53 protein-coding genes and 2 pseudogenes (1 of these 55 running past the window's edge) are annotated in these 57671 nt (G+C 52.7%); 29 read left to right on the top strand and 26 right to left on the bottom strand.

Annotated elements, in window-relative coordinates; genetic code table 11:
- Positions 1-256, top strand: partial view of an L-ribulose-5-phosphate 4-epimerase gene (locus tag ACAW75_RS24130; RefSeq protein ID WP_370731347.1) — the end only. Its footprint begins 443 nt before the window's first position; 256 of the gene's 699 nt are visible here — the last part of the coding sequence; its start codon lies off the left edge, out of view; the stop codon is at positions 254-256.
- 119 nt (positions 257-375) lie between these two features.
- Here the strand turns inward: ACAW75_RS24130 and ACAW75_RS24125 are convergent, their stop codons facing one another.
- On the bottom strand, positions 376-732 hold the full coding sequence (locus tag ACAW75_RS24125) for a nuclear transport factor 2 family protein (protein WP_370731345.1): 357 nt from the start codon (positions 730-732) through the stop codon (positions 376-378).
- 159 nt (positions 733-891) lie between these two features.
- Between ACAW75_RS24125 and ACAW75_RS24120 the strand changes: the two genes are divergently transcribed.
- Positions 892-1644, top strand: a complete 753-nt coding sequence (locus tag ACAW75_RS24120) for a porin family protein (RefSeq protein WP_370731343.1) — start codon at positions 892-894, stop codon at positions 1642-1644.
- A 44-nt stretch (positions 1645-1688) separates the two neighbouring features.
- Here ACAW75_RS24120 and ACAW75_RS24115 read toward each other — a convergent pair whose 3' ends face one another.
- Positions 1689-2636, bottom strand: coding sequence for an NAD-dependent epimerase/dehydratase family protein (locus tag ACAW75_RS24115; protein WP_370731342.1), 948 nt, complete (start codon positions 2634-2636; stop codon positions 1689-1691).
- 118 nt (positions 2637-2754) lie between these two features.
- Here ACAW75_RS24115 and ACAW75_RS24110 point away from each other — a divergent pair, with 118 nt between their 5' ends.
- Positions 2755-3042: a hypothetical protein gene (locus ACAW75_RS24110; protein WP_370731341.1), complete on the top strand. Its 288-nt coding sequence runs from the start codon at positions 2755-2757 to the stop codon at positions 3040-3042.
- 142 nt (positions 3043-3184) lie between these two features.
- Here the strand turns inward: ACAW75_RS24110 and ald are convergent, their stop codons facing one another.
- The gene (ald, locus tag ACAW75_RS24105) at positions 3185-4315 is read right to left on the bottom strand and encodes an alanine dehydrogenase (RefSeq protein ID WP_370731339.1); all 1131 of its coding nucleotides are present in this window, start codon (positions 4313-4315) and stop codon (positions 3185-3187) included.
- 186 nt (positions 4316-4501) lie between these two features.
- Between ald and ACAW75_RS24100 the strand changes: the two genes are divergently transcribed.
- Both ACAW75_RS24100 and ACAW75_RS24095 read left to right on the top strand, forming a co-directional pair.
- Complete coding sequence (locus tag ACAW75_RS24100) at positions 4502-4960, top strand: Lrp/AsnC family transcriptional regulator (RefSeq protein WP_370731338.1); 459 nt, start codon at positions 4502-4504, stop codon at positions 4958-4960.
- Positions 4961-5141: 181 nt separating this feature from the next.
- Entirely contained in the window at positions 5142-6857 is a 1716-nt protein-coding gene (locus ACAW75_RS24095; protein WP_370731337.1) for a beta-helix domain-containing protein, read from the top strand.
- Positions 6858-6989: 132 nt separating this feature from the next.
- Here the strand turns inward: ACAW75_RS24095 and ACAW75_RS24090 are convergent, their stop codons facing one another.
- The 3 genes from ACAW75_RS24090 to ACAW75_RS24080 all read right to left on the bottom strand — a co-directional run bounded on the left by ACAW75_RS24090 (position 6990) and on the right by ACAW75_RS24080 (position 11506).
- A complete protein-coding gene (locus ACAW75_RS24090; protein ID WP_370731336.1) occupies positions 6990-9278 on the bottom strand; it encodes a GH92 family glycosyl hydrolase in 2289 nt (762 codons plus the stop codon).
- A gap of 74 nt (positions 9279-9352) precedes the next feature.
- Entirely contained in the window at positions 9353-10267 is a 915-nt protein-coding gene (locus ACAW75_RS24085) for a hypothetical protein (RefSeq protein WP_370731335.1), read from the bottom strand.
- Positions 10268-10384: 117 nt separating this feature from the next.
- Complete coding sequence (locus ACAW75_RS24080; protein WP_370731334.1) at positions 10385-11506, bottom strand: NAD(P)/FAD-dependent oxidoreductase; 1122 nt, start codon at positions 11504-11506, stop codon at positions 10385-10387.
- A 113-nt stretch (positions 11507-11619) separates the two neighbouring features.
- Between ACAW75_RS24080 and ACAW75_RS24075 the strand changes: the two genes are divergently transcribed.
- From ACAW75_RS24075 to ACAW75_RS24055, 5 genes are all read left to right on the top strand, one after another.
- Complete coding sequence (locus ACAW75_RS24075; protein ID WP_370731333.1) at positions 11620-13572, top strand: alpha-amylase family protein; 1953 nt, start codon at positions 11620-11622, stop codon at positions 13570-13572.
- Between the two features lie 214 nt (positions 13573-13786).
- Complete coding sequence (sufB, locus tag ACAW75_RS24070; RefSeq protein ID WP_370731332.1) at positions 13787-15280, top strand: Fe-S cluster assembly protein SufB; 1494 nt, start codon at positions 13787-13789, stop codon at positions 15278-15280.
- Positions 15281-15377: 97 nt separating this feature from the next.
- Entirely contained in the window at positions 15378-15581 is a 204-nt protein-coding gene (locus tag ACAW75_RS24065) for a hypothetical protein (RefSeq protein ID WP_370731331.1), read from the top strand.
- A complete protein-coding gene (locus tag ACAW75_RS24060) occupies positions 15578-15766 on the top strand; it encodes a PIN domain-containing protein (protein ID WP_370731330.1) in 189 nt (62 codons plus the stop codon). Before ACAW75_RS24065 ends, ACAW75_RS24060 begins: the two co-directional genes overlap by 4 nt.
- A complete protein-coding gene (locus tag ACAW75_RS24055; protein WP_370731385.1) occupies positions 15757-16014 on the top strand; it encodes a PIN domain-containing protein in 258 nt (85 codons plus the stop codon). Before ACAW75_RS24060 ends, ACAW75_RS24055 begins: the two co-directional genes overlap by 10 nt.
- An 18-nt stretch (positions 16015-16032) precedes the next feature.
- On the opposite strand, the gene uxuA is transcribed toward ACAW75_RS24055, so the two are convergent.
- Together uxuA and ACAW75_RS24045 are read right to left on the bottom strand one after the other, a co-directional pair.
- The gene (gene uxuA / locus ACAW75_RS24050; protein ID WP_370731329.1) at positions 16033-17220 is read right to left on the bottom strand and encodes a mannonate dehydratase; all 1188 of its coding nucleotides are present in this window, start codon (positions 17218-17220) and stop codon (positions 16033-16035) included.
- A 218-nt stretch (positions 17221-17438) separates the two neighbouring features.
- Positions 17439-17810 (bottom strand): DUF4260 domain-containing protein, encoded by a 372-nt coding sequence (locus tag ACAW75_RS24045; RefSeq protein ID WP_370731328.1) that lies wholly within the window; start codon positions 17808-17810, stop codon positions 17439-17441.
- A 101-nt stretch (positions 17811-17911) separates the two neighbouring features.
- Here ACAW75_RS24045 and ACAW75_RS24040 point away from each other — a divergent pair, with 101 nt between their 5' ends.
- Positions 17912-18367, top strand: coding sequence for a DMT family transporter (locus ACAW75_RS24040; RefSeq protein WP_370731327.1), 456 nt, complete (start codon positions 17912-17914; stop codon positions 18365-18367).
- 86 nt (positions 18368-18453) lie between these two features.
- Entirely contained in the window at positions 18454-18981 is a 528-nt protein-coding gene (locus ACAW75_RS24035; RefSeq protein WP_370731326.1) for a YfiT family bacillithiol transferase, read from the top strand.
- Positions 18982-19071: 90 nt separating this feature from the next.
- Here the strand turns inward: ACAW75_RS24035 and ACAW75_RS24030 are convergent, their stop codons facing one another.
- Positions 19072-20055, bottom strand: coding sequence for an acetyl-CoA carboxylase carboxyltransferase subunit alpha (locus ACAW75_RS24030; RefSeq protein ID WP_370731325.1), 984 nt, complete (start codon positions 20053-20055; stop codon positions 19072-19074).
- Positions 20056-20149: 94 nt separating this feature from the next.
- Positions 20150-21580, bottom strand: coding sequence for an MBL fold metallo-hydrolase RNA specificity domain-containing protein (locus ACAW75_RS24025; RefSeq protein ID WP_370731324.1), 1431 nt, complete (start codon positions 21578-21580; stop codon positions 20150-20152).
- 199 nt (positions 21581-21779) lie between these two features.
- Between ACAW75_RS24025 and dacB the strand changes: the two genes are divergently transcribed.
- A complete protein-coding gene (dacB, locus tag ACAW75_RS24020) occupies positions 21780-23390 on the top strand; it encodes a D-alanyl-D-alanine carboxypeptidase/D-alanyl-D-alanine endopeptidase (RefSeq protein WP_370731323.1) in 1611 nt (536 codons plus the stop codon).
- 17 nt (positions 23391-23407) lie between these two features.
- Here dacB and ACAW75_RS24015 read toward each other — a convergent pair whose 3' ends face one another.
- Together ACAW75_RS24015 and hslV are read right to left on the bottom strand one after the other, a co-directional pair.
- Complete coding sequence (locus ACAW75_RS24015) at positions 23408-24883, bottom strand: sensor histidine kinase (protein ID WP_370731322.1); 1476 nt, start codon at positions 24881-24883, stop codon at positions 23408-23410.
- Positions 24884-24946: 63 nt separating this feature from the next.
- A complete protein-coding gene (gene hslV, locus ACAW75_RS24010) occupies positions 24947-25489 on the bottom strand; it encodes an ATP-dependent protease subunit HslV (protein ID WP_370731321.1) in 543 nt (180 codons plus the stop codon).
- Positions 25490-25839: 350 nt separating this feature from the next.
- On the opposite strand from hslV, the gene ACAW75_RS24005 reads away from it, so the two are divergent.
- Positions 25840-28404: a glutaminase family protein gene (locus ACAW75_RS24005; protein WP_370731320.1), complete on the top strand. Its 2565-nt coding sequence runs from the start codon at positions 25840-25842 to the stop codon at positions 28402-28404.
- Here ACAW75_RS24005 and ACAW75_RS24000 read toward each other — a convergent pair.
- Positions 28361-29620 carry a 3-deoxy-D-manno-octulosonic acid transferase gene (locus tag ACAW75_RS24000; RefSeq protein WP_370731319.1) on the bottom strand — a complete coding sequence of 420 codons (1260 nt, stop codon included), beginning with the start codon at positions 29618-29620 and terminating at the stop codon, positions 28361-28363. The genes ACAW75_RS24005 and ACAW75_RS24000 overlap by 44 nt on opposite strands.
- 139 nt (positions 29621-29759) lie before the next feature.
- Entirely contained in the window at positions 29760-30782 is a 1023-nt protein-coding gene (locus ACAW75_RS23995) for a hypothetical protein (RefSeq protein WP_370731318.1), read from the bottom strand.
- Positions 30783-30886: 104 nt separating this feature from the next.
- On the opposite strand from ACAW75_RS23995, the gene ACAW75_RS23990 reads away from it, so the two are divergent.
- The 7 genes from ACAW75_RS23990 to ACAW75_RS23960 all read left to right on the top strand — a co-directional run bounded on the left by ACAW75_RS23990 (position 30887) and on the right by ACAW75_RS23960 (position 36521).
- Positions 30887-31282 (top strand): hypothetical protein, encoded by a 396-nt coding sequence (locus tag ACAW75_RS23990; protein WP_370731317.1) that lies wholly within the window; start codon positions 30887-30889, stop codon positions 31280-31282.
- On the top strand, positions 31279-31668 hold the full coding sequence (locus ACAW75_RS23985) for a hypothetical protein (protein WP_370731316.1): 390 nt from the start codon (positions 31279-31281) through the stop codon (positions 31666-31668). Before ACAW75_RS23990 ends, ACAW75_RS23985 begins: the two co-directional genes overlap by 4 nt.
- A 34-nt stretch (positions 31669-31702) precedes the next feature.
- Positions 31703-32206 (top strand): GNAT family N-acetyltransferase, encoded by a 504-nt coding sequence (locus tag ACAW75_RS23980; protein ID WP_370731315.1) that lies wholly within the window; start codon positions 31703-31705, stop codon positions 32204-32206.
- Between the two features lie 49 nt (positions 32207-32255).
- Entirely contained in the window at positions 32256-32699 is a 444-nt protein-coding gene (locus ACAW75_RS23975) for a DMT family transporter (protein WP_370731314.1), read from the top strand.
- Positions 32700-32746: 47 nt separating this feature from the next.
- A complete protein-coding gene (gene msrB, locus ACAW75_RS23970) occupies positions 32747-33259 on the top strand; it encodes a peptide-methionine (R)-S-oxide reductase MsrB (protein WP_370731313.1) in 513 nt (170 codons plus the stop codon).
- A 272-nt stretch (positions 33260-33531) separates the two neighbouring features.
- The gene (locus ACAW75_RS23965) at positions 33532-36084 is read left to right on the top strand and encodes a penicillin-binding protein 1A (protein ID WP_370731312.1); all 2553 of its coding nucleotides are present in this window, start codon (positions 33532-33534) and stop codon (positions 36082-36084) included.
- 92 nt (positions 36085-36176) lie between these two features.
- The gene (locus tag ACAW75_RS23960; protein ID WP_370731311.1) at positions 36177-36521 is read left to right on the top strand and encodes a hypothetical protein; all 345 of its coding nucleotides are present in this window, start codon (positions 36177-36179) and stop codon (positions 36519-36521) included.
- Here the strand turns inward: ACAW75_RS23960 and ACAW75_RS23955 are convergent.
- The gene (locus ACAW75_RS23955) at positions 36518-37651 is read right to left on the bottom strand and encodes an acyltransferase family protein (RefSeq protein ID WP_370731310.1); all 1134 of its coding nucleotides are present in this window, start codon (positions 37649-37651) and stop codon (positions 36518-36520) included. The genes ACAW75_RS23960 and ACAW75_RS23955 overlap by 4 nt on opposite strands.
- Before the next feature lie 50 nt (positions 37652-37701).
- Positions 37702-39480, bottom strand: a complete 1779-nt coding sequence (locus tag ACAW75_RS23950) for an ABC transporter ATP-binding protein (RefSeq protein ID WP_370731309.1) — start codon at positions 39478-39480, stop codon at positions 37702-37704.
- A gap of 93 nt (positions 39481-39573) precedes the next feature.
- Here ACAW75_RS23950 and ACAW75_RS23945 point away from each other — a divergent pair, with 93 nt between their 5' ends.
- From ACAW75_RS23945 to ACAW75_RS23930, 4 genes are all read left to right on the top strand, one after another.
- Complete coding sequence (locus ACAW75_RS23945) at positions 39574-40206, top strand: DUF4126 domain-containing protein (protein ID WP_370731308.1); 633 nt, start codon at positions 39574-39576, stop codon at positions 40204-40206.
- 73 nt (positions 40207-40279) lie between these two features.
- Entirely contained in the window at positions 40280-40507 is a 228-nt protein-coding gene (locus tag ACAW75_RS23940) for a hypothetical protein (protein WP_370731307.1), read from the top strand.
- Positions 40508-40777: 270 nt separating this feature from the next.
- Positions 40778-41902, top strand: coding sequence for a lytic transglycosylase domain-containing protein (locus tag ACAW75_RS23935; RefSeq protein WP_370731306.1), 1125 nt, complete (start codon positions 40778-40780; stop codon positions 41900-41902).
- Positions 41903-42060: 158 nt separating this feature from the next.
- Entirely contained in the window at positions 42061-43767 is a 1707-nt protein-coding gene (locus ACAW75_RS23930) for a pyruvate dehydrogenase complex dihydrolipoamide acetyltransferase (protein WP_370731305.1), read from the top strand.
- A gap of 102 nt (positions 43768-43869) precedes the next feature.
- Here the strand turns inward: ACAW75_RS23930 and ACAW75_RS23925 are convergent, their stop codons facing one another.
- The 5 genes from ACAW75_RS23925 to ACAW75_RS23905 form a co-directional block, all read right to left on the bottom strand.
- Positions 43870-45090 (bottom strand): glycosyltransferase family 4 protein, encoded by a 1221-nt coding sequence (locus ACAW75_RS23925; RefSeq protein ID WP_370731304.1) that lies wholly within the window; start codon positions 45088-45090, stop codon positions 43870-43872.
- 118 nt (positions 45091-45208) lie between these two features.
- Positions 45209-45976 carry a glycosyltransferase family 2 protein gene (locus ACAW75_RS23920; RefSeq protein WP_370731303.1) on the bottom strand — a complete coding sequence of 256 codons (768 nt, stop codon included), beginning with the start codon at positions 45974-45976 and terminating at the stop codon, positions 45209-45211.
- Positions 45973-46563: a WcaF family extracellular polysaccharide biosynthesis acetyltransferase gene (locus ACAW75_RS23915; RefSeq protein ID WP_370731302.1), complete on the bottom strand. Its 591-nt coding sequence runs from the start codon at positions 46561-46563 to the stop codon at positions 45973-45975. Before ACAW75_RS23915 ends, ACAW75_RS23920 begins: the two co-directional genes overlap by 4 nt.
- Complete coding sequence (locus ACAW75_RS23910; RefSeq protein WP_370731301.1) at positions 46526-47470, bottom strand: glycosyltransferase family 2 protein; 945 nt, start codon at positions 47468-47470, stop codon at positions 46526-46528. The genes ACAW75_RS23915 and ACAW75_RS23910 overlap by 38 nt, the downstream gene beginning before the upstream one ends.
- A 237-nt stretch (positions 47471-47707) precedes the next feature.
- Positions 47708-47896, bottom strand: a complete 189-nt coding sequence (locus ACAW75_RS23905) for a hypothetical protein (protein ID WP_370731300.1) — start codon at positions 47894-47896, stop codon at positions 47708-47710.
- Positions 47897-48315: 419 nt separating this feature from the next.
- Here ACAW75_RS23905 and ACAW75_RS23900 point away from each other — a divergent pair, with 419 nt between their 5' ends.
- The gene (locus ACAW75_RS23900) at positions 48316-49299 is read left to right on the top strand and encodes a glycosyltransferase family 2 protein (RefSeq protein ID WP_370731299.1); all 984 of its coding nucleotides are present in this window, start codon (positions 48316-48318) and stop codon (positions 49297-49299) included.
- 37 nt (positions 49300-49336) lie between these two features.
- Here the strand turns inward: ACAW75_RS23900 and ACAW75_RS23895 are convergent, their stop codons facing one another.
- From ACAW75_RS23895 to ACAW75_RS23875, 5 genes and pseudogenes are all read right to left on the bottom strand, one after another.
- Positions 49337-50767: a leucyl aminopeptidase family protein gene (locus tag ACAW75_RS23895; RefSeq protein ID WP_370731297.1), complete on the bottom strand. Its 1431-nt coding sequence runs from the start codon at positions 50765-50767 to the stop codon at positions 49337-49339.
- A 33-nt stretch (positions 50768-50800) separates the two neighbouring features.
- Complete coding sequence (locus tag ACAW75_RS23890; RefSeq protein WP_370731296.1) at positions 50801-51553, bottom strand: hypothetical protein; 753 nt, start codon at positions 51551-51553, stop codon at positions 50801-50803.
- 23 nt (positions 51554-51576) lie between these two features.
- Positions 51577-52044 (bottom strand): annotated as a pseudogene (gene thyA / locus ACAW75_RS23885) (thymidylate synthase); the annotation flags it as partial.
- 828 nt (positions 52045-52872) lie between these two features.
- Positions 52873-53175, bottom strand: a pseudogene (gene thyA / locus ACAW75_RS23880) (thymidylate synthase); the annotation flags it as partial.
- A gap of 43 nt (positions 53176-53218) precedes the next feature.
- Positions 53219-53971 carry a metallophosphoesterase gene (locus ACAW75_RS23875; RefSeq protein WP_370731295.1) on the bottom strand — a complete coding sequence of 251 codons (753 nt, stop codon included), beginning with the start codon at positions 53969-53971 and terminating at the stop codon, positions 53219-53221.
- Between the two features lie 131 nt (positions 53972-54102).
- Between ACAW75_RS23875 and ACAW75_RS23870 the strand changes: the two genes are divergently transcribed.
- The 3 genes from ACAW75_RS23870 (at position 54103) to ACAW75_RS23860 (ending at position 57563) form a co-directional block, all read left to right on the top strand.
- Entirely contained in the window at positions 54103-55584 is a 1482-nt protein-coding gene (locus tag ACAW75_RS23870; protein WP_370731294.1) for a xylulokinase, read from the top strand.
- 818 nt (positions 55585-56402) lie between these two features.
- On the top strand, positions 56403-57104 hold the full coding sequence (locus ACAW75_RS23865) for a PKD-like domain-containing protein (RefSeq protein WP_370731293.1): 702 nt from the start codon (positions 56403-56405) through the stop codon (positions 57102-57104).
- A gap of 42 nt (positions 57105-57146) precedes the next feature.
- On the top strand, positions 57147-57563 hold the full coding sequence (locus ACAW75_RS23860; protein ID WP_370731292.1) for a hypothetical protein: 417 nt from the start codon (positions 57147-57149) through the stop codon (positions 57561-57563).
- Positions 57564-57671 lie beyond the last annotated feature (108 nt).

Raw genomic sequence — 57671 nt, 5'->3', positions numbered from 1 at the left:
TTTCGGTGTGTTTGCCGATAAAGGGCTAAACCACAAGGAGATGGAGATGGTGCTGCTGCAGAACCACGGGCCGTTTACGTGGGGGAAAACGGCCGAAAAAGCCGTTTACAATGCGGCTGTTCTGGAAGAACTGGCTCGCATGGCGTACCTCACGCTCCAGATTAATCCCAACACCCCCCGCCTGAAGGACACGCTTTGCCAGAAACACTACCAGCGCAAGCACGGCGCCAATGCCTATTACGGGCAGGGATGTTAGCTAGGGTTGTTGAGGATTGAGTTTGTGCAATTGCTTCGCGTGCGGGCCCTGAGCCTGTCGGGGATCGCGGCGGCGAACCGGCCTGGTCGAAGGGCCCGCACGCGAAGCAATTGCCGCAACTATTCCCCTATTCGCTCGATAGCCATCCGGCGAATCAAGCCGTTTTCGATAGTATAGACATGGTAGACCGTCTCATCAATAAGGATGGTGCCGCTCAGGTCTTTGATGAACTGATGAACTTCCGTTCGCACCCGGCCATCGTCATCAACGGTAAACGAAAGTGGCTCAACGTGTGGGTTGATGAGGGTCCACTGTCGAGTCCAATAGGCGCGGATGCCCTGATGCCCGTAGACATAGCCGCCTTCCATGCCATTCGGCCATTCAACATCCGGTTGCATCAGTGCTAAAGCCCCGTCGATGTGGCGCTGATTAAAATTAAGGTAAGCCTCCTTTAGGAGTTGTTCGTGTGCTTGCATCTGTCTTCGGTGGAAACCGTTAAAGGAAAGCCCAAAAATCTGGGCAATCAGCAATATTGCTTGTCAGCCTGAATTGAGATTTTGTCGGTTTAAACTAATGCTGACGTTGCAACGGAATTGATTGTTCATGGGTCTATTTCATCAGCAACCTGGTGCCCTATGAAAAATAGCTATACACTTCTTTTTTTGTTGACTACTTCTACGTTATTAGCCCAAACTCCCACACGTCCTCAGGTATACGTGCGGGCGGGAGTAGGCACTAGCCTGGTGAACTCGACTGGACAGGGCGTAGTCATGCTGAGCCAGCAGTTTCAATACGAAACAGATTTACTGCTAACAGGAACTGGCAATGCATTGAGCTTAATGACACCTACTGTAGGTGCTGGTTTCTCAATTGATATGAATAAGCATTTTACCATTGGTGCTGAATTGAACGTGGAACAAAAAGGCGCACGGGCAACTACTGATAGGCTTGTTACCTATTGCACTGGCGGTAATTGTGGAATTGTCTACCATCCTCCAACGTCAATTCCTGCCGTAGGTCAGGCAACCACTCGCTTGACGTACCTGACCTTGCCCATTTTGGCCAGTTACCGCTTAGGCAAAATTTCACTATTGGGCGGGCCCTGCCTGAACCTGAAACTGGCCGAGCGCCAGAAAGGCAACTACCAATTTTTAGTGAATAATGCTTACAACTCCATCACTTATTTTGATATGCAGTCCAGCCAGTTTAACACGTTTCACTTTGGACTTATAACAGGCCTTGCCTATGCGCTGACTCATCGTTTTAGGGTTGACCTCCGTTATAGCCGAAGTCTGGCGCGATCTGCCTCCAGCAATAACGTACCTCTGCCATCGCTTAGCCAAACGGCACAAGTGAGCCTGCGCTATACTATAAACGACTGGCCATGAGTATTTTGTAAGTCATACAAAGACTAGACGTATGACGTGAAAATTTATAAGCCAATTCCTCCCAGCGCCGCTACCGTTTCTTTTACAGCGGCGGCATTAGTGGTGGGCGTGTAGTTGAACGCGGTGTTGAACTTGGCGGAGTCGAAAAAGTAGTCGCGGTCGTACTGGTAACGCATTTCATACATCTCTTTCAGGATGGGCACAAACAAACCCAGTGTCCAGAGGCCCCAGCCTGGTAGTACCTGAACGCCTGCCGGTGCGGTTGATGTGGGCATTTCCTGCGTAAACAGGTTAGCCCATTCCTGGCCGGTTGGTGGTATCGGATCGACGGGGAGGTTCCAAATCTGGTTGTAGGCCGTGGCGGCGTTACCCAGCATAACCGTGCCGAGGCCCAGGTCGGGCGTATAGCCGGTCGAGTGTATTCGATTAGCATCGCAAAACCACTGGGCCTTTTTGCCTTTCACCAGGTTATCATAGATCAGGTTCATGGTGATGCTGGTTTGCCGGCTCGTTGGTCCGAAAAAGTCGGGAGCACGGGCAATGATGGCGTCAAGCTTGCCTTTCTCAACGGCTTCCAGCACATACCGGTCAACCGCCGCCCGGACGTCCCCTTTTTGGCTACAAGGGCTCATCGGCGACGACTCCGTGATGTGTCTGACGTTATCACCACCAATGGCGTAGATGTTGTCGAAGAAGACCAGTTTGCACTGATGTTGGCTACACGCGTCGACCACGTTTTTGATCAATGTCGGCCACTTTTCCTGCCAGAGTTTGGTCTTGTATTCGTAGCCAACGGTCAGGTAGGCGACATCGCTGCCTTCAACGGCCTTCAGCACCTGCGCCGGGTCGTCCAGATTGGCAGGAAAGAGTATGTCGGCATCGTTGACTTTTTTTGGAGTCCGGCTCACGAGCCGGATTGTATCGGTGTAGTTGGTAAGGGCTTTAGCCACTTCAATGCCGATAGCTCCACCGGCGCCTAGAATTGTTTGCATATAACTGCGGTTTTAGGAACGTACCTGACTGATTGGCAGGTACGTGCTTTGTAGCGCAAGCTAGAGAAAACCGCTTATTACCAATACACGTATTTAGTTAGTAGTCTGTATTTTGCTTATGAACCTCGATCAATTCACCGCCTCGTTGCAGGACAAAACACCCCCTGCCGATCTAAACCCAATTCTGACAGCGCTCTGGCATGATGCCCGGGGCGAATGGGCGGCGGCTCACAACATTGCTCAGTTACAGGAAGGGACACCTTCATACGATCACCTTCATGCCTATTTACACCGGAAAGAAGGTGATGCTTTCAACGCCGGTTACTGGTACCGCCGCGCTGGCAAACCCGTTTTCAAAGGAAGTTTACGGGATGAATGGCAGGACCTGGTCGGGACGTACCTGTGAGAGGTAGCGCCGAGGCCCGAGCTTCAGTAGGCACATAACTATTTCACTACCAAAGCCCGAGCTTCGGCGCTACATCCCAGCCACAAAAAAGGCCGCTCCCAGAAGGGAACGGCCTGCGTTCGTCGATGAATTAGTAATATCGTTAGTCCAGAATTTCTTCTGTCAATAAGTCGTCTACATGAACCAGTGGTAGTCCCCAGGCATCGGCAACGCCTTTATACACCACTTTGCCTTCAACCACGTTGAGGCCCACTTTCAACTCGGCATTGTCGCGGCAGGCTTTCAACCAGCCTTTATTGGCCAACTGAAGCGCATATGGAAGCGTAGCATTCGTCAGGGCAAGCGTGCTGGTGTACGGAACCGCGCCGGGCATATTGGCAACGCAATAGTGTACAACGTCGTCGATGATGAACGTCGGGTTCTCGTGGGTAGTGGGGCGGCACGTTTCAATGCAACCACCCTGATCAACGGCCACGTCGACCAGCACGGTGCCGGGCCGCATCAGTTTCAGCATATCGCGGGTGATCAGGTGCGGGGCTTTTGCGCCTGGGATCAGCACGGCGCCAATGATCAGATCAGCCGTTTTGATTTCTTCCCGAATGCTGTATTCGTTCGACATCATCGTGTCGACGTTGGCCGGCATCACGTCGGCCAGGTAACGCAGCCGGGGCAGGCTAACATCCATCAGCGTCACGTGTGCACCCAGGCCTGCTGCCATGCGGGCTGCCTGTGTACCTACGATACCACCACCCAGAACAAGCACTTTTGCTGGTTTCACGCCGGGTACGCCACCCAACAGGATACCGCGGCCCTGCTGTGGTTTTTCGAGGTATTTGGCCCCTTCCTGAATCGCCATCCGCCCGGCAACTTCCGACATCGGAACCAGCAACGGCAGGCTGCGGTCCGTTTTTTCAACGGTTTCGTAAGCCAGGCAAACGGCCCCTTTTTCGATCATCGCGTGCGTCAGTTCTTCCGACGAAGCGAAATGGAAATAGGTGAACAACAGTTGGTTCTCCTTGATCAGCGGGTACTCCTGCGCAATCGGCTCCTTAACCTTGATAATCATCTCGGCAATGCCGTAGACTTCATCAATGGTTGGCAACATGATTGCACCAGCCCCGATGTATTCGTCATCGTTGAAGCCGCTACCCACCCCGGCGTTGACCTGCACATAGATCGTATGCCCATGCTTACGCAGTTCGGCTACACCCGCCGGCGTTAAAGCCACGCGGTTCTCGTTGTTCTTGATCTCTTTAGGGACGCCAATGACCATGCGGTTTCTGAAGTTGAGAGTGCTCTGTGTTAATACTTACAAAACTAAAAAATCAACTACTGTTTTCTAGTATTAGTTATTTATTTGGGAAATTTCACTTATATATGGTGCTTTATTAGGATAATATTCTTTCTGACCCTTGTTTTGACATTCCCGACTATTCATTTTTCCGTTCGCCGACTTCATATGGAGCTTGATAAGATTGACCGGGCCATTCTGACCCAGTTACAAGCTGATGCACGACTGACTATTCAGGAAATAGGACAGCGCATCAGTTTATCGAAAACACCTGTTCATGAACGGATCAAACGGCTGGAACGGGAGGGCGTGATTGACCGGTACGTTACCGTGCTCGACAAACGGAAAATCGGTAATCCGCTGACCGTTTTCTGTCAGATTACCCTCGATAAGCAGACTGCCGATACGTTTGCGGGGTTCGATCGGGCCGTTCTTGATCTGCCCGAAGTGCTGAGCTGCCACCTGGTGTCGGGTACGTTCGATTACCTGATCCATGTTATTGTGCCTGATATGGATGCCTACAACCAGTTTTACCGTGAACGGCTGTCGGTCATTGTCGGCATTGTGCATATCAGCAGTTTTTTCGTCATGGCCGAGATAAAAAGCACCACGGCCATTCCGATCTGATGGCCGTGATACGTAGTAAAATAGACTAATTCGGGGAATGGCTATTATCCTATGGAGGAAATGGATCGTTGGATAACATTCTACAGTAGGCTATATACTAGATGTATACGTTTGTCGTACTTGCAGTTGACAGGGGCTGTATGGATCGGCCCACTCATTCATCTACGTTATACTTCTTTTCATGAAAACTTCTCCATGGCGGCTTCACGCCTTCTGGCTGGTTTTTGGGCTGTTGGCCTTCTTTGCAGCTTGTAAAAATCCGGGTCCTGAGCCAACGCCCACGCCTGTAGTGCCAACGGTAACGAGCATCGATCCGGCATCTGCGCCGGTGGGCAGTACCATTGCCATCAACGGAACAAATTTCAGCACAACGCCCGGCAGCAACACCGTTAGTATTGGTGGCGTTGTCGCCACTGTCGTATCGGCCTCAGCGACGCGGCTGGTGGTTACGGTACCTACAGGTGCCCAAAGCGGGGCTATTGCAGTAACGGTAGGCGGCACTACGGTGCAAAGCACTACTTCGTTCACAGTATCGCCCAAGCCTTTGAAACCGGTAGTTGAACTATCGGGCACTCTATTCCGCAACCGCAACCTGTCGAAAGATACGATCTATCTGCTGCGGGGTTTTGTCTACGTGGCCGCCAATTATACCATGACTATTCAGGCGGGTACGGTGATCAAAGGAGGCAGTGCAGACCTTGACCCAACCGGGCAGAGTAACGCAGGTACGTTGGTGGTCGAGCGGCTGGGTAAGCTGATTGCCAACGGCACCGCTACCGAGCCGATCATATTTACATCGAATAAACCGGCTGGGCAGCGTTTTCCCGGCGATTGGGGCGGTGTAGTGTTGATTGGTAAATCGCCCACCAACCGGCCGGGGGCAACCCTCTACTTTGGTGGCGTTCGGGGTAATGCCGAGACCTATAACGAACCGGAAGATAATAGCGGCTCGCTGCAATACGTACGGATCGAGTATGCCGGCACAGGGCAGCGCGGCACGCCGAATGGTAAACTGGCTGGCCTGACGCTCATCGGCGTCGGCACGGGTACGGTGATCAACCACGTGCAGGTGACCCAGAGCAGCGGCGACGCCTTTGGCTGGTTTGGTGGTACTGTACCTGCTAAATACCTGGTTGCCAATCGCACTACCGACGACGACTGGAGCACCGATTGGGGCTATACGGGCCAGGTACAGTTTGGTGTGGCCCTGCGCGATGCCACCGTGGCCGACCCATCGGGTAGCAATGGTTTTGAGTCGCAGAATTACGATCCGGGCGAAAACGCCGACGGCACACCACTGACCCGTCAGAATGGATTACCACAAACGGCCCCGGTTTTTGCCAACATGAGCAATTTCGGCACCAGCACCACGCCTACGGCCATCTCGGCGGCCAATGCCTTGACGGGCTATTACCAGTCGGGTATTTATTTGCGCCGCAATACGGGGATTAGCCTTTACAACTCGCTGGTTTACGGCTACCCGGAAGGGATTCGTATTGAAGGTACCCTGGCGGGCATTGGCACCAGTCTGACTAGCACGGCCGGCATTATTGACCTGCGCGGCAACGTGTTTGCCAACACACTATCGCCGGTTGTAGGTGGTGCGGCCATCACCGATGCTGTAGCAAACACGTACCTGACCACGGCGGCGCGCCAGAACCAGATCGTTAGCTCAGGCGACATCGGCGCACTGATGCTCAACTCGGCGAACTTCAGTACGTCGGCTCCCAACTTCCTGCCGCAGACGGGCTCAACCCTGTTAGGCGGCGCGGTGACCGGTGGCAAACTGACCGGCTCGTTCTTTACACAAACAACCTACCGGGGTGCGTTCGGCGCTGATAACTGGATCGCTGGCTGGACGAATTTCAATCCGCAAAACACGGATTACGACCGGTAGGGTTAAAAGGTTCTACTATCAAAAAAGGCTCTCCGCTTACGTGGAGGGCCTTTTTTGATTATATCTGCTGTTGTTGCTTTCGCCTAGTCGAAGGGCTAGGCGAAAGCAACAACAGCCCGTATCAACCCGCGCCTACTTCTTCGTCGGCTTGGCGCTCATGTAGAAGGTGAGCTTGCCGCCTTTCAGCAGGTCTTCGTGGGTAATAACCGGCTGAGACAGCGTTGCTCCGTTGAAGACTACCTTCGAGACGTACACGTTCTTGTCGCTCTGATTCAGGGCCTCGATCGTTAGCGTCTGCCCATTCTCCAGCGTTAGTTTGGCGCTTTTAACCAGTGGGCTACCCAGCGAATAATCCGTCGAGCCCGGTGCTACGGGATAAAAACCCATGGCCGAAAACAGGTACCAGGCACTCATCTGTCCGCAGTCGTCGTTACCGCCCAGGCCGTCGGGTGTCGGTTTGTATTGCATGCGGAGAATCTGCCGAATACGTTCCTGGGTGCGCCAGGGTTGCCCGGCCCAGTTATAGAGGTAGGCAATGTGGTGGGCGGGTTCGTTGCCGTGGATGTAGCCGCCAATGATGCCCTCGCGGGTGATATCTTCCGTTTCGGCGAAAAACTTGTCGGGCAGGTGCATGGCGAACAAGGTATCCAGCCGGGCGGCAAATTTTCTGGGGCCGCCCATCGTCGCTACCAAAGCCGTTGGATTCTGTGGAACGAAGAAGCTGAAGTTCCACGAATTGCCTTCAATGAAGCCCTGTCCGTCGGTACTGAATACGTCGAATGCCGGTTTGAATGAACCATCGGCCAGGCGCGGACGCATGAAGCCGATAGCCGCATCATAGACATTTTTCCAGTTCTCTGAGCGTTTCAGGTACGTGGCATACACAGCCTGCCGGTTCAGTTTCTTCGCCAGTTGGGCAATGCACCAGTCGTCGTAGGCATATTCGAGCGTATTCGACACCGACGTGCCATTGGCCGTTGCCGGTATGTAGCCCCGATCAATGTATTCGCCGATGCCTTCATAACTCCGGTGATTCGACGTGGCAATACAGGCGTCGAGGGCCTGATTCGGGTCGCCTTTAAACACGCCTTTAACCACCGCGTCGGCCAGCACCGAGACGCTGTGGTAGCCGCTCATGCACCAGTTGTCGTTGGCGTAGTGCGACCAGACCGGTAGCATGTTCAACGTACTCTGCTCATAATGTTTCAGCATCGACTGCACCATGTCGTTGTTTCGGGCGGGCTGCATCAGGTTGAAGAAAGGGTGCAGTGCGCGGTATGTATCCCAGAGCGAAAAGGTGGTGTAATTGGTAAAACCGCTGGCCTGATGCACGCCCTGATCCAGCCCTTTATACTGGCCATTGACGTCCATGTAGGTAGTCGGGTTGATGAAGGCGTGGTACATGGCGGTGTAGAAATTCACCTTGTCATCCTCGGCCGCGTCGATCTGAATCTTGTTCAGTTCCCCATTCCAGGCGGCCTGTGCCTTGTTTTTTACCTGCTCAAAATTCCAGTGAGGAATCTCGGCCTGCATGTTGGCCAGCGCGTTTTCCTGACTAACCGGCGAGAGTGCCATTTTCAGTTTAACCTGCTCGCCTTCGTTCGTATCGAAGTCGAAATACATACGGACCCGCTTGCCGGCAATCTCGGGGAAGTTGCGCGTCTGATCAAATTTGCGCCAGAAACCCCGATACACCTGCGCCTTGTCCAGGTTTTTCTGGCCGTAGGCTTTAAACGGCTTCGAGAACGACAGGGCGAAATAAACCGTTCGGGTGCGTGCCCAGCCGTTGGTTTGCCGGTAGCCCGTGATCAGCGTGTCGTTCACCACCCGCACAAACGTCCAGACGGTTTTGTCGTCGTAATTGTAGATACCCGCGGCCAGGTCCAGGATGATGTGCGACTGGTCGGATTTGGGAAACGTATACTGATGAAAACCTACCCGGTCAGAAGCCGTTAGTTCGGCCATAATGTTGTGGTCGTCGAGTTTGACCTTATAGTAACCGGCCTGCGCCACTTCATTCGCGTGTGAAAAAGCCGACCGGTAGCCCGTTTTCGAATCGTTGGCCACGCCGGGGTTGAGCTGCAACGTACCCTGGGTGGGCATGATCAGGAAGTCGCCGAGGTCTGAATGGCCGGTGCCGCTGAAATGGGTGTGGCTGAAACCCACAATGGTCTTGTCTTCGTACTTGTAACCCGCGCAGTAGCGGTACACATCGCCATTGTATTTTCCATTAACATCGTACGGGAGCGTATCGGAATCGGGGCTAAGCTGAACGGAGCCGAACGGCGTGGTGGCTCCCGGGTACGTATGCCCCATTTTCTCGGTGCCAATCAGCGGATGCACGTAGGGGACCAGATTCTGTTGAGCGAAAGAGAGCAGGCACAAACCCTGCAAGAGAAAAAGACAGCATAACTTGATCATGTTTCAAGGTATGCTCATTTGCCGAATCTGCGGCTTGACAGGACACAAAAAGTGTCAAATGGCTCAAGAAAAGGCTATTTACCTTCGTAAACGAAGACGTAGCGCAGGCCCAATGTCTGGTTGACTGAACTACTGATTAACCCATCGGGACCAGTGTATTGATGGCTATACGTATAGCTCGCTTGTGGCTGGCTATTGGCACTGGTCTGCATCAACACGATGTTTCCCCTGGCATCCCGCTCCGTTTTGGTGGCTACCTGCCTACTAAACTGACTTGAACATGCGGCGCTTGGCGGACAAACCAGCCAGACCGAATCGACGCGAGTGGTCTGCTTTGTATCGGCGGAAAAAACCTGTCGGGTCGAATCGGTTGGATAAGCTGTATTGCAGGAGCAAAGGGCGTTATAATAACTTAAGGATGTGGCGCTGGTCAATGCCTTCCCGGTGTACTGATAGGTTGTGTGGTTGTTCAGGTTGAGCGGATAAAACGAAACCCTCGATTGTCGGGATACCGACGCCAGCAGCCCGTTGGTATAAGCATATTCCGTGAGGCTCGTTGGCGCTTCTGATCCGCTGGTGGCCAGGTTGGAGACGGCCTCCCGAAGCAATTGCGAGTCGGTGCCGTAGGTGTATGAAATGACCCGGCTGACAATGCCGCCGGGTTGCCCTTCTATGAAAATCCGTGAGGCCAGTAAGCCCACCGGGTTGTACTGACATGTAGATTTGGCTACCAGGCTACTGTCTTTGTACACGTTTATTTCTTTGAGTCGCTGCGTGGCCGATGCGGGGATGGGCGCGGCAAATTGCCTATATAGATCTGCCAGGGCAGGTAAGCTCACAGTGCTGCTGACCAACGTTGGTGTGTTGCTGACCGGCGCTGTTACTGGGTCCGGTGTGTTGACAATGCGGGTAACTACCGGATCAACAGATTTCTGACAGGCGACAAAAAGCAGAAACAGGAACAAGGCAGAAGCGTGGAGCGATTTCATGATACAGGTTGGCCGATTACGTTGAGTTAATAACTAAACGGTGCCCGTTGCCCGAGTTGGTCAGCGCTACCGCACTTATTCGCTTAGTTACTTATCATACGGCACACCAAGCAAGTTTCAGGTGGCAATCACCTGACCATGCGTTTGTTTCATTACCGTTCGTAGGGCAGGTTTTACGGCGCCAAAGACAGCTACGGCCGCTTCGCTTAACCATGATTGGCCAAAGAGTTGCTGCACGGTGCGCCCCACCCAAAGCCGCCGACTGAACAGCGCCGACCAGTTGGTTTGGTAGGTACGTTCCAGGTCAGCGCGGGTGAGTTCATTCCGTAAAAAACGGTTGGCCAGCCCACTAGCCAGTTTGGCACCATGAATAGCCATTGCCATGCCGTTTCCGCAAAGCGGCGTAATTAAGCCGGCCGCATCGCCCACCATCAGTATATGATTGTCAACGGCCTGTTTCGGCGCGAACGATATTTCGTTGATCACCTCGGGCCGGTCGTACAGGAACGTACCTGACTCGAAAACAGCCCGTAGATGCGGATTCTGGTGCAAGATGGCTTTCTCCATGGCTGGAATGGTGCCGTGCGTTCGCAGGTTGGCGCGGGTGGTCAGGTAACAGAGGCAATACTTGTTCTCTTCAATGGCCGACATGCCGCAGTAACCATCCGGGAAATTATGGAGGGCAATAACGTCTTTGGGAAAGTCGACGCCAGTAATGTGGTACTTCACGCCAACGAAAGGGGATGGGCGCTGCATAAAAGCCCGATCGAGCGTTTTGTCGAGCTTCGATCGTTTGCCGAACGTACCCAGCACGAGCCGGGCCGCTAGTGTATGGCCGTTGGCCAGCGTAACCGTAAACTGGTCATTACCGAACAGGACGGCATCTACACGGTGGCCAAGCCGGAAATCGACGCCTGCTGCCAGACCAAGCTGGTACAACTGATGGTCGAGCACGTACCTGGAAACACCAAACCCACCCAGGTCGAGCGGGGCTGTCAGTAACTTTCCTGACGGAGCCGACAGCCAGAAATCGGTGATCCGGGCGGCACCGAGGCTATCCAGATCAACACCCAGTGATTCGAGGTACGGGCGCACCTCGTTGGAAACGTATTCGCCGCAGACTTTATGGAACGGGTAGGTCTTTCGCTCAATCAGCGTAACAGTAAAGCCCGCCCGCGCCAGTTCAATCGAGCTGATTAAGCCGGCCAATCCGCCGCCGATGATAATTACGTCCTGCATACACATGTATAAACCGGTATTTTCGCCACAGAGTTATACCGCTTGTCGTATCTTCTCTGCGCAACTCCGTGTTCGTGCTGTGTAACTCTGTAGTGAAAACTTACTTTTGCTTTATGCCGACCACTATCCAGACACTTTCTGCCGACTGGCAACGCCAGTACCCAACGTACCTGGCTGACTATCAGTCAGGTAAAATTAGCTACGTACCTAATCTGCTGCCGCAAACAGCCGTACAGTTTTCGGTCTATCAAACGCTCGATATTCTGCAAAAAAGACTCGGTACCGATATGATGCGGAAGGCGCTCGACCCGCAGCAGCATGTGGCCTCGCCGGTATTGGGGCAGCAGCATGGAGCCTGGCTGAAGCAAAGCCGGATGGTGGGCATCAATGTGCGTACCATCGGTTCGTTCTGGAATGTGATCAACTACATACTGACCTTGCCCGCCTGCCACGACAGCATTCACCTGCTGCCCATCTGGGAGCCGGGCGTAGTGGGAAGCCTCTACGGCATGGTGAGCTGGCAGATCAACCCCGAATTTTATAGCGTCGATCTGGCCCGGTTCATTCCCACGCTCGATACCGTCGATAAGCAGTTGAAAGTGGTCGTGAACCTGATCCATGCCATGGGCCGCACCGTGGGCATGGACGTGATCCCGCATACGGATCGGTTCTCGGAAATGGCGCTGGTGCACCCGGCCCTGTTCGAGTGGGTACACCGCGATGGGCACCGGCTAGTCGATCATTCCGAGAACGTGTACCGGCATGTGGAAGAGGTCATCTGGCAGTTTCTGCAGCAACACGGCAGCGCTGATAACAGCCCGATCACGTACTCGAAGAGTGTCTTCTTCTCGACCCGGATTCCGCTGCTGACCGACCAGCAGCGACACCTGATTCTCTTCGGTCGCCCCGGCGATTACAGCGGTCGGCTGCAACGTCGCCTCGATCTCATCAAACACCTGACGGCGCAGGGCTTCGAAACGCTGCCCATGACCATGGCCCCACCCTACCGGGGCCTGCACATCGTGCCCGATGATTTCGTGACCGATGAGTTCGGGCAGGTGTGGTATCAGTACAGCTTCAACCAGCCGCAGCCATTCTCGCGGGTGTTCGGCCCACTGGCGCGGTACAAATTCTACCACAGCCACAACGATAACCGCGACTGGCAGCTCGATTTCGACCGGCCCAACCAGCCAGCCTGGGAGTATATATGCCAGCACGTTCACGCTTGCCAGCAACAGTTCGGCTTCGACTTCATGCGTGGCGACATGGCCCACGTGCAACTTCGCCCAGACGGTGTGCCCGCCACACCCGACGCGTATTACGATCCCCTACGCACCATCAAGCACTACGTACAGGCCAAGGGAACGCCGCATTTCGCCTTCTTCGCCGAGACCTTCCTGGCCCCACCCGATACCATGGCCTATGGCAACGAAGCCGATCACCTCGAAGCGATCGACGCCGACACTACGCTGGGTGATCTGCAATCGATGGTAGTTGGCTCAGGTACGTTCAACGAGCAGCTTGGCACGTACCTGGCACTGGCCGAAACCCGACAATTTGCGCCCAATTTCACGGTCATGACCGCCGATAAAGACGACCCGCGCTTCGATGCATTTTACCGGACCGGTAACCTGTTCCGGTATTTCATCAGCCTGTTCCTGCCTGAATTGCCCAGCTACGTCGGGCTTGGGTTCGAGATCCGTAACCAGCACGGCAAGCGGGGCGCCAACGAAGAGTATACTAAGCTCTACGTATTCCGTATTTCGGATGAAGCGCAACCCGACAAGGTGACCCACGGCCCGTTCGTATGGGGCCAGAACGCCGGGCAGTTCGTTGCCATTGGCCGGATGCGCGCCTTTGCCGAACAGATCTGGAAAGATATTGCTGGCCAGCCAGTAACCTGGAAACAAAGGCCAGACAAAGACGCTGTGGCCGGAACAGCCCTGGCGTGGCAGGTTGGTGACACGTACCTGTTCACGGCCGCCGTCGGTGACGTTGAATCGCCGGCAGGGCAGGGAATGCTGATTTTTGAAGAAAGCGGTTGCCAGATCTACAAAGTTGGTTAATCACTGGGGCCGGTTGGTTGATTTGTAGCGGCGGCCCCTCGCGTCAGCAACAAACCGCCTCCATACCCATCAACCAGCCAATCTAACCTAACCTTATTTCAAGCGTCAGGAACAGAGCCTGATGCGATTTTGTTAATTTTGTACGATACGTTCTTAAACCGTAGCGAGCCGTTTTGTCGTTACACTCGCTTTCACCGGCAATTGCCAACCAATCATGAGCAAAGAAGTTGAACTCTTAGAGAGCATTACCAACGCTGAGTACAAGTACGGGTTTGAAACCCTGATTGAAGCGGATGAAGCTCCCAAAGGGCTGAACGATGATATTATTCGCTTTATATCGGCCAAGAAAAACGAGCCCGAATGGCTGTTGGAATGGCGTCTGAATGCGTTCCGGCTGTGGCAGACAATGGAAGAGCCCCATTGGCCCAATGTCAAATACCCCAGGATTGACTATCAGGATATTATCTATTATTCAGCCCCGAAGCAGCAGAAAACAGTTGGCTCGCTCGATGAGATCGACCCTGAACTGCGCCGGACGTTCGAGCGGTTGGGTATCTCGCTATCAGAACAGAAGCGCCTGTCGGGCGTGGTAGACGAACCCGTTGATGCCAATGGCAACCCCATTGAGCGCCCACGTGTAGCGGTCGATGCCGTTATGGACTCGATTTCGGTAGCCACGACCTTCAAGAAGGAACTGGCTGAGAAAGGCATTATTTTCTCGTCTATCTCTGAAGCTGTTCACGATCACCCTGAGCTGGTAAAGAAATACCTGGGCTCGGTTATTCCACCCAAAGACAATTACTTCGCGGCCCTGAACGCGGCTGTGTTCACCGACGGTTCGTTCTGTTATATTCCAAAAGGCGTTCGTTGCCCAATGGAGTTGTCAACTTATTTCCGCATCAACGCAGCCGGTACCGGTCAGTTCGAGCGGACGTTGATCGTCGCCGATGAAGGCTCATACGTAAGTTATCTGGAAGGCTGTACGGCCCCCATGCGTGACGAGAATCAATTGCATGCCGCCTGCGTAGAACTGATCGCCCATGATAACGCCGAGATTAAATACTCGACCGTTCAGAACTGGTATCCCGGTGATAAAAATGGGCTGGGTGGTGTCTACAACTTCGTGACCAAGCGCGGTATCTGCGAAGCGAACGCCAAAATATCCTGGACGCAGGTTGAAACGGGTTCATCGATCACCTGGAAATACCCGTCGGTTATTCTGAAAGGCGATAATTCGATCGGTGAGTTCTATTCGGTAGCGGTGACCAACAATATGCAGCAGGCCGATACGGGCACCAAAATGGTGCACATCGGTAAGAATACGAAGAGCCGGATTGTGTCGAAAGGTATCTCGGCTGGTAAGAGCCAGAACTCATACCGTGGACTGGTCGAAGTAATGAAACGCGCCGATAACGCCCGGAATTTCTCACAGTGCGACTCGCTGTTGCTTGGTGACAAATGTGGGGCGCACACGTTCCCGTACATTGAAGTAAAAAACCAGTCGGCCACGGTTGAGCATGAAGCCACCACGTCGAAAATCGGTGAGGATCAGCTTTTCTATTGCAACCAGCGCGGTATTCCAACCGAGCAGGCTGTAGCCCTGATCATCAACGGATACGCTAAAGAAGTCCTGAACCAACTCCCGATGGAGTTCGCCGTTGAAGCCCAGAAATTGCTCGAAATCAGCCTCGAAGGTTCTGTAGGGTAATGTTCAGACTAGTCGAGTTAAGGAGCCCCCGCATAAAGAGCAGGGGCTTTTTTTTGTAGAAAAGTGTTATCTTAGTTACAGATAAGGAGTAAACTGTATGACTGTAGAACGCACACAAAATGAGGTAATTGTACATTTATCGGCGGCGATAAATGTAGAAGAATTGCAGCGTATACTAAATTACCTGACCTACAAAGACGCAACCGCCAGTAGCGAGGCAACCCAGGAAGAGGTTGATCAGATAAGCAGTGAGTTCAATAGAGGACGGTGGTCTGCCAGCGGGAAAAAGGTTGTTAAGTGAGAATAGTGGTCGATACGAATATCGTTTTTAGAGCCATTTTAAACTCAAATGGTAGGATTGGCGATTTACTTTTCAATACTGACGATTCTATTTCATTCTACAGTTGCGAATACTTGCAAACAGAGTTGACTCGTCATAAAGGGAAACTGTTGAAAGCAGCCAGAAAGATGACAGAATCCGGCTAAACACCTCCATTTCGTTGGTGTTTAGCCGGATTCAATTTATCAATGAGAATCTTATTGCGGAAGAATTTTGGCAGGAAGCCCAAGAGTTAGTCGCTGATATTGATGATGCCGAATTTGTAGCACTCACTATACAACTTGGGGCTTCGCTATGGACAGGCGATAAACCCCTCTACACTGGTTTACAGGAGAGGGGTTTTGCAAACGTGCTTACTACTGATATGCTTTGGCAACTGACGCTTGGCAGTTAAATGCGGCCTTAACAACGTCTACAACCCCCGTTCAATACCCATTTCCAGGCCGCGCAGTTCGGCCAGGCCACGTAGGCGACCAATGGCGGTGTAGCCTGGGTTGGTTCGTTTGGTTGGGTTCAGGTCATCGAGCATACGGTGGCCGTGGTCGGGGCGGAACGGTAGACGTAGATCCGGGCGACCTTCTTCCCGTCGCCGTTTCTGTTCAAGCAACAGGTTTTTCATCACACCATACATGTCAACATCACCGGCCAGGTGATCGGCTTCGTGGAAATTGCCGTCAGCATCGCGTTGGGTGGCTCGCAGGTGAACGAAGTTGATACGGTTGCCCAGGCGTTCAACCATACCGGGCAGGTCATTGTCGGCACGAACGCCATAGCTGCCCGTACAGAAACACAGGCCGTTATGCTTGCTCTCGTAGGCCGCCAGCAGTTGCCGGGCATCTGCTTCCGTACTCACTACGCGGGGCAGGCCAAGAATCGGGAACGGCGGATCGTCGGGGTGAATGGCCAGCAGGATACCGGCATCTTCGGCCACCGGCGTAACGGCTTTCAGGAACGAGTATAGATTGGTGCGTAGGGCCGCTTCGTCTACATTGTCGTAGGTGGTCAGCACATCGGCGAAGGCTTCGAGGGTGAAGCTTTCTTCGCTGCCCGGTAGGCCGGCAATGATGTTGCGGGTCAGTTTCTGCACGGCCGCTTCATCGGCCCCATCCAGCCAGTTTTTAGCCCGGCTCAGTTGCTGGGCTGAATAGGTTTTATCGGCCCCCGGCCGCTTTAGAATATACACCTCGAATGCACAGAACTCGGTCATGTCGAACCGGAGCGCCCGTGATCCGTCGGGTAATGGATAGTCGAGGTCGGTGCGTGTCCAGTCGAGCACAGGCATGAAATTGTAGCAGACCGTATCGATGCCGCACTGCGCCAGATTGACCAGGCATTCTTTATAATTCTCGATGTACTGCCTGTAATTCCCTGACGCTTTCTTGATGTCTTCGTGAATGGGTACGCTCTCAACTACCGACCAGGTCAGGCCAGCCTGTTCGATCTCATCTTTCCGTTGCTGAATCTCGGCTACTGTCCAGACCTGTCCGTTGGGAATATGATGCAGCGCCGATACGATGCCAGTGGCCCCGGCCTGCCGTACATCGGATAAACTAACGGGATCTTTGGGCCCAAACCAGCGCCATGTTTGTTCTAATGCCATGCTAAAAAGTTGTTCAAGAACTATAAAAGTCACCTCGAAAGGGAGTAGCTGTATCGCCCGGCCAACAACTGACCGATACCAGCACCAGCTACGGGTATGGAAACACCTGCCACAAACTGCCCTGACAGGAGCAGGTACATCGCGTGGCCACTTGTTGCGCGTGATACACGTATACGATCATTAAGGAAAGACCATACAGGCAATACTTACCCGATTAGTCACCTGCTTTCCTGGAGTTGCCCATTGCCAACCTGGCCTAAATGGGTGAATTTGAATCCTTTATTGTATTTAAGGCCGTAGCCCATCATCCGGTCCATGGCCGAATGGCCGAACAGGATAATACCCGTCAGCAGGAGGTAACTGTTCCCGGAAAGAAGCCCGGCGATACCAATCAGAATGGGGGTTGCTTTGTGGTGCACCAGGTTATACATGAAGGCGCCAGCGGTATTAGTCAGAAGGTACCCAAGCATACTAACGTCGGGAACCAGCAACAGAGCAGGGTAGAGCCACCAGGCAAAAGGGAGTTTGGTGAACAGGACGATTGATAAGGCGAATTGCGCCGCTTCTTCGAGCTTCAGTAGCGTTTTCATGTAGATGAGGCCATAACAGCCCTGGTTTGATTACGCCACAAAGTTGCCGTAAGCCCGGCAGTCGACTCGTTAACAAAAGATAAGGAATAGCGGCAGGATGCGTGGACTACGAAATACCCACAGGCAAGAATTGGTTTCCACTGACAGATAATGATTTCATAACGTACCCAGTCGGTCAACGTACCAGCGCAGCACCGTACTTTGCCAGCATGGCCTGGATCGCTCTTTTGCTGGCTGCTGCCTGTCAGACCGCCTGGACGTATTCGCTGAAATACGCTGATTTCAACGCGCTATTACACCTGCGTATCACGCCACCAGTCCTTATTCCGGTGTTGATCAACATAGCGTCGGGACTGGCCAATGTGTTTTTCCTGAATATGGCGTTCAGGTACGTTCCGCTTGCTACCGCTTTTGGCATCTGGACCGCCGGTACGCTGGTGTTCATCAAACTGGCCGACGTGCTGATTTTAAAAGCTCCGTGGTCATTCGCCGAGCTATTTTTCGTTGGGCTGCTGACCGTAGCCATCATCGGCCTTAAGCTGTCGGAACCGAAGTAAAGAAGGGATCAGTGAAAGTGGTAACGGAGAGAAGTCTGTAAGTTTGCAGGGCACACTTTCACAAGTCGCTCATTCACTCTTTGACTATGCAAACTGACGATCCCCGCCAATTTCCAATAGGCCGCTGGTCGGGCCAAACTGAGTTCACTGCCGACGAACTGCGTACCCGCATTCAACAACTCCGCGAACTGCCAGCGCAGTACCGGCAAGTAACCGAATCACTTTCTGATGCAGAACTGGCACGTACCTACCGCCCCGGTAGCTGGACGGTGCGGCAAGTGGTACACCACGTTGCGGATACGCACCAGTGGCATTATTTCCGAATTAAACACGCGCTAACGCTACCTGACATTGCGCCGGGGATGTTCAGCAACGTAAATGACTGGGCGGGCCAACCCGACGGGCACAATATGCCAGTAGCTCCGTCGCTGTCTATTCTGGAGGGGCTACACGAGCGGCTGGCTTATTGCTACGAACAGTTGCCGGAAGCTGATTGGCAAAGGGCCTACTACCATCCATTCCGACAAATTAACGTGTCGTTGGCGCAGGCGATCGATATGGTTGTCTGGCACGCGCAACACCATCTGGCGCATATCAGATTGGCGTTGAAATAAGTTTACTGTCTTCAGTTTACTGTTGCTCCGCTAATAAACCTTATGGTTGGCTGGCGGAGCAACCGTAAACTGAAGACAGTAAACAGTTTTTTATTCCACCACCACACCCATTGCGCAGAACTTGTCGATGCGGCTGTCGATGCGTTGTTCGGGCGTCATGGTGTTTAATTCGGCCAACGTATCGAGGATGGTTTTTTTCAGAATGTCAGCCATGGCGGCGTGGTCGTGATGAGCACCGCCCAGTGGTTCGTCGATGATTCCGTCGACGAGATGGAAGGATTCCATGTCGGCGGCGGTGAGCTTCAGCGCTTCGGCGGCCTGCTCTTTATAGTTCCAGCTACGCCACAGGATCGACGAGCACGATTCCGGTGAAATAACAGAATACCAGGTGTTTTCGAGCATCAGCACCCGGTCGCCAATGGCAATACCCAGGGCACCGCCCGATGCTCCTTCGCCGATGATGATGCAGATCACCGGCACCTTCAGCATAAACATCTCTTTCAGATTGCGGGCAATGGCTTCACCCTGTCCGCGCTCTTCGGCCTCGAGACCCGGAAACGCACCCGGCGTATCGATCAGCGTGACGATGGGCCGGTTGAATTTCTCGGCCAGCTTCATCAGGCGTAATGCCTTGCGATACCCTTCGGGATTGGCCATGCCGAAGTTCCGCTGCTGCCGTTGTTTCGTGTTCCGGCCTTTTTGCTGACCAATGATCATGACCGTCTGCCCCGGTCGGGATGCCGCATCACCGTCGCCATGGGTGATTTCGGCAAAACCACCGACCATCGCCGGGTCATCGCGCACGGTCCGGTCGCCGTGGAGTTCGATGAACTGATCGCACATCCGCTCAATGTAGTCGAGGGTATAGGGGCGATCCGGGTGACGCGATAACTGCACCCGCTGCCAGCGCGTGAGGTTCTGGAACAAATCGTGCCGAAGCCGGTCGATGCTTTGTTCGAGCGTCTGTACTGCCTCTGAAACGTCGATTTTGCTGGTCTCGGCCAGCCGTTTCATCTCATCGAGCCGGCCCTCCAGGTCGGCAATAGGCTTCTCAAAGTCGAGGTAGGTTTTCATCTTTGAAGTTTACAGTTTGCTGTTTACTGTTGCACTGCTCCTGATCAAAGTTCTTATAAGCAGCGCAACTGTAAACAGCAAACTGTAAACTGGTTTAAAGTTCGTACGTCTGGCCTTTGGCGGGAATCTGCACGTTCGTGTACCCTGCCTCGGCTAGTGTTTCTTTAAAGGATTCCATGCTACTGGCTTCGCCATGTACCAGGAAAATGTTTTTCAAGGTTTCGGGCGATTGCATCTGCACGAAATTGAGCAAATCATTACGGTCACCGTGCCCGCTGAATACATCGATCTTTTCGATGTTGGCCAGCACTTGCTTCTCTTCGCCTTTGATGGTCAACGTGGGTTGCCCGTTCAGCAAGCGCCAGCCCAGGGTACCTTCGGCGCAGTAGCCGATCAGCAGGATCGTGCAATACGGGTTGCCAATGTTGGCGGCTACGTGGTACTCAACACGCCCGCCCTGTACCATGCCCGACGAGGAGATGATAATGCACGGTTCATTGTAATCAGACACCGCCTTGCTGGCTTTGCTCGATTCCAGAAACTCGAAATTCTCGAAGTCGAACAGGGTTTCGTTCTCGTCGAAGAAATCGCGGGCCTCCTTGCTTAGCTGGCGGATATGCTTGGCGTACACCTTGGTGCTTTCGAACCCCATCGGGCTATCTGAGAACACTTTGATCGGCTGGAAGCCACGCTGTGTATAGAGGCGGTTAAGCGTATACAGCAGCGACTGGGTACGTCCCACGGAGAAGGTTGGAATGATCAGCCGGCCCGGAATGTCGATGCAGGTACGTTTGATCACGTCGGCCAGGGCATCCTCGGGTGATTCGGTGTCGTTATGAAGCCGATTCCCGTAGGTCGATTCACAAATCAGGTAGTCGACGGGCGGAACCGTGGCGGGATCAACCAGCAAGGGGTAGTTCTTCCGGCCAATATCACCCGAGAAACAGATGCTTTTCTTTTGGCCATTCTCAAATACATCGACCACGATATGCGCGGCACCAAGCAGGTGACCCGCCGGGAAGAACGTGACGCTGCATGATTCGGTAAGGCGGAATTTGCGGCCAAACTGAAGCGCTACCACACTGTCCATGCTTTCGCGGACCTGCTTATCGAGAAACAGTTCTTTCTGAAGTTTCACCTGCTTGTCGAGGACTTTCTTCTTTTTGCTGCCGCTCAGTTCATTGATCTTTCGCTGGTTGAGCGAGGCGGCATCTTTCAGCAGAATGTCGGTGAGCGCGAAGGTGGCTTCAGTACACAGGATCTGACCTTCGTAGCCTTCGCGGTAGAGGTTGGGCAGGTTGCCCGAATGGTCAATATGGGCGTGCGTGAGCAGCACGACATTGATACTGGAGGCTTCAAATGGAAAGAAACCAGTATTGACGGATTGTTCAACGGGGGGAGTTTGTCCGTTCGAGCGCTCCAGATCAGAACCACAATCGATCAGAATGCGGTAATCGTCCTCTAATTCCAGCAGGTACATACTGCCCGTTACCTGCTGGGCGGCTCCCCAAAATGTTAATTTCATGCGTGGTATTTACCGTATTAGTATGTCAACGCCGGCTCGTTCAGGCAGTACGTTTCCTCATCAGAGGCCGCGTGCCGGGCCGACTCGATTAGTCATCGGGCGGTTAAAAAGGGCTTTTCTATAACGCAGATACGGTATGCTGAATTCCCTTAGCTTTGCAAAGCTACAAAAAAGGCCTGAACAGCCTAACCCCCGCCTCGTGCCTATCTACCCCGCCTTGTCCTTACTTCATGGCTCTGTTCGCCGTATCTTAATCGTCTGGATGCTGGCCGCTGGTATGCTGCCGGCGCTAGCGCAGGGGCAGCTTTCACCGCAGCCTTCATTGCAGCTCTCTCCCGACTCGGCTGCGTTACAGCGCCTGCGTACCTGGGCCATTTCCTTACAGACCGGTCCACTGGCCAGCAACGGTATCGTAGCGCTATCGGTGAGGCGGGTGCATGATGGGAAAGTGCTATTCGGGCAGAATGATGTCACTAGTCTGTCAACGGCATCGACATTAAAGCTGGTTTCTACGGCAACGGCCCTGGCCACGTTGGGTGGCGCCTATTCATACACAACCACGCTGGAGTACGACGGCGTGATCAAAGACAGTACGTTGCAGGGCAATTTATACCTGCGCGGCACCGGCGACCCATCGTTGGGGAGTGGTCGGTTTGCCGGTTACCCGGCCTGGTCGGCACTGTTGAAAGATATAGCAGGGCGGGTGCGGCAGGCAGGAATTCGGCGCATCGACGGAGCCGTGCTGGGCGATGCCAGCTTCTTCAATGATCAGCCTGTTCCCGACAGCTGGCCCTTCAGTGACCTGGGAAATTATTATGGTGCGGGCCTGTTTGGCCTTAATTTTAATGAGAACCTCTACCGGGTTTATTTCAAATCCGGGCCAGCGCCTGGCGCCCCGGCTCCGGTAGTACGGACCGACCCGGCCATGCCGTTCCTGGCGTTTACGAATCAGGTAACTATCGGTCCGGCTAATTCCGGCGACGAGGTAAACATTTATGGGGCACCTTTTCAGCAGGCAGCCACCCTGGCAGGCACCATTCCGGCCAACAGCAATGAGTTTGCCGTAAAAGGAGCTATACCCGACCCGGCATTCTTTACGGCCTATGCCATCACTGAACAACTCCGCCGCGATAGCATTCGGGTAACGGGTAGCGCGGCGGCGTATAGGCTGGGTACGTTGCTGTCAGGCACGTATTCAACAAGCGCAATGGGAGCAGGTATTGGCAATAAACCACTGGGCAACAAAACAATAGCCCGAACAGAAATTGCCAGGTACGTATCGCCGCCCCTGAGTGATTTGGTACGCGAAACCAATTTTCAGAGCATTAACCTCTATGCTGAAGCCCTGATGCGGTCGGCTGCCCGGCAACTAAAGCAGGCGCCTACCAGCTGGCCCGAATCGATCTCGGCGATCACTGGTTTCTGGAAAAGCAAAGGCCTTGATCTGGCCGGCTTCAGGCCCCGCGACGGCAGTGGCCTGTCAACAACGGGGAGTATGTCTACCGACAACCTCACGGCTATTCTGGCAGCCATGACCCGTGAAGGCGCCTATCCGGCGTTTTATGCCAGCATTCCCGTAGTGGGGCAAACGGGTACGGTACGCGGGCTGGCGAAAAACACAAAGGCGGCGGGCAATGTGCGGGCTAAAAGCGGCACTATCGAGGGGGTACGGGCCTACGCAGGCTATTTCACGGCTACCGACGGCACATTGATGTGTTTTTCGTTGATGATCAACAAATACGCCGAAGGGAAATACGCGGCCCTCACGCCGCAGATCGAACGCCTGTTTGTGCTGCTGGTATCCCTGTAGCCTCGATAATCAGCCTGTTATCCGGTTATGGTCTCAGCTGGTTCGGTGCCACTGACTGCCAGTGTACGCTGAATTTCTGGTAAGGTAATGATGAAGGTAGTGCCGATGCCTTCCTGGCTGCGAGCGGTGATGGACCCGTGATGATAGGCCACTACGCGTTTGCAGATAGCCAGCCCAATGCCGGTGCCCTCATACTGCGCTTTTGCATGCAGCCGCTGGAATACATCAAAAATTCGATCGAGGTATTTTTCGTTAAACCCGATGCCGTTATCCGTAACGGTCAACTGGTAGTAAGGTTGGCTGGTCAATACACCTGGGTCAGCTTCCTCATCGATCCGATCGGCCGAAATACTGATAACAGGCACTGTGTCGGGTTTTGTGTATTTCAGGGCGTTGCCAATCAGGTTGTTGAAGAGCTGGTCCAACTGCGAGGGAACAGCATCCAGCACAGGCATAGGACCGATCGTGATCGAAGCGCCAGACGTGCGGATGGGCACTTCCAGATCCAGCAGGACCCGATCAAGGACGTCGCCAACAGACACGCGCTGAAAGGCATCGGGTTGGTTTTTCAGCCGCGAAAACGTCAGCAGATCACGGATCAGCTTCGACATGCGATCGGCCGAAGTAAGCATTTTACTCAGATAGAGTCGGCCATCGCTTTCTACCATTGGGGCATAATGCTGGTTGAGCAGATCGCCAAACGTTTGGATCTTACGCAGTGGTTCCTGCATGTCGTGACTGGCCACAAAAGCAAAGCGTTCCAGTTCCTGGTTCGAGATTTCAAGTTGCTGAATCTTGCCCTGTAACTGGTTTTCGTATTGCCTCAGTTGAAGTTCGTTCACCATCCGGCGATGCAGTTCACGATCGAGCAGGTTGTACGAGATCAGTAAGACCGCGAAGGTGAGCAGCGACAGCGCAAAAATGAGGACCAACGTATTCTGAAATGATCGGTGTGCGTTTGAGCTTCGCAATTTCATAAAAGCCTGTTCGCGGTCGATCATTTTGGCTGCCTGCTGCCGAATGTGATCCATACGCATTTTACCAACCAGCAGGTACGACTGGCGTATGGATTCGGCGGCCCGGGGATTAAGTCTGATCTGCCTGCTCGATATCTCAATTTTGGCATCAATCAATCGGCTCAGCGTATCGGTTGCCCGTTGCTGTTGCGGGTTGTCGTTGACCAGCGCCCGTAGTCTTGTTAATTCAGGGTGAATTTTCGGTAATGCCTGGAGACACGGATCCAGGAAGATCGTTTTCCGGGTAATCAGATAACCCCGCGTACCAGTTTCAATGTCTTTGGTGAGCGACAAAATATCTTCCAGCGTGTTGATGACCTCAAACGTATGGGATAACCGTTCGTTATCTTGTTTGGTCCGGATATAGCTATAGAAGGAGAGCGCAAACCCCACACTGATCAGTATAATCGCCAGCAGAAAGCTTAACGCGATCCGGCGATTAACACGGTCTGGAGATAGGGCTGGAAACAAGCGCATTTAACTGACGTATAGAGGTGATTATACAACGCTCGATTTGCCCGTTTGTTGATAACCCGTTGGCTAGACGGCATCAATTCGCTCAATCATCAGGTTATGGTTCGTGTAAATGCATACGTCAGCGGCAATATGCAGGCTTTCAGTGACCATATCGGCAGCGGTGAGGTGCGCCGCGTGTTTTTTGAGCGCCAACGCAGCCGACTGGGCATAGACACCGCCCGAGCCAATGGCCGCCACATCCATATCGGGCTCGAGCACATCGCCCGTACCTGAAATAATGAGCAAATCATCCTGTGAAGCGACGATCATCATGGCTTCCAGTTTACGTAGAAAGCGGTCGGTGCGCCAGTCCTTCGCCAGCTCAATAGCCGCCCGACGCAGGTTGTTATTATAGTTGCTGAGTTTCTCTTCAAAACGCTCGATCAGCGTAAACGCGTCGGCCGTTGAGCCGGCAAAACCCGCCAGCACTTTACCGCCAGCCAGCCGACGTATCTTCTTAACGTTGCTTTTCGCAACAGTATTACCCATGGTAGCCTGTCCATCGGCACCCAGAGCAACCTGGCCGTTGTGGCGGATACCCACAACGGTAGTAGCATGAATGGTCATCGACTCTATTTTATGTTCGTTGAGTGTACAGTTTTAACCAGCGCTTGGTTCATTGCCGTCAAGTCAGGTAATGAATGGCGAAGCGCTGATAGGCTACCCGCTCCCCCAAACGGACTGCCCACACCGTATCCCCTGCGGGTACGGTACGCACAAAAATAGCTAGTAAGCCGAACGGTAGTGCCGCTCACTGAACACCCAGCCGACAGCTGAACAGGCTGTGAGGTGGTTTGCAGGCGGCCAATGCTACTTTATATTAAAATAGTTAAAAAATATAACCTATAGGTGATATAGTTTTTTCTCAGTTATTTACATTTGCACAACCACGTGCACTTAGTAAATACACCGTAACTATGTATCGTCTCAACGGGCTGATTCAGCTCAAAAACCGCCTGATCAGCAGACAGGCCCTGTCGCTTGCTGGTGCGGCCAGCTCCGCGCTGAAACCACCGGCAACACCCCTACTGACAGTCGATCCGTATACCAGTATCTGGGCCTTTGGTGATGAACTGACCGAGCAGCCTACCCGCCACTGGACCGGGCGCCCCCATGAGCTAAACGGCCTGATCCGGGTCGATGGCCGGGTTTTTCGGTTTATGGGTCGGCCCACATTCGTTGGAAATACCGTCATGAAAGGGGGCCAGCGTGCCCCGTATGTCGCTCGGTACCAGACCGAAAAGCCCGGCACCGATGACTGGATGCACCCTGAGTTTGACGATAGCCAATGGTTGACCGGCGAAGCGCCGTTTGGATCACGCCCCACCGACCGCACCCGTTGGGCAGATCAAAACATATGGGTACGGCGCGAGCTAGTCCTCGACCGTGTACCTGCCGGGCGGTTGCTGGTCAGTGCCGCTTACAACGATGCATACGAGTTGTTTATCAATGGCGAACGGGTAACGGGGGCGCGGGGCGTAGCGCCTAATTATGACCTGACAACAGTTGATCGGCCAATGGCCGACCTGCTTCGGCCGGGCCGGAACGTGATTGCCTTTCACAGTCAGAATTTTTCCGGGCCGGGTTTCGTCGACCTGAGCCTGTTGCAGGAGCGGACAATGGATTTTCTGACCGCTAATCAAACAGATAGACAATTGTCGGCCACGCAATCGATGTACACGTTTGAAGCGGGGGGCGTTGGCCTGACGGTCACTTTTATGGCTCCGCTGCTGCTCAATAACCTTGATGTATTGTCGAGGCCAGTACAGTATATCACGTATCAGGTACGTTCCATAGACGGGCATCCGCACACGGTAGAGCTGTATCAGGACGCGGCGTCTGACATTGCCGTCGATCATCCCGGACAGCCAGTGACCTGGCGCCGTGGCCGAACCGAAGCGGGCCGGTCTGGCCAGAAGCCCGTGCTGAACTGGTTACGGGTAGGCACGGCAGAACAGGCTATTCTGGCCAAAAAAGGCGATAATGTACGTATCGACTGGGGGAATCTGTATGTAGCTGCCCCTGCTCCCCCCGAGGGCGACAGCTGTAGCACCAGCCACCGGATCGGCACCTTGGCGGGCTCAATGAATCAGTTTGAGCGCGAGGGTGCCGTATCTGACATTCGGATTGGGGGCCGGGCTACTATCGTTACCGGGAACGCCGTTGTGCTGGCCACGTCATTTGATGTGGGGACGGTGTCTACTGAGGTAGTAGAACGGCATCTGCTAATTGGCTACGACGATGTGAAGTCGATCGAGTACGTGGGCACCCCGCTGAATGCCTGGTGGCGGCGCTATGGCAATACAACCATGGAACAGGCCCTGCAAGACGCTGAAACAGACTACCAGACGTTGCGAGCCACCTGTTCGAGCTTCGACAGCCAACTCTACAACGATGCCGTTAAAGCCGGCGGGACCGCTTATGCCGATCTGTGCGTACTTGCCTACCGGCAGGCGGTGTCAGCGCATAAACTAGTGGCTGCGTCGACCGGTGGGCAACATTCAATGCAACCGCTTTTCTTCTCCAAAGAGAATTTTTCCAATGGGTCTATCGGTACAGTCGATGTCACCTATCCGTCGGCACCGCTTTTCCTGAAATACAATCCAACGCTGCTGAAGGGGATGATGGAACCCATCTTCGACTATTCGGAAAGCGGCCGCTGGACCAAACCATTTGCGGCACACGATGTCGGGACGTACCCGGTTGCCAATGGGCAGACCTACCACGAAGATATGCCGGTTGAAGAGTGTGGCAATATGCTTATTCTGACTGCCGCTCTGGCGCATGTAGAGGGAAACGCCAGCTACGCCCGTCGCCACTGGCAAACCCTGACAACCTGGGTAACGTACCTGAAAGAGCACGGTTTCGACCCGACGAACCAACTCTGTACCGATGATTTTGCGGGGCATCTGGCGCGCAATGCCAACCTCAGTGTTAAAGCGATCATGGCTATTGCCAGCTATGGCTATCTGGCCGGTAAACTGGGCGATCGGGAGGCCGAAACGGAACACCTGACGCTGGCTAAACGATTCGCTAAAGAATGGATGGTACTGGCGAAAGATCCTGCCGGCGACCACTACACCTTAGCCTTTGGTGCCCCCGGAACCTGGAGTCAGAAGTATAATTTAGTGTGGGATAAACTGCTGGGGCTCAATATTTTTCCGGAAGAAGTGGCCCGGCAGGAGTTGGCCTATTATCTGACAAAGCAGCAACCATTTGGCCTACCGCTCGATAGCCGGCGTACCTATACCAAATCAGACTGGATTGTTTGGACGGCCACACTGTCTGATGAACCAGCTGAATTTGAGGCCCTGATTAGCCCGATTCTACGCTTTGTCAACGAAAGCCCGCAACGGGTACCCCTGAACGACTGGCACGAAACTACTAACGGACACAAGGTTGGTTTTCAGGCTCGGTCGGTGGTGGGGGGCTATTTTATCAAGATGCTGGTGAGCGAACCAACCCCGCTGCCGTCTGCATAACCAGATCGGTAGCACCGACATTGCCCACCACATACCTACGGCAAACAGCCCCGGCGTGCGCGCGTGCCGGGGCGTTTGTGTATAGGTGGGTCAGGGCGGCGGTTAATTCATCGGCCGAACGTACCTGAAACGCACCGCCCTGCCGAACCAGATCAACTGCCTCCTGAAATTTCTGGTGGTTGGGGCCGAACAGCAGGGGCAGGCCAAACGTAGCGGCTTCGAGGCAGTTATGCAGGCCTTTGCCAAACGCGCCGCCAATGTAGGCAAGGCTACCATATTGATAGAGCGACGTGAGCATGCCGATGTTGTCGATGAATAGATACCGGACTTCTTCCGCAACGGCCGTACCTGCTTCAAGCGCGGAAAAGCGTACCGACGGGGCCGTCAGCAAGGTTCGCCAGCCTTCAATGGCAGCGTCATGAATTTCGTGGGGCGCAATAAGCACCCGCAGGGGTTGGGTAAACGCGTTCAGTACCGGGATCAGCACGGCCATATCGGCCGCCCAGGCACTACCTATCACCAGCGTTGGCCAGTTGCCTGCAAACGAAGCTGCTTCGGGGATGGCCCGCTTGGTGGCCGCCACCTGCGCTACCCGGTCGAAACGGGTATCGCCAGCCAGTGTAACGGGCAAAATGCCAATGGATGCCAGCAACGACACCGATTCCTGATTCTGCACCAGTATGTGATCGAAACAGGTCAGGATATTCCGGTAGAACTGGCCATATGGTTTGAAAAACAACTGGTTGGGGCGGAAGATCGCCGATACCGAAAGGGTAGGTACGTTGCCGGCGCGCAGCGCGTGGAGGTAGTGGTGCCAAAATTCGTACTTGATAAAGAAAGCGATGGACGGACGGACCTGCTCTAGCCAGTCGCGGGCATTAGTGGCCGTATCGGCGGGTAGGTACGTTACCACATCAGCCCCGGCATAGTTTTTTCGCACCTCGTAGCCCGACGGGGAAAAGAAAGAAACAACTACCTGGTAGGCTGGGTACGTTGCCCGGAACGCGTCGATCACGGGCCGACCCTGCTCGAACTCGCCCAGCGAGGCTGCATGGAACCAGGCGACGGGCCGGGTTAGATCAAGTGGCTTATCGACAAAGGGGGTCCGCCAATTTTTTCGGCCCTGAACTAATAGACGCGCCTTCCGATTGACTGGAGCGGCCAGCCGGATAAGCACCGAATACAGAAAAATGAGCAGGTTATATAAGAAGGCCATTGGTTGTGAGTAAGCGGCACAGTAGTGGTTGTCAGCGTGTTGCGGGTCATGAATTGGTCATCCAATGGTAGCCGTAGTAAAATAACAGTGAATGATAATGAATGACCGGTTCATGACGCGCCACACGCTGACCTTGACTTTAATGCATGGTGACCAGTTCCAGGCTGCGCCAGACAATGTCGCCCATGGTACGGCAGCCATCGAAACGGGTTGTGCCATAGTGCCTGTTCAGGGAGTCGATGAGTTGGGTTACGTTTTCTTCCGGCGCGATCAGATCGAACCGCATGGCGGCCATCAGGTCGCCAATCCGGGTTTGTTCAACACGAAGTCGACCGGCCATCAGCGACCGTTCTTCGATCTGGTACTGACGAACACTTTCGGGGGTTAAAACACTGGTTCCCAAGTCGATGATTGGCTGGTTCTGCCGGTAATACTGCGGCATATACACTGACTTACGCCCCTCGTACGACTGCTGATCGAAGTCGATAGCCCGAATCCGGTAATAAACTTCATCGAAATCGGGGGTCACATCGATCACGAAATTGCTGGAATGCATATCGCCCAGCAGCCGCACAAAGCACCGTTCGTTGAACTTGACAAACTCCTTACATAAACGGACGGGGTTCAGGCCTTCCTCATTGATGCGCTGTTCAAAGAACATATCGCCAGGAATGCCCGCAATATGTTCTTCGATAAGCGTCTGCCCGCTTGTGAGGTAACTGATGCGGTTAGGCGATAGAATGTGCTCTAGCTCAAGCCCGTAGATACGGGAGGCATCGGCATTTTTGATGTAGAAATAGTCGAAGTTATCGTTGACCAGATTCCGCACCCGCACCCGAAACGGTGACGTATTGCCATAGCAACACAGATCTACCCGGTCGATGGTCAGGTGCCCCGTTACCGACATATCGCCGTCGGCTTTCAGGATGGCGTAGATGTGTTTCAGCGCGGTCAGTATTTCATTGGCTTCCGATGCCGGGTAGTAGACCGTTTCCCAAAGCGTATCGCGGTTCCGGTTGTCGAACAGCGCCGCTGAGTTGTCGTACCGAAGCAGATCGGTGTATTGAATAGGCAGGTTGTGCTCACGGTTATACTGTGTCAGGTACGTCCGCAGGGTCGACCTGATTGGATAAACCAGCTTTTTCCGAGTGATGATAGGCATAATTGGATCGGGCGACGTTTCTAATAACTGAGGCCACCCCGGTAAAATCAATGCCCGAAGGTAAGGTGCAAAGGCAACACTAGATAAATCCGTATATTTCGACAATGATCTCTAAACAGGAACTACGTCGAATTGCTACCGCTCGTTTAAAGGATGCTGAGATACTGTTAGCCGCAAATCGGTATGACGGAGCCAGTTATTTAAGTGGATATGCTGTTGAAATCGGGTTGAAATTACGCATCTGCCGAACGTTAAAATGGCAGGGTTTCCCAGAAACGAATAGCGAATTTCAAGGATTACAAAGTTTGAAAGTACATGACTTTGAAGTGCTTTTGCGATTCTCAGGTGTTGAAGGAAAAATTAAATCGGGCTATCTAACAGAGTGGTCGGCTGTAAAACAGTGGAAGCCTGAACTTCGTTACGCCATAGCAGGAAGTGCTAATGCCGCTTCAGCCCGGACAATGATAGTAGCTGCCAAAAAGATACTGCAAATACTATGAGGTCGCTGATAGAAAAACTCGGAAAATTGTTCGTTGCTATTGAACAGGAACAGGACGAAGAATTTGTGCTTTTCGCTTTTGTCTTGCCGGAAGAAGCTATTGCTTGGGACTTGTTAGCCGCTGCTAAATGGATTGACAAGGACAAGCAGGCAGCTCTTCGTTACATCGCAGAGAAAGTACAAAGTAGTCTTACCGAACAAGAATTACGTGATGTGTCAGGTGTATTGCTCTTTAATACGAATGATTTTGAAGACGAGACCACGACCATCAGGAGTGAAACTGGATGGGTCGAAAATGAAACAGAATTTTATGGACGAAAAATTCAGAAAGGTTATCTGTTTGCTGGTCCTGTCTCTGATTTCCAAGTTTTTGTTAATAGGAATTGATTAACTGGTCGCTTGGAAAGTCATACCCTGACCAATGATTGACACGCCCCGTCTGACCCTCATTCCGCTGACCCTCGATCAGGTACGTCTGCACATTGCCGGTGGTACGCTGCTGGAAGATGAACTGGGCGCCCGGCCTGGGCACCGCGAGGTGGCAGAGCCACTGCGGAGTATCATTCAGGCCTTCACCATTCCATTTTTGCAGAACCCCGCCCGTCAGCCCATTTATGATACCATCTGGGTAGCCCTCGACCGGGAATTGAATCAGTTTGTGGCCGATATAAAGTTTAAAGGGGCGCCCGATGAAGAGCAAACCGTAGAACTGGGTTATGGCACGTACCCGGCCTTTCAGCGACGCGGCTACATGACCGAGATCGTTGGCGGTCTGACGGCCTGGGCACTGGCGCAGCCAGGTATTGATCGGGTAACGGCCGAGACCGCCTTAACCAACGTAGCATCGCAGGCCGTGCTGCTGACTAATCAGTTTAATCCCTTCGAGCAGGATCAATATGTGCGCTGGTGGGAGAAAACACGATAAAGGGCAACCTGGCGCACCGTACCTTGCGGCTGATCTGCTTATTACGCTCATGCATTACGTCTTTCTTGTTCTCGCTTTCCTTACGGGCATTGCCATCTCTATCCAGGCCGGGGTCAATTCTAACCTGCGACTGGCCTTGACTAATCCGCTGCTGGCGTCACTTATTTCGTTCGGAACTGGCTTTTTCACGCTGTTGATGGTGCATCTGAGCACCGGTGGGATGGTGCCGCCAATGGCTACACTTCGGTCACTGGCGTGGTGGAAATGGACAGGGGGCGTCATTGGGGCCGTGTACGTAACCACCGTCATCTTGTCTGTACCCAAGATTGGGACGGCTAATCTGGTGAGCCTAAGTGTGGCCGGGCAATTGCTGGCGGCTGTGGTGCTCGATCATTATGGCCTGCTTGGCTTCACGCAACATCCGGCTAATGGCTGGCGCCTGCTTGGTATCGGCCTGATTTTGGCCGGTGTTTGGCTGGTGGTGAAAAACTGAATATTGGCGTTTTACGTTTATATAAATGACGATTTATAACGAACCCCATGAAACTTATCATCAGTAGCCTTACGGCCATTGCTATACTCATTTCGCTGGCTTGCCAGACCAACTCCGCTGCCAAACAGACCAACGCGCTGTATGAGCAGGGGCAAACGCCACCGGGTGGCAAACGGGTTGTTAAAACCAATGCCGAGTGGAAGAAGATCCTGACGCCCGACCAATACGCCGTTTTGCGCGAACACGGAACAGAACGCGCCGGAACCAGCCCCTTACTGAACGTACATGAAGATGGTACGTTCTATTGCGCGGCCTGTAAAAACCCGCTGTTTGCCGAGAAAACAAAGTTCGAGTCGGGCACGGGGTGGCCTAGTTTCTACGAGCCGATCGCTAAAAACGCGGTGAAAGTAGCTAAAGACAACAGCTATGGTATGGAGCGCGATGAAGTGCTTTGCTCTGTTTGCGACGGTCACCTGGGACACGTATTCAATGATGGACCTAAGCCCACTGGCCTGCGCTATTGCATGAATGGTGTGGCCATGACGTTTCAGAAGAAATAAGTATTTAGTTTCAGGTTTCAGGTTTCAAGTTTCAAGTAGCTCCGCTCTTGAAGCATTGTTTCCCAAGCGGAGCTACTTGAAACTTGAAACTTGAAACTTGAAACTTGAAACCTGAAACTTGTCACCTGAAACTTGAAAGCCCTCCAACCAATCTGGAAACAGGTTGGTTGGAGGGCTTTTTCACTAAAATAGGGCTTGTTTGCGTTATCTTTGCTCATCGTTGGCCGAGCGTTTAGCGGTCAGTTAGCCCTGTCAGTACCAATCGTTGATGTATGAGTGAAGAGATGAACCGGCTTCGGTCGGTTAGGCACGCGTTTGGCGAATTCCGGCAACGGATACGAAGCCGTCGGAAGCAGTTAGGCAGCCACGTTGTTCGCCTTGTTGGCGAGGAGCGCGTAGAAACCTGGAAAGATAAATTGATGGCCCGGCGCGAGCAGTTTCGGGCTTTTGTGCATCAGTACATTGATCCCGACAGTTGGTACTACCCGTATGTCCGTGGTTTAGCGAAGTACAGCCTGTTCTTGCTGCTTTTCCTGATTGGGTACGTCTTTGTGTTACAAACAAACTTCCTCTACCTCACTGGCGCCATGCCAAGTGTAGAGGATCTGCGCAATCCCAAACTGAATCAGGCCTCAGAGATTTATTCGCTCGATGGCCAGATGATTGCCAAGTTCTACGCAGAGAACCGGACGCCCATTGAGTACGAAAACATTCCAAAGCACCTGATTCAGGCCCTGATCGCTACAGAAGATGCCCGTTTTTACGATCATGGCGGTATTGACCCGCGGGCGATCGGGCGCGTGGTCTTTAGCCTGGGCAGCGAAGGGGGCGGCTCAACCATTACGCAGCAACTGGCTAAAAATCTGTTCAAAACCCGCCGACGTACCACCGACGGGTTGCTCAACCGGGTGCCATTTGTGCGAAAAGTAATTTACAAGTCGAAGGAGTGGCTGATGGCGCTGACGCTGGAGCGGAATTTCACGAAAGAAGAAATTCTGAAGTATTATTTCAACACGGTCGATTTCGGCCAGAATTCGTTTGGGTTGAAAACAGCCGCTAAAACCTTCTTCAATAAAGCCCCCGACAGCCTGAACGTGCAGGAGGGGGCTGTGCTGGTTGGTTTGCAGAAAGCGACTACGTACTATAACCCGCTGAAAAATCCCAAGAATTCACTGGCGCGCCGCAATATTGTTTTGGGCCAGATGGCTAAATACAAGTACCTGACGAAAACCCAGGCCGATTCGATCAGTGATTTACCGCTCAAAACAGACTACACGCCTGAAAATCCGTATGCCGGCCCGGCCAGTTACCTGAAAAACGCGGTAGTCGATTTTGTGACCGAATGGGGCGACCGAAACGGGTACAACCTGTATACCGATGGCCTGAAAATTCATACCACCATCGACTCGCGCATGCAGAAGTATGCGGAAGAAGCCGTGCAGGAGCGGATGAAGAAACTACAGAAGACCTTCAACAATCACTGGCGCGACCGCAACCCCTGGACCGATGAGAATGGCGAAGAACTGCCTGGCTTTATCGACTCAGTGGCTCGTCGGACTGAACGGTACAAGGGCCTGGTGAAACGTTTTCAGCTGTACCCCGACTCGGTCGATTACTACATGAAAGTCAAAAAGCAGCGCATGAAAGTCTTCGACTGGGAAGGGCCTCGCTGGACCAACATGACGCCCTATGACTCGATAGCCTATTATAAAAAGTTTCTGCAAGCAGGTATGGTAGCCATGGACCCGCATACGGGTTTCATACGGGCCTGGGTAGGTGGGCTCAACTACGATTATTTCAAATATGACCATGTGAAGCAGGGGAAACGACAGCCGGGGTCGACCTTCAAACCGTTCGTATACGCAACGGCTATTGATGATACGGCTTTCAACATGACGCCCTGCGACCGGATCCGTGACCAGCCTTTCCGCAAACCATACACCGAGAATGGCGAAGAAAAAGTGTGGGAGCCTAAAAACTCGTCGGGCGGCTTTTCGTACTCGAATATGACGCTACGCCGGGCGCTGGCCCGCTCGGTCAACTCCATTACGGCCCAGTTGACGGATATGGTTGGCCCCGAGCGGGTCGTGGAATACGCGCATAAGCTGGGGATCACCAGCAAACTGGCGGCAGTGCCATCGGTAGGGCTCGGTTCATCTGATGTATCGCTGTATGAACTGGTGGCCTCATACTGCACCTTCGTGAATGAAGGGCAGTACACAAAACCCATGATCGTGCAACGTATTGAAGACCGGAACGGTACGGAGATCGAGTCATTCAAGCAGGAACGTCGGCCGGCGATCAGCCCAGAATCAGCTTATCTGATGCTGTATATGCTCCAGGGCGGTTTGCAGGAACGCGGTGGTACGTCGCAGAACCTGTGGTCGTTCGATCTGTTCAAACGCAACCACCAAATGGGCGGCAAAACGGGCACAACATCCAACAACTCGGATGGCTGGTTCGTAGGTGTGTCTGACAAACTGGTGGTCGGTGCCTGGGTTGGTGGCGATGACCGAAGCATCCACTTCCGATCAACGGACCTGGGCGAAGGGGCCAAAACGGCATTGCCACTGGTAGGCGGGTTCCTCGAAAAAGTGTATGCCGATCCACGGTTTCGCGATTTGCAGGGGCCATTCCCCAAAGCAACGGTCGATATTCAGAAGCAGTATCAAGACTGTGCTTCTGATTACGACGATCTTGAAGGGGCCGGCGAGGAACCATCAGATTCAACTGGCGGTGCCGATAGTGGTGCCGACTCGCTGTTTGTTCCACCACCTGTTGTGGTGCCCGAACCTGCCGATACAACTGGCACTCCAAGACCGTAGGCTAGGGGTTTATATACTGGTTTGATCTTTGGCGTTTAGTACTTGAGCCCACAGCCTATCGCTGAGGTTCAGGTACTAAACGCCCTATTTTTATGAACAGCCAGCCAAATAAAGACCTTCGTAACGTACCTACCGGCATGGAAAATGATCCCAATGCCGATGAACAGGTGATTGACCAAACCAACCAGGAAACAACGAACGTACCTGACGATATAAATCCATCCGGCCTGGAAAAGCCTACGGCTGAAGAAGGAACCACACCGGGCGATGACCTGGCAAATGCCCTGGCTTATGCCCTGGATGGGAGCGGTGTCGGTATGGCAGGTGCACCACCAGCAGCCCCGCCTGTCGGTGACCCGCAGAAAGTGACCAGCGAAGGCATCACCGGTGCTGGACTGGACGACGAAGCAGAGGGCCTGGACGAGGGCAAGGCCTAGGCCAGCGATGGTTTCACCGCCGTATTGCGATCAAAAACACGTTGCCGAACGCGCTCAATCCGTTCACCTACCAATCGATTGAGCGTGTAGGCTACGCCAATCGAAAGTACCAAGGCATATAGGTTGACATAGGCGCCGCCGATTTGCCAGGACATGAGCGATTCCACCACCAGAAAATGGACGATATATAAGGGGTACGACAATTCGCCAATCTTCGCGTCGATTCGGCTGTGTTTGGTGTACAGGAAAATGAAGGGCAGACAAACGGCCACTACTACCCGATAGCTACCCGATGAAAAACTGCCGGGTACACCAAGCTGGGTGAGTTGCTGATGAATGAGACCGAAGAAACAGGTATAGACCAGCGTCAGCCCAACGGCTAATGGGCATAACCAGCTTGGTAACTGCTGGTTTTTGAGCGTACGATACCCTCTATACGCCAAGGCACCGGCCACAAAGTACAACAGTTCGGATGGGAAGAAACGGTAGCTCCAGGCCATAGAATCGAGGTGGGCGAAGTGGCGTAAAGCTAAGCGTATGGCCACCGAGAGCACCATGACCAGCACCAACACCCAACTGCGCCGACGCACCAGAAAAGGAGCGATGAGGTAAAAGGTCAGTTCCAGGCTGACCGTCCAGGTTGGTTGTAGCAGCAGCAGGCTATTCAGGTTAACCGGTGATTGATTGAAGTTGTCGGTAAACGCCAATGTACCTGTGGCAGGATCGATGGTCAGGAAGCTAAGCCAGTCCTGGCCAATCAGCGTCAGGTTGGTAAAGGCAAGAAGCGCAATTGTTGGCACCGACAATTGATCGTAGTTGTCTCGTAGCGCCCGAAAAAATTCCAGCTCCCGATGGCCGGTAGTCACGCCGAGTGCAATTCCCATCAGCAGGGTCAGGCTGATAACCACGTAATAGACAGGTAATAAACGCAGGATGCGGTTTGTCAGAAAGAGCCGATAAGCATGCGGTTGCGAGACGTATTTCTCGTTAAGGATCAAGGCCATGTAGAAGCCTGAGATGATATAGAACGTTTGCACGGCCAGACTGCCACCTATGGTCGGAAAACCAGGTAACTGGCCTGCATGAACAAACACGACCATCGCTGCAAGTAAAAATCGAAGTAGCCCCATAACGTGCCACGATTAACATTGAGAGTCGCTAATATATCCATTTACGCCATTCAAACAACTTCTTTATACTGCATCCGGTAGAGGTTTGCGTAAAAGCCTTCGTGCTGTAACAATTGTTCGTGGGTGCCCTGTTCTTTTATTTCGCCTTTGTCGACAACAATGATCTGATTGGCTTTCTGGATGGTACTCAGGCGGTGGGCAATAACGATGGCTGTGCGGCCCTTCATCAGCTTGCTGATCGCTTCCTGAATCATTTCTTCCGTCTCGGTATCGACCGATGATGTGGCTTCGTCGAGCACAATGATTCGTGGATTCTGGACCATAGCCCGGACAAATGAAATAAGCTGCCGTTGCCCAACTGATAGCGTGGCCCCACGCTCCTGCACATTATAGGCATAATTGCCCGGCAACTGCATAATGAAGTCATGAACGCCTACCAGTTTGGCCGCTTCAACAATCTGCTCCCGACTAATGGTTGGGTCGCCCAGCGTAATGTTGGTCTCAATAGTATCGGAAAATAAAAAGACATCCTGAAGCACAACGCCGATCTGACGGCGCAGGGCGGCCAATTCGTACGCATGAACATCGTGCCCGTCGATGGTGATTTTCCCCCGGTTGATATCGTAGAACCGGCTCAATAAGTTAATAATCGAGGATTTGCCTGCCCCGGTAGCCCCAACAAAAGCCACTGTTTCACCAGTACGTACCTGAAACGAAATGTCTTTCAGCACGTAATTGTCATCATTGTACGCAAACCATACATGATCAAATGAGACATCGCCTTTCAGATTTGCAGGGGCATAGGTGCCCTCATTGACCGTGTAATCAGTACTGTCCAGCAGGGTTAGTATTCGATCGGCGCTGACAATACCCATCTGTAGCGTATTGAACCGATCAGCCAGCATTCGGATGGGCCGGAAAAACAGGTTGATGAACATCACAAAGGCAGTGACCGTACCAAACGTTACCTGTTCATTCAATATCTCGCGGGCACCATACCAAACAACGAGCCCCGTACCGGCCGCCGCCAGAATATCGGCCACGGGGAAATAGATGGAATAGTACCAGATAGATCGAATATTGGCGTTGCGATGCACCTGATTGATAGCCCGAAACTTTTGCGCTTCGATGTGTTCACTATTAAAGATCTGAACGATGTTCATCCCCGTAATGTGTTCCTGCACGAACGCATTCAGGTTGGCCACGGCCGTACGTACCTCGTTGAAGGAGGCCTTGATCTTCTCCTTGAACACATAGGTGCTGAATAGCATCAGCGGTACCATCGATAGGCTGATACTGGCCAACCGCCAGTCGGTGTAGAACATAACACCGATGATCAGCACAAGCTGAAGAATATCACCGGCAATAGCCGCCATACCTTCGGTGAAGACATCGGCCAGCGTTTCAATATCAGAAATAGTGCGGGTTACCAGCCGCCCAATCGGTGTGTTGTCGAAGAACTTTAGCCGAAGGCCAAGAATTTTATTGTACAGCTGCACCCGTATGTCGCGAATGACGTGCTGCCCCATCCAGCCAGAAAGGTAGGCGTTGGCAAATTGAATGAATGCCTGAATGACCAGTACGCCTACCATCAGGCTCAGCATAACGGTTAAACCCCAGTAGTCAGAACTGGCAATCTGGGTGTCGATAGTGCGCCGGATGAGCAGCGGGGTAACAGGGGCCAACAGCGCTCCTAGAAGAATAACGCCCACTAATACATAAAAACGGCCCTGGTAGGGTCTCACAAAGGCATACAGGCGTTTTAGGATCGCTATATCAAATAGCCGCCCGGCGGCCGGCGCATCGGCGCTTTTCTTTTCGTCGCTCACTGGAAAAAAATTTCGACAGAACAGGTCATTCGTCTCACCACTAACAGCAATATTGAGTTATCAAGTTCAGGAAACTAATTCTCCCTGATGATCATGATAGACTGGATACTGGGTGCATGTGTAGGGCTTGGCCTGGCTGCCTGTTGCGGCTTTCGGATTTTCGTGCCTATGCTGGTCGCTGCACTGGGCACAAAATTAGGCCTGATCGGGACTATGCCGGGCTACGAATTTATTGGAAGCTGGTCAGCAATCATTGGGTTATCTATTGCCACTGCCTTCGAACTGGGTGCGTATTACGTACCCTGGCTGGATAATGCGCTTGATACGATTGCTATGCCCGTAGCTATTGTGGCGGGTACGTTGCTGTCGACATCTTTTTTGCGAGTCAACGACGAGATGACCCGCTGGGCAATGAGTCTGATGCTGGGTGGCGGCGCCGCCGGTTTAATTCAGGCTGGTACCAGTCTGCTGAGGCTTGGCTCTGTTACAACAACAGGTGGCCTGGCTAATCCGATTGTAGCGACGGGCGAGAATGCCGCTTCGCTGATCCTGTCTATTCTGACCGTGTTATTACCCCTTTTCGCCTTTGCGCTGATTGCCTGTCTACTGATCTTCTTTATGGTTCGCCTGGTAACACGCCGCCGCTTACGCTTTACAAAAGCCAACACAGCAAAACCAGGCAATCCCCTCGATCAGTTTCCACGGAGCAGCAACGGCAGGCATTGACTTGTTGATGGCCCTGCCTCGTTAACTTTTAGACCTGCCTGGAGTTAATGTTGAGACAATAAACTCAATAGGTATGGAAACCAACCCAAACGAATACGAGGCAGGCGTTGATCAGAATCAGGGCGTCGTGGGCACAATGGCTCGCAATCAGCAGCAGGACGAAACAGCAGCCGAACGTACCGAAGTCCCGCAGTTAGACCCTAATCTGATGACCAGCCAATCTGAAAATGATGAGGCCATACCAGATGCAACAGCCATTGGCGAGCAGACGTACCTGGACGATAAGGACCCTGTGGACTGAGAGTGAGAGGATAATTTTTTGTGGGCCATTAAATCAAAATAAATGCCCTGTCGATTTGGCCAATGGGAAGGTAAAAAAGCCCTGAGAAGCCCTGGTAACCAATAAAATTGGGTTTTTCCTAGATGAATTCCCTTGGCCATTGGATAATTCGCAGAACAACTACTAGGAGGAGCCGTCGAAATTAGGTATTTTTGCAGTCTGTCATTTTGCCTTATCTCTGCTTTAGTGGAGTTGCCAAAATGTTTTGACCGTCAACAAATACGTTACATTTTGATAAAAACCGTAGGATTCTCTGCTCTGATGACGTTGGCTAAGCCAGCCGATGTCTCCACGCTGATCGATCGGGCCATGCCCTTCGACACTAGCCGACAAGCTGATAACTCGGTGGCGATTTCCAGTCGATTAAATACGCCCCTCATGTTGAACGCCGACACGACCCGTCGGTTTGTTCCTATCTATTTTTGTGGTGAAGCAGTGCCGATTGACAATGCGTATGTGTCGCGTCAGTGGATGCGTACCTTAATGCAGTGCCAGGCACAGCGCGAAGAGCTGTATAGCATTCGGAAACGTGCGGCTATCTTTTTCCCAATCATTGACCCTGTCTTACGTCGCTACGACATCCCGTCTGATTTCCGGTACATTCCGCTGGCCGAGAGTGCCCTCGTTAATGATTGCGTGTCGCCGAAAGGAGCTTCTGGTTATTGGCAGATGATGCCCCAAACGGCCCGCGAACTGGGGCTGATCGTCAACGGCGACATTGATGAGCGCTATGACCTGGCCAAGTCAACCGTGGCTGTTTGCCGATTGCTTCGCGATCTGCACCATGAACTGGGCTCCTGGGCGCTGGTTGCCGCCGCCTACAACGGAGGAATTGGCCATATACAGCGAAGCATGATTCAGCAACGGGAAAATAATTATTTCAGCCTGAAGCTGTACCGCGAAACCAGCACGTACCTATACCGGGTACTTGCCTACAAAGAACTGCTGACCAATCCGCATCAGTATAAAATGCTGCTGTCGAGCGACGTGATCAATTACCTGACGCGACCTCTGCCTGGCCGCTTGAAGGGATTGCCCGGAACCAAAAACTCGTCGGTTGTAGCCATTGGTGAGGATAATGAACTGGCCGATATCGACAAAATCAATCCTGCCTGGGGGCCGCGCGTTGGAGAATCCTTTCTGAATGCACCCTCACTGGCCGAGATACTGCTGGCTGCTGCCAGCTACGCCAGTGCCGACCCAATCACGGGTTCCACCGATTTAACGCGTGAGCAGAAAGGGCAGCCCGTACCGAAACTATTGGGATTGATGGTGTTACGGTTCAGGCGCCCCCGTTTTCTGCGTCAGACGCCGGGTACCGGCCGGCGGCCGCGTCATCGCTGGGAATGGGTGTAACCGGCTCAGGTTTCAGGTTGTTTCAAGTTAGGGGCTTTGTTTATTAACCAGTAGGTTGGTAGGCAAAGCCCCTAAACTTGAAACAACCTGAAACTTGAGACTTTTTTCAGCTAATTTTGATGCTTCGTTGTTGATACGTTGAATCTCCCCGATTGTATATGGCAGAATTAATCCGCATGCCCAAAATGAGCGACACCATGACTGAAGGTGTGATCGCAGAGTGGCATAAAAAAGTAGGCGATACCGTGAAATCGGGTGATGTGCTGGCTGAAGTCGAAACCGACAAGGCAACCATGGATCTCGAAGCCTATGATGAAGGTACATTGCTCTTTATTGGTGTAGAAAAAGGTCAGGCTGTACCGATTGATGGCGTTATTGCCGTGATTGGCCAGCAAGGCGAAGATTTTCAGGCGCTGCTATCCGGTAATTCGGGCGGAAGCGTTGAGGTAGCCCCTGCGCCTACAGCAGAGGCCACGGTGAAACCCACTGATAACCCGGCCCCCAAAAATGCGGACCAATCGCAGGTGAATACCAACATGGCTGATCCTAAAGCTGTGTCGGCGGCCCCCGCCGAAGCTGTAAATGCCACGGTGATCCGCATGCCGAAAATGAGTGACACCATGACGGAAGGCACCATTGTGGCGTGGCATAAGAAAGAAGGTGATACCGTGAAATCGGGTGATGTGCTGGCTGAGGTCGAAACCGACAAAGCAACCATGGATCTCGAGGCTTACGAAGAAGGAACGCTCCTCTACGTTGGTGTTAAAGAAGGTGAATCGGTCGCTGTCGACGCCGTTATTGCAGTTGTAGGCGAAAAGGGCGCTAACTTCAAAGTGCTGATCGACGGTACTGGTGGTGGCGCCGCTCCCGCCGAACCAGCCCCTGCCAACGTACCTGCGGCGACAGAATCACCGGCCCAGCCAGCTGCGTCGACAGACAACGGGCATGAAGCAAATGGTCGGGTTAAAGCCTCACCATTGGCCAAGGCAATTGCCGAGCAGAAAGGTATCGACCTGCAACAGATTCAGGGCACCGGGCCTGACGGTCGCATTATTAAGGCCGACGTAGAATCGTTCAATCCCCAGGCTGCCCCTGCCAAACCCGCCGCGCAGCCACAAGCCGCTCCAGCACCTGCCCCTGCTGCGGCGCCCGCTCCGGCTGCTCAGCCTGCCCCAGCACCCGCCGGAGACTATGAGGACGTCCCTGTTAGCCAGATGCGGAAAACGATTGCCCGTCGTCTGAGCGAAAGCCTGTTCACCGCGCCACACTTTTACCTCACCATGGAAATCAACATGGATAAGGCAATGGCATTACGTGGGCAGGTGAATGCAGTGGCTACTGCCAAAATATCATTTAATGATTTCGTGATCAAAGCATCGGCGCTGGCGCTGAAACAACACCCGAACGTGAACTCGTCATGGTTGGGCGATAAGATCCGGAAGTATGGTTACGTGAACATTGGCGTGGCCGTAGCGGTCGATGAAGGACTGCTGGTGCCGGTAGTTCGTAATGCCGATCAGAAAACACTGTCAACGATTGCTGGTGAGGTGAAAACACTGGCCGGTAAGGCAAAAGATAAGAAACTACAGCCTAAAGAATGGGAGGGAAGCACTTTCTCGATTTCTAACCTGGGTATGTTTGGTATCGACGAGTTTACGGCCATCATCAACCCACCCGACTCATGCATTCTGGCCGTTGGGGCCATCAAGCAAACCGTAGTTTTCGATGGTGAAACACCGAAGCCTACCAATGTAATGAAGGTGACGCTCTCTTGCGACCACCGCGTAGTTGATGGCGCAACAGGCGCTGCTTTCCTGCAAACGCTGAAAGGTTTCCTGGAAGACCCTATGAAAATGCTTGTCTAGTCAACTGGCCAGTCATAAAAAGAGCGCCCCGAATAATTCGGGGCGCTCTTTTTATGACTGGGTAATAAGCTGATGCCTCGCCAACGTACCCGGTTTTGCCAATTATAGAAGGTCAGTGATACGACGGCCATCACGGCCGGTAACAGCGTTTTGAAACTCGCGGCGCAACGCAGCCATACGGCGACGTGGGTGAGTTGACATGTAGACGGCCCGCATTTTCAGCAGCGATCCGATGAACAGGTAGCCGAAGAAAGACGCGATCAAAATAATGAGCGAGATCGTGTTTGAGATATTCTGGTGCAGAAAAAGAAACAGCAACGTATTCAGCAAGGACGCGCCGCAGAGAACCATTGTGGCGCCAGCGTGTGTCAGCCCATTATCGAGCAGAATATGGTGCATGTGATTCCGGTCGGCGGAGAAAGGTGATTTTCCATTCAATAGCCGAACCATGAACACCCGTAGCGTATCGAAAATGGGAACGATCAGGACGACGATGGCGATGATTGGTGCATTGAAAAAAGCGCGCGGCTCGAACCGATAAGCGGCGTTAAGATTAACAAAACGAACGGCAAAAAAGGCCAGGAAGAAGCCGATCAGTAACGAGCCGGTGTTTCCCATAAAAATCTTACTGGTCTTCGAGAAATTGAACCGCAGAAAACCAATCAACCCACCCGACAGCGCAAAGGCCATCGTAGCCATGGCGTAGTGTTCAGAGAGTAGAAACCAGCTACCAAACGTCAGACAGGCAATGGTGGCAATGCCCCCCGCCAGCCCGTCGATACCATCAATCAGGTTGATGGCATTGGTGAGCGCAATAAAGACGAAGCAGGTGAGCGCAATACTAACCACATCGGCAATGTGGTGGAAACCCATGATGCCGTATAGATAATCTAGTTTCAGGTCGCCCAGGAAAATCAAACTGGAGGCGCTCAATAATTGAAAGAGAATCTTCTTGTTCGGATCAATGCCCACCAAGTCGTCTTTCATGCCAATAAAAAACAGAATGGCTGCCCCCACGATCGACAGATTGGTGCGGTACAGATCCTGCGGGTCGTCGATAGGCCAGATGAAATAGCTGATTAGCACAGCGGCGAAGATGGCCACACCGCCAAACGTAGGGGTTGGCACTTTATGGGCGCGACGGGCGTCATCAGGGCTTTCCATCAGCGACTTCATTTCCGTGATCTTGATGATCACGGGAATTGACACTACAGCAACGAAGCTAGCTACTAAAAAAGCCATAATAGCGTGATAAAGGCCCTGTTGAAAGGCGGCCTCGCCCAGTTTCTGCTGTATATAGGCAAGTAGTAGATCAGGATTCATAATTGGTTTCGAGGCTGAATGGAAGGGTGGTGGCCGAGTACTTTACTGGTACTCAGTCTACAAAAATTGTACTTTTTATGTTAATGACAAGCTCATTCGCGTAATGTTCCGCCAGGGCTTATCGTACGGTCGGTTCGGTTCGTTGCCAGAATTGACCAATTTTTCGGAGCGGTTTTAGCCATAAAGTGAACCAGTTAGGCTTCATGTCATTCAGTTGCCAAGCCAGGCGATCTTCCCGATTAGCGCGTAGCCGATTGGCCAGACTGCTATTACTGACCCCACCCAGCCGCATCACAACGACCACCTCATTCAGATAAGCCACCTGAATCTGGTGCTTGTGAACGAAGCGCAACATGAGTTCGTAATCGGCTGCCGATCGTAAACTCGTTGTGAAATATCCGTGGCGTTGGTAAATAGTGGCACGTACAAAAAAGGTGGGATGGGGGGGCATCCAGCCGCGTAAAAAAGCACCAGGTTTGTAGTTGCCTGCCTGCCAGTAACGCTTCACACGATCGGGAGCCTCCCGTTGGGCATACACTAGATCCCCATACACGGCGTCGGCCTCCTGTTGGCTGAACGTATCCACAATCCGGCTGATGATGTCGGTATGGCGGTAGAGATCATCGGCGTTTAAAATACCGATAATGTCGCCGGTGGCCCGTTGTATACCTTTGTTCATGGCATCGTACAAGCCCCGGTCAGGTTCAGACACAAACTGACTGATCCGATCACTATAGCGGGCCACAATCTCCTGCGTGCCATCGGTCGACGCCCCATCGATGATAATGTATTCGATATGGGGATATGTTTGCCCCAGTACCGATTCGATGGCCTCTGCAATAGTCGCAGCTCCATTGAACACTACCGTAATGATCGAAACGGTCATGAGTTGATCGTGCGTTTACGGATGGCCACTGCCGGATTGCCCTGGTAAATGGTGTAGGCATCCAGCGACCGATTGGCAACCGAACCCACGGAAAGTATAGCGTGCGACCCAACCCGAATACCAGGGCAAACAGTTGCTTTGGCCCCAATCCAGGCGCCGTTTTCAAGGGTAATGGCGGCCACCTGTAAGTCGAAAGCCACGGCTTTGTAGTTATGATTACCCGTCAGTAGCATAGCTCCCTGTGAAAGACAGACATGATTGCCAATGGTTACGTGTGTCAGATTGTCAATCCATACACCTTCTCCAATCCAGACGTGATTACCTATAGATAGTAACCACGGATATTTGATATTGACGGCTGGCTTAATCATAACGCCTACGCCAACAGTGGCCCCAAAAGCACGTAATAGCTTGACCTTTAGGCCCGATGGGAGCGGCGCATACGAATTGAACAGACAGGCGTTGGTGAAGTGCCACAGCAGAATTTTCCAGCGGGAGCCGGGTTTATACCAGTCATTATTGTAGCGCGACAGGTCGGTTTGCCCGGCACTAGCGGACACCGGTTGTGAGGTCTCTTCCGTACTCATCGTTGAAATAGGCAATAATGGCGCTTTTATCGTGGCCAGCCCGGTTGTAGACCTCCATCAGTTTGGCATCAACAAGAAAACGATACCAGAGTCCCTGCAAAAAATGCCAGACAAACCCTTTCCGGCCGTCGAGAAACCCCAGCTGAACAACGTACCTGAAGAGGAAATAGATAATGGGGCGCGTAAACAAGGGTAAGGTAGCGTACCGTTCTTTCAAATACCGCTTTCGCTCTTCCTGGGTGCCAAACAAACGGGGGGCTACCCGGACCGTTTCATCGAAATTATACCGGATATTCAACAGGTCGATAACCTCCCGGGTAGCGTAATTATTATGCTTCTGTGTCCACCAGGTCAGGTTATTGAGGTTGTGGTCTACCAGGTCATGATTGAACCGGATCGTTTGGGCAGCGGTCGCTCCTCCGGGTACGTTCGGCTGATTAGCCAGCTTTATGTGCTCATCCATCCAGGTTTGTTCGCAGATACCCTGGCCCTGCCGCCATAGCCGGAGTAGCCAGATAGGGTAGTAGCCACCATGCCTGATCCAGCGATTCATGAACATAACCCGCCGTTTTACGTAAATGCCGCTTACATCAGCTGGTATTGACGCCAGACGCTGATTGATTTCTTCAGCCAGTTCGGGCAGAATGTACTCATCGGCGTCCATCCGCATGAGCCAGTCGCCCTGAAAAGGCGTATGGGCGATGCCATAGTTGAACTGAACCGCATAGGTCGACCACGGGTTCTGAACCACAACGGCTCCCATCGACCGGGCAATGGCTACGGTACGATCTGTTGAGAACGAATCGACGATGAAGATCTGATTGGTGATCGGCAGTAAACTAGCCAGACAGCGGGCAATGTGCTTTTCCTCGTTGTGAGTGAGAATAATTACGGACAAGCCGCTCATAAAAGACCGTTTAAAAAAAAGCAGGAATGCTCTTTTTGTTTGAACGTATATTAACCCATCATTTAGTTAACTTAATGGGTTACGCGTCACGTTTCCAGCGAAAATAAGTCTGCAATTTTAGCTGAAAAACCTCACTTTATGAAGTATAGCTACTCGTTCCTCCTGTTGGTGAGCGGCTCGTTGTCTGCCCTGGGGCAGTTGGGTATCGTGTTTCGGACAATCCCGCGAGACCTTCAGTTATTTCCCGGAAACGCAGCAAATCAGGCCATACTCGTCATTGAAGGCTCCGTAACCGATGCGTCGGCCAGGCGGATAACCCTCCAGATAGACCGCGTCGAAAAACTTCAGCAAGCACAACAAATAACTCTGACCGCCAGCCGGGCAGGCCGGTGTTTCAGCAGCGGCTTCAAAAACAGACAGGTCCACTGGTTGTTCCCCTGCCCTTGCTGACTCCCAAACGATATGTCATTGATCTGAAGTCCGCTGATGCCGCCCGGCAAACCCGCCGATTACGTATTGACTAAGGCGGAAAGCGTCTGCTCTGATTAATAGGGTGCCCTTACAACTGGTTGCTGTGCCTGGATGTACCTAAACCGCCAGACTGGCACCGACTGAAATGGGTGCCCCTGCGCTACGGAATGTAGAATTAATGCGGCACCCTTTCTACAGTGCCAACGACTTTGCAGGAATCACCGATCGAAACAGCCTGGTGTAGGCTAATAAAAAGCCCGTTGACTCAATTTCTGAAAGCCTTTCGACGGCGTTTAGTGGGAAATCGTTTTTCGATGGCTAATCCGGCATGTCAATTGTCCTTAGTCAACAGATCCTACTAACACTCAACGGCTATGAATCCTTACTTTACTGTCGTACTTCCCACTGCTAATCCGCCCGATCGGTTACTGACCTGTCTTCAGGCATTAGGGCAACAACAACTATCCCGCAATCAATTTGAGATCGTGGTGGTCGATGAGGCCAATAACCCGGAGACAGCCGCTCTGGTCGCTGCCTTTGTGCACAGGAGTCATATTGAAGTCCGATACCTGGCGCAACCGCGGCCGATGGGGCTGGCCGCCGCCCGGAACCGAGGGTGGCGCGCAGCCAGAGGGCAATACATTGCCTTCACCGACGACGATTGCCTGCCCCAGCCGAACTGGCTCGTTGCGGCCCAACGGATGTTTATGCGCGGAGCGCAGGTTGTAACCGGTACTGTTCGAACGGCTCGGCCCGTTCGGCAGGCCGGGTCGCAGCGCATGATGAGCCGCGTGGTGGAAACCAGCGATTTTCTGGCCGCCAACTGCTTCTGCCAGACCACCGCGCTGCAACGGGTAGGTGGTTTTGAAGAGTCGTTTAACCTCGCCTGGCGCGTTGATGCGGACCTTCAGTTTAAACTGCTCGAACTAGGCGTTCCCATCGCAAAATGCCCCGAAGCGGTAGTGATCCGGCCGTTTCGGGCTACCAATCGGTACACTGTTCTGACCAACGAACAGCAGAACCGGTACGACGCGCTACTGTATAAACGCCATCCCGATCTATTTCGGCAACGTATGCCGCGTGATGAAGTGATGGTGGCGCGTTACTATACAACCATCATCAGTATGGCGGTATCGCTGGTCGCCGCGATCGTTGGGTACGTGCCTCTGTTGCTGGCAAGTGTGGCTATGTATATAGGCTTAACGGCGTGGCTGGCAGTTGAACGTTGGCCTGCTCCGTCGGAATCAGGTACGTGGGAAGCCGCAAAAGAAGCTATGTTAACGGCTGTGGCTACCCCATTCCTGTCTGTTTTCTGGCGGCTATACGGGTCTGTTAAATACCGGGTGTTGTACTTATAAGCGGCTACCAGTCTTGACAGTTGACCAACTCACCAGACTAATGAACACCTTGCATCAGGTAGTCGATAAGCAGTCGGATACCGAAGGCGGTGGCGTTTTTCTGCTGCCCGAATTCTGAATCGGCAAAGGCCATACCCGCAATATCGAGGTGGGCCCAGGCGGGATGATTCTCGGTGAATACCTCCAGGAATTTGGCAGCGGCAATGGCGCCGTTTATGGGTTTGCCGCTGAAATTCTTTACGTCGGCTACATCAGAGGTAAGGTCATCTTTGTACGAATCCCAGAGCGGCAGGCGCCAGAGCCGTTCGCCCGTGCGTTCGCCGGCCTGCTGTAACTGCGCCGACAGTTCCTCATTTTGCGTGAATAAACCGCCCGCCTGATACCCCAGGGCGGCAATGACGTTTCCCGTAAGCGTAGCCAGGTCGATAAGTACATCGGGCTGAATGTGCCGAACCATGTGCCCCAGGCCGTCGGCGAGGATCACCCGGCCTTCAGCATCTGTATCAATGATTTCGATCGTTTTGCCGATGTACGAAGTGATCACGTCGCCGGGTTTGGTAGCCATGCCATCCACCACGTTTTCGGTAGTTGGAATAACCCCCACGATCCGCCGCGGAATGTGCAGCCGGGCGGCGGCTTCCAACGTACCCAGCACGGCGGCCGCGCCACCCATGTCGCTTTTCATCAGGTGCATGTTGGCCGATGGCTTAATGGATAGCCCGCCGGTATCGAACGTTACGCCTTTCCCGACCAATCCCACGGTAGTCCCCGTTGCAATGGCCGGATTGTAATCCAAGACAAGCAGCATGGGCGGGTTCTCACTGCCCTGCCCAACGCTTAGCAGGGCGTTGTACCCTTGCCGCGCCAGTTCGTCGTGATCCAACACGGTAACGCTATACCCATAAGAACGCCCGGAAGCCACCGCCCAATCGGCCAGCACCTGCGGCGTTTTGTAATTCGAGGGAGCATTCATCAAATCGAGCATGGCCCGCTGCGCTTCCCAGATAATGGTCGCCTTGTCAATGGCCTGCTGAATGATGTCGTGATCAGCCTCCGCAACCGTCAGGTGCAGTTCGCCCAGTGAGCTATAGAAAGGCACAGCCTCTGGTTTGCCTGTCTGGTACAGTTTCAAGTTGTAACCACCTCCCAACGTACCCAGCACGATCGCCTCTACCGTTGCTGCCGACAAGCCAGTGGCGTCGAGATGCACTGAGGTTGGAAACCTGCTCTTTTGGGCATACGTCAGTTTCCGAAGGGCCCGGAAATAATCCTGCCCCGATGGCGCTTGGCCCAGGCCCAGCAGCCAGTGCTTCTGACCACCTGGGGCGTAGAGCAGTTGTGTTTCGTGCAGATCGCCTTTGAAATCAGCCTGCGCTGCCTGCGCTATAGCGGGAAGAGACTGCCCTTTTTGTAGCGGCCAAATGGTGGCCGACGTAACCGGAATGCTGGTGTTCAGATGAATATGCATAGGTTAACCGTTGTCGTGGGCAGAAGGAAGTCATTAGCCCCTTCTGCTGACAATAAAATTGATGGTTCCGTTGATGAGTAAGGCAAAAAAGAAGGAGGCGCCGACCGAAAAAATGGGCAGGAAAAAGGCCTGTAGAAACAAAAAAGTGGTAAAACCCAGTAGCCCCATCACTATGCCGCGCAGCGTAACAATAGCCGCCCCGCTGCCCTGAAGGTAGTGAGTGAATACTGCCAGAATAGAGGTGATGATAGGGAAAGGCGTTAAAATGCCGCTCCAGGTTGGCCCCAGTACGGCAGCTAGCCCGGTAATGCCCACAACAAACAGGGTAGCCACCACCATGCGAATGGGCAGATCGAACGGTAATCGCCTGACGGCTGCTGAGGTGACTGCGGGTACCGGAAAAAAACGTAACGCCGCCAAAACGCTTCCCATGACCAGCCCGTAGCTAGTGAGTAAGCTGAGCTTAATGGCACTGAACAGCAGGGCTATCAGCACAAAAACAACATACGAGAGCAACAACGACCAAATGCCTGTAACATATGGAGCTAGTCGGGCGTAGCAGTAACAGAACCCGATCAACGACAGAATGCCGATCAGGATTCCGGGGACCGACTGAATACCAAAGCTTTTACCGTGCTCGAGAATAAGAAACAGCAGAATAGGCCCGGCTATCCAGGGCATACTGGCAATGAGTCCACCTGCTTTATGGCCCCAGCGGCGACTGACCAGCGTTACCAGGCCAATCACGACGGGCATGAGCGTAATTTTTACAAGCAGGATGTTCATGAAATCAACAGGAACGTACCTGGCTAGACGGCGACCGGTGCTTTGATAGCGGGCCAGGGGTCGTAGTTTTCTAACGTGAAGTCGGCATAGGTGAAATCAAACACCGAGGTAACGTCAGGGTTCAGGCGCATGGTTGGCAAGGGCCGGAAGGAACGCGATAACTGCGTTTCGACCTGTTCCAGGTGGTTGCTGTAGAGGTGCGTATCGCCGCCGGTCCAGATAAACTCGTGGGCTTCGTAGCCGCATTCCTGCGCCACCATCATCGTCAGTAGGGCGTAAGAGGCGATATTGAACGGAACACCCAGAAACACGTCGGCACTGCGCTGGTAAAGCTGGCAGGAGAGTTTACCATTGGCCACGTAAAATTGAATGAATGAATGGCAAGGTTGTAACGCCATTTTTTCAATATCGGCCACATTCCAGGCTGAGATAATCATGCGGCGCGAATCGGGATTTTGCTTTAACTCGGCCATTAACCATTTTAGCTGGTCAAATATCCTGACCCGTAGTAATGTGTCTGTATTGACATAGGTGAAACGCCAGCCTTTATGCTCCGTTGCTTCACCCAATAAACAAGCCCTGATCCTCTCTGCATTAAGTTGATAAAGCCGGGCAATGTGTTTCGCTCCAATACAATATGTTTCTGTTCCATCTGGACTGATAGCCAGAAAAGGAACCATGTCATGCTGATTCAGGGATTGTTCTTCTTTGCTAGCCCAATAGCATGTCGTTGGCCCATAAAAATTTGAACCCGAAAAATCTTTATCTAATGTGTACTGATCTGGGTACGTCTTCTTTAAGTTCCAGTTAGGCAAACGTTTTATGTCTTTCAGAAAATTCGAGAAAATCAGCCACCGACTGTCTACGAACACACCTTTTCCGCCGTAGTTCTTAAACCCTTCGTGTTTGTTGTCGTAGCAGCGGTTTATCATACCATACCACGTTTGTTTGACCAACTCATAATCCGGGTCACTCTGACAAGCTGGTTCACCCAGACAGGCAACGCCATCAACGGCTGGATAGTAATAATCTTCTACCAAGCCCCCCTTTAGTGCAGAGGCTACGACATTATCGACTACGAATCCCGTTGTTAAAAACTTGACAACGAAGCGGGTATGATACGATGTAGGTACGTCTTCGCGAGCAATACGGTACTCTTTTATCACCCGAAACTGACCATAGTTCTGTGACGGAAATACCTGGCCCACCAGGCCGGAATGATTCAAGCTCAGGTCGATTTCTGCAAGTAATGGATAAGGAGAAATTATTTTTGGTTCTTCGTAGGGACGAATTTGAGGCTCTATTTGCGCCAGAGATTCCCATCTGCGCCATTGTTTACCGTAGACTGGCCCCAGATTACCGTTTTCATCAGCCCATTCGTCCCAGATACTCACGCCATTGTCTTTCAGGTATTTGATGTTCGTGTCGCCTTTAATGAACCACAGCAACTCGTGAATGATCGACTTGGTATGGACCTTCTTGGTCGTTAACAACGGGAACCCTTCCTGGAGGTTGAACCGCATCTGGTAACCAAATACGCTAAGGGTTCCGGTGCCGGTACGGTCGGTTTTACGCGCACCGTTGGCCAGAATATGCCGAAGCAGGTCGTGGTATTGCTGCATGAGTAAAGCTGGATTGAGGGGGCAAAAGTACGAATTATGGAGCCTAGTCTGCCTTGTCGTACAGTAAAACGAACGGTTGCGTAATGGGGGCTTCGCCCAGGTCGTTGAAGGTGAGCCATTCACCGCCGGCAGCGTGGGTCTGTGAATACCGGCCGCCCGGCTGCGGAGTATGGCCAACCGCCTGGTTAAAACCAGTAAGCGGATCGGCCTGTAGTTCCCGCTGATCGCACCAGATTGGTCCACCCGATGGCGATAGCCCCCCCCGTTTCACGCCTACCGTAGCAATCAGATTCGTATAGGCATCTGGTGAAACGATCTTCAGGCAGTTGTTGAGCGTGGGCACCAGGTTGTCCAGCTCGAGCGCCTGCCGCGTTTTTCGTTCGTGGGCTGCCTGAAACTGGCCGACCCACCAGTTCGTGAACCCGGCGTGGCTGGCCAGCGTCTGATCGAAGCGGGAAGCGATCCGAAACAGATCAACGTTCTTCTGGAGCAGGCGGTGCCACTCTTCAGCCGCATCTTCGCGGTATCCCGACCCGATGAACATCGGATTGTTGTAGAAATAATAAAAGTCGTGGTTTCCGAGATGCAGCCTAATTTTGTCGGGATGAGCACGCTTCAGTTTGATGATCTCCCTGAAGTTGGTGTCGATCCGGCCGGTCGTCATTTCCGGGTCGTGCGTGTCCAGAAAATCGCCTAGAAAAACAATTTGATCGGCATGGTCCAACCAGGTTTTTACTATGTTCTGCCAGTACCGGCGGCCGTGAACATCTCCAATAAAAACGGCTTGTTTGTGCATTGAGACGGGTATAATCAGCCGAAAATAACATTTTTAATCCATAGTCGGTACGTAGGCATTGGCGGTCACTGGTAGCGTAACAGTTGAACGGCCGCTTAATGACCAGTCAATGACCATTTAATAGCACCCCCATGTTTCTTCTTGGACTCGATCTCGGTAGTTCGTCAGTTAAAGCCTGCTTAGTTAATGCCGATACCAACAAGGCTGTCGCCTCAGCCTTCTTCCCCGACAGTGAAATGACCATTGAGGCCCCACAGCCAGGCTTTGCCGAACAGCAGCCCGATCTGTGGTGGCACAACATGACACAGGCCATACGGGCCGTCATGAACGCGTCGGGTGCTACCGCTACCGACATTATGGCCATCGGTATTTCCTATCAAATGCACGGCCTCGTTGTTACAGACGCTCACCTGAATGTCTTGCGGCCATCGATCATCTGGTGCGACAGCCGGGCGGTGCCTTATGGGCAACGGGCATTCGACGCACTCGGCCAGGATCGGGTACTGCGCCATTTGCTGAATTCGCCGGGTAATTTCACCGCCGCTAAACTGGCCTGGGTGAAAGAGAATCAGCCCGATGTGTATGCCAGCGTCGCGCATTTCATGCTGCCGGGCGATTACCTGGCGGCTCGCCTGACGGGTGAGGTCGTGACCACGGCTTCGGGGCTCTCAGAAGGCATCCTGTGGGATTTTCTGGAGAACCGCCCTGCCGAATTTCTGATGCAGTACTACGGCTTCGATTCATCGTTGATGCCGCCCCTTCGCCCCACCTTTGGTGAGCAGGGACGACTGACCGCCGCTGCCGCCGCCGAAACCGGCCTGGCGGCTGGTACGCCAGTGACCTACCGGGCGGGTGATCAGCCCAATAATGCGATGTCGCTGAATGTCTTCGAGCCGGGTGAAATTGCCGCTACCGCCGGTACGTCGGGTGTGGTATACGGGGTGAGCGACAAGGCGCAGTATGACCCACAATCGCGGGTGAACACGTTCCTGCACGTAAACCACACGCCCGAAGCACCGCGTTATGGGGTGTTGCTTTGCGTGAATGGAACGGGTAGCCTGAACAGCTGGCTACGAAATACGCTTTTTCAGAAAACGTTGAGCTACGGAAGCATGAACGAAATGGCGCAGAAAGCACCCATTGGTGCCGATGGACTGGTCTGTCTGCCGTTTGGTAATGGGGCCGAGCGCGTACTGGAAAATCGGGATCTGGGAGCCACTTTCCAGGGCCTGAACCTGACGCGTCATGGCCTGCCCCAACTGCTACGGGCAGCGCAGGAAGGTATCGTTTTTGCGCTTTACTACGGCATACAGGTCATGGAACAGGTAGGCGTAGGGCTGAAAACCGTTCGGGCAGGTGAGGCCAACATGTTCCTCAGTCCACTTTTCGGCAGCACGTTCGCCAACCTATCGGGCGCAGCCGTTGAACTCTACAACACAGATGGGGCTCAGGGAGCTGCGCGTGGCGCCGGATTGGGTATACGCCAGTATAACAGCCGCGAAGAAGCGTTCAGCGGCTTGAGCCTGGTACGAACGCTCGACCCTGATCCACGCGTGCATCAGGCCTACCAGGAAGCGTATGCCAACTGGCTGGCCGTACTGGAGAAACAGTAGGCCCGTAGTTAGGACTACGTCTAAAAAGCCCGATCATCACTGATCGGGCTTTCTTGTGTCCAGACCTTATGGTTGTTTAGCTTCGATTCAATGTATACTCGGGTGCAGACTCTTCTAAACGCCTACAGGCAACGCGAAATGAAATTATTCTGCCGCTGCTCAATCGTTAGAGCATAATCCGGGTATATGTTCGTAAAGTGAAAAATTACCTTACTCAGCACTACTATGAAAAAGAGGCTATTTCCAGGCCACAGATGGCCAAACCGTCTGTTCTTAGCTGTCATTTCGACAGTTCTCTTATACGCTTGTAAGAACGACTTTAACCAGTGTACACCACCCGCGCCTGAGCAGAACATTATTGGTCAATGGGATTAAAATTCAACGTTTGTACTGCCAAGTGATTCTACTTTTCCGAGCGAAAAAGGAAACTATACAGGTAAAATCTCATTCGATAAATCAGGCCGAATCGATGACCCCTATCACCTATTCATATCGGGGGTACAAAACAAGGTTATTGATCAAAAGTTGTTCCGGCTTGACAAAGACACTTTAAGGATTGCCTTTGTTCATAAAACTGACACACTCTACTCAATTGCAGCACTAATCTATACCAATGAATGCAACAAAATGACAATTGGAAATTGGTCGGACGCCAAATCGCCAACTCCTTCACTGTCGCTGACATTGAGTCGCTGACATAGCAGCTGCCTTTTGCTTTACTGTAAATCAGGTATAAATAGAAATTTTTTTGCGTTAGCCACTGAAGATTTTACAAAATAATACTAGTGATTTCTAACAATTTAAACGCTCAATTTTTTATGAAACCTGTAAAATTTCTACTATCATCATTGGCCTTGGTTCTTTTATTATTTAGCCATATCTCATCTATGGCTCAGCAGCTCATTGCTGTTGGAGGGTTATACACGCAATCCGTAGAACCCGCTAAGGATATTGACTTTTTATTTGATTCGCAAAATGCGTATAGTACGTATGGTTGCGAAGTGACTTGGAAAGGTACAAATGCTGCTGGGGCAGCCGCATTGCCCGGAGGTGTTACACTTAGCGGGACAGATCATTATGTTGCCAAATTTTTAAACGTATCTGGCACTGGTTCATTGACAGCAACCCTGAGTGATTGTTTTTACTCTGCAAGTGATGGGAAAACAGTTAGTTACTCTGCGCCAATCCGCTACTTGGGACCGCTTGGAACACTATCGTTGAACAGTTCTTCGGCCAATCCACAGTCAGTTGGCTGTGGTGCTCAGACAGTCACCTTGTCCGTTGGGGCCGCTACGAACGCAACGAACTACGCCTGGGATTTGTCGAACCTACCTGGCTGGACAATAACGAGCGGCCAAAATACGAATACCATCACAGCCACCACCTCGGCAGGAACTGGCGGGACAATTCAGGTGAAGGCGACACGCAACGATGCCTCGGCAGTGGAGTCAACCAGAACCATAGCCGTGAACCGGCCAAGTCCACCGTCTGTATCGAGTACACTGTCTGGTAACGCCTAGGGTTGCTACAACCAGTCAGGGACGTACGGAATCGTAGGTACGTTGCCGAATGCTTATTCGGTCAACTGGTCTGTAACCGGCCCGCACTCGATAGCCAATACCAATGCGACCAACGTAACAGTCAATTATGGTAGCACGGCTGGCATTGGCTACATAAGTGCTTTTATAACCGACGTGTGTAGTTATACTGCCAACCCTAAATTACAGGTTGGGGTCGGCACGCCCTATGTCAGTAGCATCACGTTTGATGGTTCACCAAATTCAGGTCCGGCAGCTACGCCAAGTGGGAGTACGCACTATCTGGCTGCGTATACACCAAATTCACCGTCTACGACATGGTCAATAGGCGTGACCAATAACTCAGGTGATATCAACACAACGCTTTATGGCGTCAATGGTGGGTTTGCTGAGATCTATGTGTATGGCACCGTTGGAAATAGCGCCATTATTGATGCGTGAATTAGTCTGTAAAGAAACCTACCTCCTTCTTGCGAAAGAAAGCAGTAATGAGTTTGGGATTAGCTCGCAACTGAGCTAACAGATCAATCACCGATTTAGCCAATTGCG

This window comes from Fibrella arboris (assembly GCF_041321095.1).
Classification (GTDB): domain Bacteria; phylum Bacteroidota; class Bacteroidia; order Cytophagales; family Spirosomataceae; genus Fibrella; species Fibrella arboris.
The sequence above is the reverse complement of the archived record's forward strand: the minus strand, read 5'-3'. Positions and strand labels throughout refer to the sequence as shown.

Excerpts from the sequence above, each read along its gene's own strand:
- ACAW75_RS23900 (WP_370731299.1), top strand. The coding sequence starts at position 48,316 with ATGAATCCTTACTTTACTGTCGTACTTCCCACTGCTAATCCGCCCGAT.
- ACAW75_RS23975 (WP_370731314.1), top strand. The coding sequence starts at position 32,256 with ATGCATTACGTCTTTCTTGTTCTCGCTTTCCTTACGGGCATTGCCATC.
- ACAW75_RS24005 (WP_370731320.1), top strand. The coding sequence starts at position 25,840 with ATGTATCGTCTCAACGGGCTGATTCAGCTCAAAAACCGCCTGATCAGC.
- ACAW75_RS24035 (WP_370731326.1), top strand. The coding sequence starts at position 18,454 with ATGCAAACTGACGATCCCCGCCAATTTCCAATAGGCCGCTGGTCGGGC.
- ACAW75_RS24045 (WP_370731328.1), bottom strand. The coding sequence starts at position 17,810 with ATGAAAACGCTACTGAAGCTCGAAGAAGCGGCGCAATTCGCCTTATCA.
- ACAW75_RS24080 (WP_370731334.1), bottom strand. The coding sequence starts at position 11,506 with ATGCAGGACGTAATTATCATCGGCGGCGGATTGGCCGGCTTAATCAGC.
- ACAW75_RS24015 (WP_370731322.1), bottom strand. The coding sequence starts at position 24,883 with ATGCGCTTGTTTCCAGCCCTATCTCCAGACCGTGTTAATCGCCGGATC.
- ACAW75_RS23925 (WP_370731304.1), bottom strand. The coding sequence starts at position 45,090 with ATGAATCCTGATCTACTACTTGCCTATATACAGCAGAAACTGGGCGAG.
- ACAW75_RS23870 (WP_370731294.1), top strand. The coding sequence starts at position 54,103 with ATGTTTCTTCTTGGACTCGATCTCGGTAGTTCGTCAGTTAAAGCCTGC.
- ACAW75_RS24000 (WP_370731319.1), bottom strand. The coding sequence starts at position 29,620 with ATGGCCTTCTTATATAACCTGCTCATTTTTCTGTATTCGGTGCTTATC.
- ACAW75_RS24110 (WP_370731341.1), top strand. The coding sequence starts at position 2,755 with ATGAACCTCGATCAATTCACCGCCTCGTTGCAGGACAAAACACCCCCT.
- ACAW75_RS23985 (WP_370731316.1), top strand. The coding sequence starts at position 31,279 with ATGAGGTCGCTGATAGAAAAACTCGGAAAATTGTTCGTTGCTATTGAA.
- ACAW75_RS23895 (WP_370731297.1), bottom strand. The coding sequence starts at position 50,767 with ATGCATATTCATCTGAACACCAGCATTCCGGTTACGTCGGCCACCATT.
- ACAW75_RS23875 (WP_370731295.1), bottom strand. The coding sequence starts at position 53,971 with ATGCACAAACAAGCCGTTTTTATTGGAGATGTTCACGGCCGCCGGTAC.
- ACAW75_RS24120 (WP_370731343.1), top strand. The coding sequence starts at position 892 with ATGAAAAATAGCTATACACTTCTTTTTTTGTTGACTACTTCTACGTTA.
- ACAW75_RS23990 (WP_370731317.1), top strand. The coding sequence starts at position 30,887 with ATGATCTCTAAACAGGAACTACGTCGAATTGCTACCGCTCGTTTAAAG.
- ACAW75_RS24115 (WP_370731342.1), bottom strand. The coding sequence starts at position 2,636 with ATGCAAACAATTCTAGGCGCCGGTGGAGCTATCGGCATTGAAGTGGCT.
- ACAW75_RS23915 (WP_370731302.1), bottom strand. The coding sequence starts at position 46,563 with ATGAGTACGGAAGAGACCTCACAACCGGTGTCCGCTAGTGCCGGGCAA.
- ACAW75_RS24095 (WP_370731337.1), top strand. The coding sequence starts at position 5,142 with ATGAAAACTTCTCCATGGCGGCTTCACGCCTTCTGGCTGGTTTTTGGG.
- ACAW75_RS24090 (WP_370731336.1), bottom strand. The coding sequence starts at position 9,278 with ATGATCAAGTTATGCTGTCTTTTTCTCTTGCAGGGTTTGTGCCTGCTC.
- ACAW75_RS24125 (WP_370731345.1), bottom strand. The coding sequence starts at position 732 with ATGCAAGCACACGAACAACTCCTAAAGGAGGCTTACCTTAATTTTAAT.
- hslV (WP_370731321.1), bottom strand. The coding sequence starts at position 25,489 with ATGACCATTCATGCTACTACCGTTGTGGGTATCCGCCACAACGGCCAG.
- ACAW75_RS24030 (WP_370731325.1), bottom strand. The coding sequence starts at position 20,055 with ATGAAAACCTACCTCGACTTTGAGAAGCCTATTGCCGACCTGGAGGGC.
- ACAW75_RS24085 (WP_370731335.1), bottom strand. The coding sequence starts at position 10,267 with ATGAAATCGCTCCACGCTTCTGCCTTGTTCCTGTTTCTGCTTTTTGTC.
- sufB (WP_370731332.1), top strand. The coding sequence starts at position 13,787 with ATGAGCAAAGAAGTTGAACTCTTAGAGAGCATTACCAACGCTGAGTAC.
- ACAW75_RS23980 (WP_370731315.1), top strand. The coding sequence starts at position 31,703 with ATGATTGACACGCCCCGTCTGACCCTCATTCCGCTGACCCTCGATCAG.
- ACAW75_RS23965 (WP_370731312.1), top strand. The coding sequence starts at position 33,532 with ATGAGTGAAGAGATGAACCGGCTTCGGTCGGTTAGGCACGCGTTTGGC.
- ACAW75_RS23955 (WP_370731310.1), bottom strand. The coding sequence starts at position 37,651 with ATGGGGCTACTTCGATTTTTACTTGCAGCGATGGTCGTGTTTGTTCAT.
- ACAW75_RS23930 (WP_370731305.1), top strand. The coding sequence starts at position 42,061 with ATGGCAGAATTAATCCGCATGCCCAAAATGAGCGACACCATGACTGAA.
- ACAW75_RS23995 (WP_370731318.1), bottom strand. The coding sequence starts at position 30,782 with ATGCCTATCATCACTCGGAAAAAGCTGGTTTATCCAATCAGGTCGACC.
- ACAW75_RS23865 (WP_370731293.1), top strand. The coding sequence starts at position 56,403 with ATGAAACCTGTAAAATTTCTACTATCATCATTGGCCTTGGTTCTTTTA.
- ACAW75_RS23890 (WP_370731296.1), bottom strand. The coding sequence starts at position 51,553 with ATGAACATCCTGCTTGTAAAAATTACGCTCATGCCCGTCGTGATTGGC.
- ACAW75_RS24065 (WP_370731331.1), top strand. The coding sequence starts at position 15,378 with ATGACTGTAGAACGCACACAAAATGAGGTAATTGTACATTTATCGGCG.
- ACAW75_RS23910 (WP_370731301.1), bottom strand. The coding sequence starts at position 47,470 with ATGAGCGGCTTGTCCGTAATTATTCTCACTCACAACGAGGAAAAGCAC.
- ACAW75_RS24100 (WP_370731338.1), top strand. The coding sequence starts at position 4,502 with ATGGAGCTTGATAAGATTGACCGGGCCATTCTGACCCAGTTACAAGCT.
- ACAW75_RS23960 (WP_370731311.1), top strand. The coding sequence starts at position 36,177 with ATGAACAGCCAGCCAAATAAAGACCTTCGTAACGTACCTACCGGCATG.
- ald (WP_370731339.1), bottom strand. The coding sequence starts at position 4,315 with ATGGTCATTGGCGTCCCTAAAGAGATCAAGAACAACGAGAACCGCGTG.
- ACAW75_RS23920 (WP_370731303.1), bottom strand. The coding sequence starts at position 45,976 with ATGACCGTTTCGATCATTACGGTAGTGTTCAATGGAGCTGCGACTATT.
- ACAW75_RS23945 (WP_370731308.1), top strand. The coding sequence starts at position 39,574 with ATGATAGACTGGATACTGGGTGCATGTGTAGGGCTTGGCCTGGCTGCC.
- ACAW75_RS23940 (WP_370731307.1), top strand. The coding sequence starts at position 40,280 with ATGGAAACCAACCCAAACGAATACGAGGCAGGCGTTGATCAGAATCAG.
- ACAW75_RS24075 (WP_370731333.1), top strand. The coding sequence starts at position 11,620 with ATGCCGACCACTATCCAGACACTTTCTGCCGACTGGCAACGCCAGTAC.
- ACAW75_RS24025 (WP_370731324.1), bottom strand. The coding sequence starts at position 21,580 with ATGAAATTAACATTTTGGGGAGCCGCCCAGCAGGTAACGGGCAGTATG.
- uxuA (WP_370731329.1), bottom strand. The coding sequence starts at position 17,220 with ATGGCATTAGAACAAACATGGCGCTGGTTTGGGCCCAAAGATCCCGTT.
- msrB (WP_370731313.1), top strand. The coding sequence starts at position 32,747 with ATGAAACTTATCATCAGTAGCCTTACGGCCATTGCTATACTCATTTCG.